The 57127-nt window shown below is 73.7% G+C and carries 51 protein-coding genes and 2 pseudogenes (2 of these 53 running past the window's edge); 40 read left to right on the top strand and 13 right to left on the bottom strand.

Features of this window, described 5'->3' with window-relative positions; genetic code table 11:
* From SM577_RS20790 to SM577_RS20800, 3 genes are all read right to left on the bottom strand, one after another.
* Nucleotides 1-561 carry the 5' portion of an HAAS signaling domain-containing protein gene (locus SM577_RS20790; protein WP_474587765.1) on the bottom strand. 390 nt of this gene lie to the left of the window's left edge, so only the first 561 of its 951 coding nucleotides appear in the window; it begins with the start codon at nucleotides 559-561; its stop codon lies off the left edge, out of view.
* Nucleotides 558-899, bottom strand: a complete 342-nt coding sequence (locus SM577_RS20795) for a PadR family transcriptional regulator (protein ID WP_474587766.1) — start codon at nucleotides 897-899, stop codon at nucleotides 558-560. The genes SM577_RS20790 and SM577_RS20795 overlap by 4 nt, the downstream gene beginning before the upstream one ends.
* Nucleotides 900-1067: 168 nt before the next feature.
* Nucleotides 1068-1712, bottom strand: a complete 645-nt coding sequence (locus SM577_RS20800) for a hypothetical protein (protein WP_302921086.1) — start codon at nucleotides 1710-1712, stop codon at nucleotides 1068-1070.
* A 357-nt stretch (nucleotides 1713-2069) separates the two neighbouring features.
* Here SM577_RS20800 and SM577_RS20805 point away from each other — a divergent pair, with 357 nt between their 5' ends.
* A complete protein-coding gene (locus SM577_RS20805) occupies nucleotides 2070-3494 on the top strand; it encodes a serine/threonine-protein kinase (protein ID WP_474587767.1) in 1425 nt (474 codons plus the stop codon).
* A gap of 82 nt (nucleotides 3495-3576) precedes the next feature.
* Nucleotides 3577-3708, top strand: a complete 132-nt coding sequence (locus SM577_RS20810; protein ID WP_474587768.1) for a VOC family protein — start codon at nucleotides 3577-3579, stop codon at nucleotides 3706-3708.
* On the opposite strand, the gene SM577_RS20815 is transcribed toward SM577_RS20810, so the two are convergent.
* Both SM577_RS20815 and SM577_RS20820 read right to left on the bottom strand, forming a co-directional pair.
* Nucleotides 3705-4253 (bottom strand): hypothetical protein, encoded by a 549-nt coding sequence (locus SM577_RS20815; protein WP_302921089.1) that lies wholly within the window; start codon nucleotides 4251-4253, stop codon nucleotides 3705-3707. The genes SM577_RS20810 and SM577_RS20815 overlap by 4 nt on opposite strands.
* Nucleotides 4246-4785, bottom strand: a complete 540-nt coding sequence (locus SM577_RS20820) for an RNA polymerase sigma factor (protein WP_474587769.1) — start codon at nucleotides 4783-4785, stop codon at nucleotides 4246-4248. Before SM577_RS20820 ends, SM577_RS20815 begins: the two co-directional genes overlap by 8 nt.
* A 226-nt stretch (nucleotides 4786-5011) precedes the next feature.
* Between SM577_RS20820 and dnaE the strand changes: the two genes are divergently transcribed.
* From dnaE to SM577_RS20860, 8 genes are all read left to right on the top strand, one after another.
* Nucleotides 5012-8545: a DNA polymerase III subunit alpha gene (dnaE, locus tag SM577_RS20825; protein ID WP_302921091.1), complete on the top strand. Its 3534-nt coding sequence runs from the start codon at nucleotides 5012-5014 to the stop codon at nucleotides 8543-8545.
* A 234-nt stretch (nucleotides 8546-8779) separates the two neighbouring features.
* Nucleotides 8780-9676: a hypothetical protein gene (locus SM577_RS20830; RefSeq protein WP_474587770.1), complete on the top strand. Its 897-nt coding sequence runs from the start codon at nucleotides 8780-8782 to the stop codon at nucleotides 9674-9676.
* A gap of 156 nt (nucleotides 9677-9832) precedes the next feature.
* Complete coding sequence (locus SM577_RS20835) at nucleotides 9833-10870, top strand: aminotransferase class V-fold PLP-dependent enzyme (protein WP_302921094.1); 1038 nt, start codon at nucleotides 9833-9835, stop codon at nucleotides 10868-10870.
* A 284-nt stretch (nucleotides 10871-11154) separates the two neighbouring features.
* On the top strand, nucleotides 11155-11916 hold the full coding sequence (locus SM577_RS20840) for an ABC transporter ATP-binding protein (protein WP_302921095.1): 762 nt from the start codon (nucleotides 11155-11157) through the stop codon (nucleotides 11914-11916).
* Complete coding sequence (locus SM577_RS20845; RefSeq protein WP_302921096.1) at nucleotides 11903-12595, top strand: ABC transporter ATP-binding protein; 693 nt, start codon at nucleotides 11903-11905, stop codon at nucleotides 12593-12595. Before SM577_RS20840 ends, SM577_RS20845 begins: the two co-directional genes overlap by 14 nt.
* A 45-nt stretch (nucleotides 12596-12640) precedes the next feature.
* A complete protein-coding gene (locus tag SM577_RS20850; RefSeq protein ID WP_302921097.1) occupies nucleotides 12641-13894 on the top strand; it encodes an ABC transporter substrate-binding protein in 1254 nt (417 codons plus the stop codon).
* A 7-nt stretch (nucleotides 13895-13901) separates the two neighbouring features.
* Nucleotides 13902-14783 carry a branched-chain amino acid ABC transporter permease gene (locus tag SM577_RS20855; RefSeq protein ID WP_302921099.1) on the top strand — a complete coding sequence of 294 codons (882 nt, stop codon included), beginning with the start codon at nucleotides 13902-13904 and terminating at the stop codon, nucleotides 14781-14783.
* On the top strand, nucleotides 14780-15796 hold the full coding sequence (locus SM577_RS20860) for a branched-chain amino acid ABC transporter permease (protein WP_302921100.1): 1017 nt from the start codon (nucleotides 14780-14782) through the stop codon (nucleotides 15794-15796). Before SM577_RS20855 ends, SM577_RS20860 begins: the two co-directional genes overlap by 4 nt.
* 73 nt (nucleotides 15797-15869) lie before the next feature.
* On the opposite strand, the gene SM577_RS20865 is transcribed toward SM577_RS20860, so the two are convergent.
* Entirely contained in the window at nucleotides 15870-16460 is a 591-nt protein-coding gene (locus SM577_RS20865; RefSeq protein ID WP_302921101.1) for a hypothetical protein, read from the bottom strand.
* 537 nt (nucleotides 16461-16997) lie between these two features.
* Between SM577_RS20865 and SM577_RS20870 the strand changes: the two genes are divergently transcribed.
* Nucleotides 16998-18563 carry an MFS transporter gene (locus SM577_RS20870; protein WP_474587771.1) on the top strand — a complete coding sequence of 522 codons (1566 nt, stop codon included), beginning with the start codon at nucleotides 16998-17000 and terminating at the stop codon, nucleotides 18561-18563.
* 11 nt (nucleotides 18564-18574) lie between these two features.
* Entirely contained in the window at nucleotides 18575-19183 is a 609-nt protein-coding gene (locus SM577_RS20875; protein WP_474582273.1) for a TetR/AcrR family transcriptional regulator, read from the top strand.
* A gap of 80 nt (nucleotides 19184-19263) precedes the next feature.
* On the opposite strand, the gene SM577_RS20880 is transcribed toward SM577_RS20875, so the two are convergent.
* Both SM577_RS20880 and SM577_RS20885 read right to left on the bottom strand, forming a co-directional pair.
* Nucleotides 19264-21183 (bottom strand): helix-turn-helix domain-containing protein, encoded by a 1920-nt coding sequence (locus SM577_RS20880; RefSeq protein ID WP_302921104.1) that lies wholly within the window; start codon nucleotides 21181-21183, stop codon nucleotides 19264-19266.
* A gap of 14 nt (nucleotides 21184-21197) precedes the next feature.
* A complete protein-coding gene (locus SM577_RS20885) occupies nucleotides 21198-21980 on the bottom strand; it encodes a 3-hydroxybutyrate dehydrogenase (protein WP_474582272.1) in 783 nt (260 codons plus the stop codon).
* A 214-nt stretch (nucleotides 21981-22194) separates the two neighbouring features.
* On the opposite strand from SM577_RS20885, the gene SM577_RS20890 reads away from it, so the two are divergent.
* The 11 genes and pseudogenes from SM577_RS20890 (at nucleotide 22195) to SM577_RS20940 (ending at nucleotide 33006) form a co-directional block, all read left to right on the top strand.
* Complete coding sequence (locus SM577_RS20890) at nucleotides 22195-22473, top strand: DUF1905 domain-containing protein (protein WP_302921106.1); 279 nt, start codon at nucleotides 22195-22197, stop codon at nucleotides 22471-22473.
* 157 nt (nucleotides 22474-22630) lie between these two features.
* The gene (ruvC, locus tag SM577_RS20895; protein ID WP_302921107.1) at nucleotides 22631-23158 is read left to right on the top strand and encodes a crossover junction endodeoxyribonuclease RuvC; all 528 of its coding nucleotides are present in this window, start codon (nucleotides 22631-22633) and stop codon (nucleotides 23156-23158) included.
* Nucleotides 23155-23757 (top strand): Holliday junction branch migration protein RuvA, encoded by a 603-nt coding sequence (ruvA, locus tag SM577_RS20900; RefSeq protein WP_474587772.1) that lies wholly within the window; start codon nucleotides 23155-23157, stop codon nucleotides 23755-23757. Before ruvC ends, ruvA begins: the two co-directional genes overlap by 4 nt.
* Nucleotides 23754-24098 (top strand): annotated as a pseudogene (locus SM577_RS20905) (Holliday junction branch migration DNA helicase RuvB); the annotation flags it as partial. The gene ruvA and the pseudogene SM577_RS20905, both read left to right, overlap by 4 nt.
* Nucleotides 24078-24776 (top strand): annotated as a pseudogene (locus SM577_RS20910) (LAGLIDADG family homing endonuclease); the annotation flags it as partial. The pseudogenes SM577_RS20905 and SM577_RS20910, both read left to right, overlap by 21 nt.
* Nucleotides 24777-24881: 105 nt before the next feature.
* Nucleotides 24882-25832 carry a Holliday junction branch migration DNA helicase RuvB gene (gene ruvB / locus SM577_RS20915; RefSeq protein ID WP_474587842.1) on the top strand — a complete coding sequence of 317 codons (951 nt, stop codon included), beginning with the start codon at nucleotides 24882-24884 and terminating at the stop codon, nucleotides 25830-25832.
* A gap of 193 nt (nucleotides 25833-26025) precedes the next feature.
* Nucleotides 26026-26313: a preprotein translocase subunit YajC gene (yajC, locus tag SM577_RS20920; RefSeq protein WP_199235657.1), complete on the top strand. Its 288-nt coding sequence runs from the start codon at nucleotides 26026-26028 to the stop codon at nucleotides 26311-26313.
* A gap of 257 nt (nucleotides 26314-26570) precedes the next feature.
* Nucleotides 26571-28469, top strand: a complete 1899-nt coding sequence (gene secD, locus SM577_RS20925; protein WP_474582271.1) for a protein translocase subunit SecD — start codon at nucleotides 26571-26573, stop codon at nucleotides 28467-28469.
* Between the two features lies 1 nt (nucleotide 28470).
* Nucleotides 28471-29658: a protein translocase subunit SecF gene (gene secF / locus SM577_RS20930; RefSeq protein ID WP_474587773.1), complete on the top strand. Its 1188-nt coding sequence runs from the start codon at nucleotides 28471-28473 to the stop codon at nucleotides 29656-29658.
* 102 nt (nucleotides 29659-29760) lie between these two features.
* On the top strand, nucleotides 29761-30327 hold the full coding sequence (locus SM577_RS20935) for an adenine phosphoribosyltransferase (protein WP_302921111.1): 567 nt from the start codon (nucleotides 29761-29763) through the stop codon (nucleotides 30325-30327).
* A gap of 195 nt (nucleotides 30328-30522) precedes the next feature.
* Nucleotides 30523-33006: a RelA/SpoT family protein gene (locus tag SM577_RS20940; protein ID WP_474582316.1), complete on the top strand. Its 2484-nt coding sequence runs from the start codon at nucleotides 30523-30525 to the stop codon at nucleotides 33004-33006.
* Between the two features lie 196 nt (nucleotides 33007-33202).
* Here the strand turns inward: SM577_RS20940 and SM577_RS20945 are convergent, their stop codons facing one another.
* A complete protein-coding gene (locus SM577_RS20945) occupies nucleotides 33203-34039 on the bottom strand; it encodes a peptidylprolyl isomerase (RefSeq protein ID WP_474582269.1) in 837 nt (278 codons plus the stop codon).
* Nucleotides 34040-34100: 61 nt separating this feature from the next.
* The gene (locus SM577_RS20950; RefSeq protein ID WP_302921113.1) at nucleotides 34101-34997 is read right to left on the bottom strand and encodes a peptidylprolyl isomerase; all 897 of its coding nucleotides are present in this window, start codon (nucleotides 34995-34997) and stop codon (nucleotides 34101-34103) included.
* A gap of 258 nt (nucleotides 34998-35255) precedes the next feature.
* Here SM577_RS20950 and SM577_RS20955 point away from each other — a divergent pair, with 258 nt between their 5' ends.
* The 3 genes from SM577_RS20955 to SM577_RS20965 all read left to right on the top strand — a co-directional run bounded on the left by SM577_RS20955 (nucleotide 35256) and on the right by SM577_RS20965 (nucleotide 38390).
* Nucleotides 35256-35975: an MBL fold metallo-hydrolase gene (locus tag SM577_RS20955; RefSeq protein WP_302921114.1), complete on the top strand. Its 720-nt coding sequence runs from the start codon at nucleotides 35256-35258 to the stop codon at nucleotides 35973-35975.
* Between the two features lie 69 nt (nucleotides 35976-36044).
* On the top strand, nucleotides 36045-37367 hold the full coding sequence (gene hisS / locus SM577_RS20960) for a histidine--tRNA ligase (protein ID WP_474587774.1): 1323 nt from the start codon (nucleotides 36045-36047) through the stop codon (nucleotides 37365-37367).
* A 90-nt stretch (nucleotides 37368-37457) separates the two neighbouring features.
* Nucleotides 37458-38390, top strand: coding sequence for an acyl-ACP desaturase (locus tag SM577_RS20965; protein WP_302921116.1), 933 nt, complete (start codon nucleotides 37458-37460; stop codon nucleotides 38388-38390).
* A 196-nt stretch (nucleotides 38391-38586) separates the two neighbouring features.
* Here SM577_RS20965 and SM577_RS20970 read toward each other — a convergent pair whose 3' ends face one another.
* Entirely contained in the window at nucleotides 38587-39096 is a 510-nt protein-coding gene (locus SM577_RS20970; RefSeq protein WP_302921117.1) for a PaaI family thioesterase, read from the bottom strand.
* A 56-nt stretch (nucleotides 39097-39152) separates the two neighbouring features.
* Here SM577_RS20970 and SM577_RS20975 point away from each other — a divergent pair, with 56 nt between their 5' ends.
* Nucleotides 39153-39629, top strand: coding sequence for a winged helix-turn-helix transcriptional regulator (locus tag SM577_RS20975; RefSeq protein WP_474587775.1), 477 nt, complete (start codon nucleotides 39153-39155; stop codon nucleotides 39627-39629).
* A 219-nt stretch (nucleotides 39630-39848) separates the two neighbouring features.
* On the opposite strand, the gene SM577_RS20980 is transcribed toward SM577_RS20975, so the two are convergent.
* Nucleotides 39849-40688 carry an SGNH/GDSL hydrolase family protein gene (locus SM577_RS20980; RefSeq protein ID WP_302921119.1) on the bottom strand — a complete coding sequence of 280 codons (840 nt, stop codon included), beginning with the start codon at nucleotides 40686-40688 and terminating at the stop codon, nucleotides 39849-39851.
* A 252-nt stretch (nucleotides 40689-40940) separates the two neighbouring features.
* On the opposite strand from SM577_RS20980, the gene SM577_RS20985 reads away from it, so the two are divergent.
* The 5 genes from SM577_RS20985 to SM577_RS21005 all read left to right on the top strand — a co-directional run bounded on the left by SM577_RS20985 (nucleotide 40941) and on the right by SM577_RS21005 (nucleotide 46930).
* Complete coding sequence (locus tag SM577_RS20985) at nucleotides 40941-41990, top strand: S1 family peptidase (protein WP_302921120.1); 1050 nt, start codon at nucleotides 40941-40943, stop codon at nucleotides 41988-41990.
* Between the two features lie 158 nt (nucleotides 41991-42148).
* Entirely contained in the window at nucleotides 42149-43954 is a 1806-nt protein-coding gene (gene aspS / locus SM577_RS20990) for an aspartate--tRNA ligase (protein WP_302921121.1), read from the top strand.
* Between the two features lie 99 nt (nucleotides 43955-44053).
* A complete protein-coding gene (locus SM577_RS20995; RefSeq protein ID WP_474587776.1) occupies nucleotides 44054-44866 on the top strand; it encodes an SDR family oxidoreductase in 813 nt (270 codons plus the stop codon).
* Between the two features lie 85 nt (nucleotides 44867-44951).
* Complete coding sequence (locus tag SM577_RS21000) at nucleotides 44952-45539, top strand: ArsR/SmtB family transcription factor (protein ID WP_474587777.1); 588 nt, start codon at nucleotides 44952-44954, stop codon at nucleotides 45537-45539.
* A gap of 71 nt (nucleotides 45540-45610) precedes the next feature.
* Nucleotides 45611-46930, top strand: coding sequence for an MFS transporter (locus tag SM577_RS21005; RefSeq protein ID WP_474587778.1), 1320 nt, complete (start codon nucleotides 45611-45613; stop codon nucleotides 46928-46930).
* A gap of 75 nt (nucleotides 46931-47005) precedes the next feature.
* On the opposite strand, the gene SM577_RS21010 is transcribed toward SM577_RS21005, so the two are convergent.
* Nucleotides 47006-47746: a GNAT family N-acetyltransferase gene (locus SM577_RS21010; protein ID WP_302921125.1), complete on the bottom strand. Its 741-nt coding sequence runs from the start codon at nucleotides 47744-47746 to the stop codon at nucleotides 47006-47008.
* A 144-nt stretch (nucleotides 47747-47890) separates the two neighbouring features.
* Between SM577_RS21010 and SM577_RS21015 the strand changes: the two genes are divergently transcribed.
* The 8 genes from SM577_RS21015 to mltG form a co-directional block, all read left to right on the top strand.
* Nucleotides 47891-48106, top strand: coding sequence for a hypothetical protein (locus SM577_RS21015; protein ID WP_302921126.1), 216 nt, complete (start codon nucleotides 47891-47893; stop codon nucleotides 48104-48106).
* A 74-nt stretch (nucleotides 48107-48180) separates the two neighbouring features.
* Entirely contained in the window at nucleotides 48181-49731 is a 1551-nt protein-coding gene (locus SM577_RS21020) for a replication-associated recombination protein A (protein WP_302921127.1), read from the top strand.
* Between the two features lie 2546 nt (nucleotides 49732-52277).
* Nucleotides 52278-52934, top strand: a complete 657-nt coding sequence (locus SM577_RS21025; RefSeq protein ID WP_474582036.1) for a hypothetical protein — start codon at nucleotides 52278-52280, stop codon at nucleotides 52932-52934.
* A 150-nt stretch (nucleotides 52935-53084) separates the two neighbouring features.
* Nucleotides 53085-53546 carry a DUF948 domain-containing protein gene (locus SM577_RS21030; protein WP_302921128.1) on the top strand — a complete coding sequence of 154 codons (462 nt, stop codon included), beginning with the start codon at nucleotides 53085-53087 and terminating at the stop codon, nucleotides 53544-53546.
* Nucleotides 53547-53572: 26 nt separating this feature from the next.
* On the top strand, nucleotides 53573-53878 hold the full coding sequence (locus tag SM577_RS21035; RefSeq protein WP_474587779.1) for a hypothetical protein: 306 nt from the start codon (nucleotides 53573-53575) through the stop codon (nucleotides 53876-53878).
* Entirely contained in the window at nucleotides 53875-56553 is a 2679-nt protein-coding gene (gene alaS / locus SM577_RS21040) for an alanine--tRNA ligase (protein WP_302921130.1), read from the top strand. Before SM577_RS21035 ends, alaS begins: the two co-directional genes overlap by 4 nt.
* 73 nt (nucleotides 56554-56626) lie before the next feature.
* Nucleotides 56627-57085: a Holliday junction resolvase RuvX gene (ruvX, locus tag SM577_RS21045; protein WP_302921132.1), complete on the top strand. Its 459-nt coding sequence runs from the start codon at nucleotides 56627-56629 to the stop codon at nucleotides 57083-57085.
* Nucleotides 57085-57127, top strand: the 5' end (the start) of a protein-coding gene (gene mltG / locus SM577_RS21050; protein WP_302921133.1) for an endolytic transglycosylase MltG. 1154 nt of this gene lie beyond the right edge of the window; 43 of the gene's 1197 nt are visible here — the first part of the coding sequence; it begins with the start codon at nucleotides 57085-57087; its stop codon lies off the right edge, out of view. Before ruvX ends, mltG begins: the two co-directional genes overlap by 1 nt.

The following is a 57127-nucleotide window of genomic DNA, read 5'->3' on the forward strand; positions in this document are numbered from 1 at the left end:
CAGGTAGGCGATGAACAGCGTCAGGAAGCCGATCGAGGCGGCGGTGTCGGTCAGGGTGATCTGCCGGTCGACCGGGCCTTCCGGAAGCTGGTCGACGCTCCAGCGGGGCAGGTGTAGTGGGGTTTTGGTGCGTTCCAGCACCGCGAAGACCAGGGTGACCCAGAAGGCGATGTGCAGCGCCACCGAGAGAGCCGTGGCGACGCCCTCGCCGATCGCCCCGCCGGCGTTGTCGCCGTCGGCGGCCGCGAGCAGCCCGACCAGGATGCCGACCGTGGCCGGTACGAAGCTGAGCAGCAGCTTCAGCAGCCGCTCCCAGGCCAGGTAGTAGGTCGGGCCGATGAGCTGCAACCGGCGGTCGGAGTAGCGGGCGGCCAGCTGTGCCGGGTCGCCCAGTTCGGTGAGGACCTCCCGCTCCGCTGTGGTGGCGTCCTGCCCGCCGGCCGTGCGGCCGTCGATCATGTCCTCGATCGAGCCGCGCAGTTCGGTGGCGATCTCCTCGCGGCGCGCGACCGGCACCGAGCGCAGGGTCGCGGCGAGGTAGCGGTCGGTCAGGGTGGTCATCGGTCGGCTCCTTCGATCAGTTGGGTCAGAGAGGTCTGTACGGCGGTCAGGTCCGTGAGGAGTCGGTCGAGCACCGACTCGCCCTCCTGGCTGGTCCGGTAGAACTTGCGCGGCCGGCTCTCCTCGGTGTTCCACTCGCTGGTCAGCAGCCCCTGCTCCTCCAGCCGCCGCAGCAGCGGGTAGAGCGTGTTGGCGTCGACCGGGAAGCCGTGGTCCGTGAGGCGTTGCAGCAGCGCGTAGCCGTAGTCGGGTCGGCGCAGGGCGACGAGGCTCGCCACCACGACCGTGCCCCGGCGCAATTCCTGGAGGTGGGTCCGCAGGATCTCATCGCTCACCATGCATCACACGATACTGTGTGACACACACTGTTGTCCACCACCATATCGTCGTGCTGATCACTCATGGTGTGACCGACGAGGAACATGTGCCGGCCCGGCCCGCTGAGTGCGGGCCGGGCCGGTGGGCGCCGGGCCGGGGATGCCGGCTGGCCGGTGGTGGCGGGTGGTTCAGCAGGCGGGGCCCTGCCGGAAGGTGCGCTCGACGTACCAGGCCGGGCCGACCTGGAAGGAACCGACACCCGGCCGGATCGGGTGCCCGGTGAACAGCTCCACCCGGGTGCCGATCCGGACCAGGTAGGCGGTGGCGTCGCCGGCGTCGTTGCTGATCATCGCGCCGCGCGGGCCGTAGATCTGCTCCAGCTCGGCGAAGGACATGCCGACCGCCGCCCCGGCGGGCGAGCGCGGCGGCGCGGTGGCGGTGGCCACCTCCACCAGCCGACCGTGCCGGAACGCCAGCAGCACCACGCCGGCCCACTCGCCGGTGGCGCCGGCGTGCACCACCCCGGCGCAGCCGGGCGCTGTCCAGTCGATCCGGCCGGCGGCGGCGAGGCGATCCAGCCGCGCCCCGATCCGGTACGGGCCGGTGCCGCGCACGCTGAGCACCTCGACCTGGGAGCTCCGGGCCGCGGCCGGCCGGGCGGCCGGCCGGGCGGCGACGGCACGGTCGGGCGTGACCGTGGTGGCGGTGCCGGCGGATCGGGCCGCTCCAGTGCTGGGGGCGGCCCCGGGTCGGGCGGCGGCCGGGGCGGCGACGGTGCCGATCGTGGCGAGGGCCAGCGCCCCCGCGACGACGACGGACGAGAGACGGTTCATGGCGGGTTCTCCTCCTGGGTGCGGGTCTCCTGTCCTGTTGGTCTCCGCCCGCACCGGATCCGTTCGTCGCGTTTCCGACCGGCCGCCAACCACCGCCCACCGGCCACCGCCCGACCGACGGGCCACCGCCCACCGAGCCACGGCCCACCGAGCCACCAACCACCGGTAACCGGCAGGCCACCGCCCACGGCCCAACGCCCCCGGCCACCGCCCATCGCCCACGGGCGGCGGCGCTGCGGCGGGCGGGCGCGCCGGTGCGGCGGACACGGCCGGCGGATCGGGGAGTGCCGCCGGCCGGCCGGCCCGTCTACGGTCGAGGTGGACCGTCCCGGGAGGGCGGGTCACGGGGGTGACGGCATGACCGCTCCGGTGCGGATCGGCTCCTACCGGATCGAGCGGCTGCTCGGGGCGGGGTCGTTCGCAACGGTCTGGCTCGGGCACGACCCGGTGCTCGACTCCCGGGTGGCGGTCAAGGTGCTGGCCGAGAACTGGAGCCACGACCTGCGGGTCCGGGAACGCTTCCTGGACGAGGCGCGGCTGCTGCGGCGGCTCGACCACGACCGGGTGGTCCGGGTGCACGCGGTGGGCGAACTGCCCGACGGCCGGCCGTACGCGGTGCTGGCCTGGGCGGACGGCGGCAGCCTGCGGGACCGGCTGGCGCGCGGGCCGCTGCCGGTGGTGTCCGCCGTGGACCTGCTCGGCGAGATCGCGGCCGGGGTCGCCGTGCTGCACCGGCACGGGGTGGTGCACCGCGACCTGACCCCGGGCAACATCCTGTTCCGGTCCACCCCCGCCGGCGAGCGGGTGCTCGTCGCCGACCTGGGGCTGGCCAAGGCGCTCGCCGCCGCCTCCGGGCTGACCGCCCGGGCGGGCACCCCCGGTTACATGGCCCCCGAGCAGGACGACCCGCTCGCCGTGGTGGACACCCGGGCCGACGTGTTCGGGCTGGGCCGGCTCGGCGTACGGCTGCTCTGCGCGGCCGCCGAGCGGCCCGGTGCGCCGGTCCGGCCCCGCCCCGGCGTGCCGCCGGCGGTGACCGCGGTGCTGCGCCGGGCCACCGCACGCCGCCCGGCCGACCGCTACCCGGACGCGGCGGCGTTCCGCGCCGCGCTCTGCGCCGCCGCCGCGCCGCCCGGCGGTGCCGGCGGTGCCGCGGCGCGGCGCGACGGATCCGGTGGGACGGCACCGGCCGACCCGGCGTCCGAGGTGTCCGGGGGCCGGCGGGGCGGCCGGCGCCGGGCCGGGCTGGTGGGGGCGGGCGTGCTGGCGCTCGTCGCGCTGGGCTTCGCGGCCGGGGACGGCGCCGCCCCGCCCCGCCCCGGCGCCGCCACCGCCGGCAGCGGTCCGGTCACCGTCACCCTGCCGCCGGGCTGGCGGGCCGACGGCACCGGTTGGGCCGGCCGGTACGGCGACGACGGGGATCTGGAACCGGCCCTGGTCGTCTCACCGGACCCGGCCCGCTGGGCGGCCGACCCGAGCCTGCCGGGCGCCTTCGTCGGCCTCTCCGCGAGCACCGCCCGGCGGACCGGCGCCGAGGATTTCCTCGCCGAGCGCCCGCACGCCGACTGCGCCGCCGCGCCGGTGCGGCGGACCCGGCAGGGCGGGGTGGACTGGGTGGTGGCCGGGTACGCCTGCCCGCGCGGGCGGCCGGTGATCGTGGAGGCGGCCGGGACGACCCCGGCCGGACTGCTCTACGTGCAGGTGGTGCCGCCGCCGGGCGCGGGGCCCGCGTTCGTCGACGGGCTGCTGGCCGGGGTGCGGGTACGCCCGCCGAACGACTAGGAGCCCGACCTGTCGGGTGATCGTCGGCGGTGGATCGACCTCCCCTAGGGTCGACAGCGTGACAGCCGTTACGGAGCCGCGGATGAGGCTGACGGCGGTGACCCTCGACTGCGCCGATCCGTTGGCGCTGGCCGCGTTCTACCAGCGGGCCACCGGACTCCACCTGAACGATCGATCCGACGGCGACTTCGCCGGGCTGGTCCGACCCCGCTAGACGACCACCACGGTGATGGTGTGCTCGCGGCCGTCCTTCGGGATGGTCACCGCCACCGTGCCGGTCCGCACGAAGCGGATGTCCACCACCCCCGCCTCGTAGTGGCGGGAGACCAGGTCCTCCCGGTCCACCGTGACCAGGCCCGGCCCGATGCCCTGGATGCGCAGCACCGCCCCGGCGGCGAAGCAGAGCGACTCGATCAGTTCCAGTTCGGTCTCGGCGAGGACGATGTCGTACCGGATCGGGCCGTGGCAGGCGGGCGTCGGTGACGGGCTCCGGGTACCCCGGCCGGGGGTGGTCGGCGGGGGAACGGCCGGCGCGGGACGCCGGGTCGTCGGCGCGGCCGTCGACGGGCCCGGCGGGGTCGGCGGGGCCGACGGGGTGCCGGCGGGCGGGCCGGGCGGGCTGGTGGTGCCGGCGGCGACCGGCGCCGGGGGCTGGACGGGCAGCGGCGAGACGGGCCTGTCGCCGCCGCACCCGGCGATCCCGGCGACCACGGCGAGCAGGCCCGCGACGGCGGCGGCCGGTCGGCGGCGCTCAGTCATCGGCGAGCCGTTGCCGGACCTGCCGGCGGGCCAGGTGGACGCGGGACTTCACGGTGCCCTCCGGCACGTCGAGCAGGTCGGCGATCTCGGGGTAGCTCAGATCCAGCACGTCCCGCAGGGCGATCACCTCGGCCAGTTCCGGGCGGACCGCGTCGAGCGCGTCGAGCAGATCGAGCCGGGTGCCGGCGACCACGCTGGTGCGCCGCGGGTCGGGCCGGTCGGGCAGCGGCACCCCGCCGGCCTCGACCAGCCAGCGCCGGCGCAGCACCCGGTAGGTGGACCGGGCCCGGTTGGCGGTGAGCCGGTACAGCCAGGTGTGGAACGACGAGCGCCGCTCGAACCGGGTGATGCCGCGGGCCAGCGCGAGCAGGGTGTCCTGGCACGCCTCCTCGGCGTCCTCGCGGTGCGGCAGCAGCCGGGCGCAGAGCCGCAGCACCTCCGGCCGGACCGCCACCAGCAGCGCGTCCAGCGCGGCCGGGTCGCCGCGCGCGGCGGCGTCGGCCAGGTCCTCGATCCCGTCCGCGAGGGGCATCCGCTCGTCCAATGCTCGCCGGTCCGCCGTCGTTCCAGGCTAGGGCCGTCGGCCCCGGGCGGCGAGAGCGAGTCCGGCAGCCGACTGCCCGGGCGGGGCCGGAAGAGATCCACACCACCCGGCCCGGCGTGCCGTGCGGCGCTGCTGGAGGCGCCCGGCGCGGCGGGGATAGGGTAAGCGGACCGACCTCGACCATCCCATGATCCGACCCCGGGGGGCGCTCCGCATGGGCGATTCGTTCGCGCATCTGCACGTGCACACGGAGTACTCGATGCTCGACGGAGCCGCCCGGCTCAAGGATCTGTTCGCCGAGGTCAGCCGGCAGGGGATGCCGGCGGTCGCGATGACCGACCACGGCAACATGCACGGCGCGCACGACTTCTACAAGCAGGCGATGGCGGCCGGCGTCACCCCGATCCTGGGCATCGAGGCGTACGTGGCGCCGGAGTCGCGCTTCCACAAGCAGCGGGTGCGCTGGGGGCGCCCGGAGCAGAAGAGCGACGACGTCTCCGGTAGCGGTGGCTACACGCACAAGACCATCTGGGCGCGGAACAAGACCGGCCTGCACAACCTGTTCGCGCTGACCTCCCGGGCGTACACCGAGGGCTTCTTCGTCAAGTGGCCGCGGATGGACGCCGAGCTGATCGCCGAGTACGCCGACGGGCTGATGGCCACCACCGGTTGCCCCTCCGGCGAGGTGCAGACCCGGCTGCGGCTGGGCCAGGACGCGCAGGCGCTGGAGGCGGCGGCGAAGTACCAGGAGATCTTCGGCAGGGAGAACTACTTCCTGGAGCTGATGGACCACGGCCTGGACATCGAGAAGCGGGTCCGCGACGGGCTGCTGGAGATCGGCCGCAAGCTGGGCATCCCGCCGGTGGTCACCAACGACTCGCACTACACCCACGAGGCGCAGGCCGAGTCGCACGACGTGCTGCTCTGCGTGCAGACCGGCAGCAACATCGCCGACCCGAACCGGTTCAAGTTCGGCGGCAGCGGCTACTACATCAAGTCCGCCGACGAGATGCGCGGCGTGGACGGCTCCGACGTGTGGCTGGAGGGCTGCCGCAACACGCTGCTGGTGGCCGAGCGGGTCGACCCGACCGGGATGTTCGAGTTCCGCAACCTGATGCCGCGCTTCCCGGTGCCCGAGGGCGAGACCGAGGAGTCCTGGTTCCGCAAGGAGACCTTCGCCGGGCTGGCCCGCCGGTTCCCCGAGGGGGTCCCGGAGACCCACGTCAAGCAGGCCGAGTACGAGCTGGGCGTCATCATCCAGATGGGCTTCCCGTCGTACTTCCTCGTGGTCGCCGACTTCATCCAGTGGGCGAAGAGCCAGGGCATCGCGGTGGGCCCGGGCCGTGGCTCGGCGGCCGGCTCGCTGGTGGCGTACGCGCTGGGCATCACCGACCTGGACCCGCTGCCGCACGGCCTGATCTTCGAGCGGTTCCTGAACCCCGAGCGGGTCTCCATGCCGGATGTCGACATCGACTTCGACGAGCGCCGGCGCGGCGAGGTCATCCGGTACGTCACCGAGAAGTGGGGCGAGGACAAGGTCGCCCAGATCGCCACCTTCGGCACCATCAAGGCGAAGGCCGCGATCAAGGACTCGGCCCGGGTGCTCGGCTACCCGTACGCGGTGGGCGACCGGATCACCAAGGCGATGCCGCCGGCGGTGATGGGCAAGGACATCCCGCTGTCGGGCATCTTCGACCCGAAGCACCCGCGCTACGCCGAGGCCGGCGAGATCCGCGGCCTCTACGAGTCCGACCCGGACGTGCGCAAGGTGATCGACACCGCCCGCGGCATCGAGGGGCTGATCCGGCAGACCGGCGTGCACGCCGCTGGCGTCATCATGTCCGCCGAGCCGATCATCGAGCACATCCCGCTGATGCGCCGGGACGCCGACGGGGCGATCATCACCCAGTTCGACTACCCGACGTGCGAGTCGCTCGGGCTGTTGAAGATGGACTTCCTCGGCCTGCGCAACCTCACCATCATCGACGACGCGCTGAAGAACATCGCCTCCAACCACGGCACCACCGTCGACCTGCTCAAGCTGCCGCTGGACGACAAGCCGACGTACGAGCTGCTGGCCCGCGGCGACACGCTCGGCGTATTCCAGCTCGACGGCGGGCCGATGCGCTCGCTGCTGCGGCTGATGAAGCCGGACAACTTCGAGGACATCTCCGCGGTGCTGGCGCTCTACCGGCCCGGCCCGATGGGCGCCAACTCGCACACCAACTACGCGCTGCGCAAGAACGGCCTCCAGGAGATCACCCCGATCCACCCGGAGCTGGCCGAGCCGCTGGAGGAGATCCTCGGCCCCACCTACGGCCTGATCGTCTACCAGGAGCAGGTGCAGCGCGCCGCGCAGAAGCTCGCCGGCTACTCGCTCGGCCAGGCCGACCTGCTGCGCCGGGCGATGGGCAAGAAGAAGAAGGAGGTCCTCGACAAGGAGTTCATCCCGTTCCGCGACGGCATGCGGGCCAACGGCTACTCCGACGAGGCCATCCAGACCCTCTGGGACATCCTGGTCCCGTTCGCCGACTACGCCTTCAACAAGGCGCACACCGCCGGCTACGGGCTGGTGTCGTACTGGACCGGCTACCTCAAGGCCAACTACCCGGCCGAGTACATGGCGGCGCTGCTCACCTCCGTCGGTGACGACAAGGACAAGATGGCGCTCTACCTGTCGGAGTGCCGCCGGATGGGCATCCAGGTGCTGCCGCCCGACGTGAACACCTCGGCGGGGCCGTTCACCCCGGTCGGCAAGGACATCCGGTTCGGCCTGGCGGCCATCCGCAACGTCGGCGCGAACGTGGTCGCCGCGATCATGCGGTGCCGCGAGGAGAAGGGCGCCTACACCGACTTCTACGACTTCCTGTCCAAGGTGGACGCGGTGGTCTGCAACAAGAAGACCATCGAATCGCTGATCAAGGCCGGGGCGTTCGACTCGCTCGGGCACCCGCGCAAGGGCCTGCTCGCCGTGCACGCGGACGCCATCGACGCGTACGCCGACGTCAAGCGCAAGGAGGCCGTCGGCCAGTACGACCTCTTCGGCGCCGGGTTCGGCGAGGCGGAGACCGGTGGCAGCACCACGGTGATGCCGGTGATCGGCGACGGGGAGTGGGACAAGCGCGACAAGCTCGCCTTCGAACGCGAGATGCTCGGCCTCTACGTCTCCGACCACCCGCTGTTCGGCCTGGAGCACGTGCTCGGCGCGGCCGCCGACTGCACCATCGCCGCGCTGTCGGAGGAGGGCACCGTCCCGGACGGCGCGGTGGTCACCCTCGCCGGCATCCTCTCCGGGGTGCAGCGGCGGGTCACCAAGCAGGGCCGGGCCTGGGCCTCGGCCACCCTGGAGGACCTCGCCGGCGGGGTGGAGACGCTCTTCTTCCCCAACACCTACGAGGTGATCGGGCAGTACATCGCCGAGGACGCCATCGTGGTGGTGAAGGGGCGGGTCGACCGGCGCGACGACACCCCGCGGATCATGGCGATGGACATGTCCATGCCGGACGTCAGCAGCAGCGCCGCCAACAAGCCGGTCACCCTCACCATCCCGGTGACCCGGTGCACCCCGCCGCTGGTCGAGCGGCTCAAGGAGACCCTGGTGCTGCACCCGGGCGACGCCGAGGTGCACGTCAAGCTGCTCAACGGCAGCCGGACCACCACGCTGCGGCTGGGCCCGTTCCGGGTGGCGGCCACCACCGCGCTGATGGCCGACCTGAAGAGCGTCCTCGGCCCGGCCAACGTGAGCTGACGCGGCTCACCCGTCCTGTTGCCCTGTCCGCCGCCCGAGATCGCACTACATCCCTGAAGTAGTGGCCTCCGGTCCCGGGGAAGCCACCACCTCCTGGTTCGAGCGCGGTCCTGGCCGCTTCTCGGCCGCTGCCCCCGTTGATGGGGCAGCTCGAAAGGGCCCGGGGCAGGCTTCGGGCGGCGGCGGGCGGCGGGCCGGCGCGTGGGGCCGGCCGGGATCGGGCAAGATCGGGAGGTGCTCTCGACCGATCTGGTGCGGGTCCGGGACCTGGTGCCCGACTTCCTGGCCTGCCTGCGCGCCTGCGACGGCGTACCGGCCGAGCGGTGGCCGGCGCTCTGGCGTTTCCGCTACCTCGACCGGCACCCCGGGGTCTTCGCCGCGCTCGACGAGGCGGGGGAGTGGTCGCGCCCCGACGACCTCGGCGACGTCCTGGTCCGGCTCCGCGACGAGGGCGCCGACCTCGCCGCCCGGTCCGCGGCGGTACGCGCGCTGCTGCCCGACGGCATCCGGGCCGTCGCCGGGGCGCTGGACTGGACGGCCGACGGCGACCCGGTCGACTGCGTGGTGCTGGTCGGGCTGCACCGGGCCAACGGCTGGGCGGACCGGCTCGACGGCCGGTTCGCCCTCTTCCTCGCCGTCGAGCAGCTCGGCCCGCCGGGTGACGACCGGCTGCTGGTGCTGCACGAGGCGGCGCACGTGCTGCACGACCGGCTCGCCGCGATCCGCGACTGGCCGCCGCACGGGGTGGCGAACGCGCTGTTCACCGAAGGGCTGGCCACCCAGGTCTCGGCCGAGACGGCGCCCGGCCGCACCGACGAGGAGTACCTCTGGTTCGGCCGTCCCGGCTTCCGGACCTGGCTGGACACCTGCCGGCGCCGCTGGCCGGAGATCCTCGACCGGATCGGCGCCGACCTGGACGCCACCGACGTCGAGCACCACGCGCCGTACTTCCTGATGCGGGACTCGCCGCTCGCCGGCGACCTGCCGAAGCGCTGCGGTTACCTGGTCGGGCTGGCGGTGCTGCGCCGGCTGCGCGCCGAGCACCGGCTGGCCGACCTCGCCCGCTGGCCGCTGGACCGGGTGGTCGACGAGGTGCGCCGCACCCTGCGCGCCCTCCGCGCCGCCGCCTGACCGCCGCCCAGCCCCGTCCCGCCGGAACCCGGGCGCCGGCACGGCGGTCCGTCCGGTGGGCGCCGCCGGTGGCGGCCACGCCGGCCGGTCGACCCGGGGCCGCGAGCCGCGGATTGGCCGTGCCGCCGGGCGGCGGTGGTGGCTAGCGTCGACGGGGTGGAGATCGAGCAGGCGCAGAAGTTGTGGCAGCCGCAGCCGGGATGGCTGAACACCGCCAGCTACGGGTTGCCGCCCGAGCCGGCCTGGGCGGCGGTGCAGGAGGCACTGGCCGACTGGCGGGTGGGGCGTACCTCGTGGGAGGGCTGGGGCGAGGCGACCGAGCGGTCCCGGGCCGCCTTCGCCAACCTGGTCGGGGTGCCGGTCGCGGACGTCGCGATCGGCAGCGTGGTGTCGCAGCTGCTGGCGCCGGTCGCGGCGGCGCTGCCGGCCGGCGCGACAGTGGTGGTGCCCGAGGTCGAGTTCACCTCCAACCTCTTCCCCTGGCTGGTGCAGGCCGAGCGCGGGGTGCGGGTGCGCACCGTGCCGCTGGGCGGGCTGGTCGACGCCATCGACGCGGGCACCGACCTGGTCGCGTTCAGCCTGGTGCAGTCCGCCGACGGCACGGTGGCCCGGTACGACGAGATCGTGGCCGCGGCCCGGGCGCACGGCGCGCTGGTGGCGGTGGACGCCACCCAGGCCTGCGGCTGGCTGCCGTTCGACGCGGCCCGCGCCGACGCGGTGGTGGTCGGCGCGTACAAGTGGCTGATGGCGCCGCGCGGCACCGCCTTCGCCTACCTGGCCCCGGGCCTGCGCGACCGGCTGCGCCCGGACGCCGCCGGCTGGTACGCGGGCGAGGACCCGCACGCCTCCTACTACGGGCCGCCGCTGCGGCTGGCCGCCGACGCCCGCCGGTTCGACATCTCCCCGGCCTGGTTCAGCTGGGTCGGCACCGCGCCCGCCCTCGACCTGCTCACCGAGATCGGGGTGCCCGCCGTGTACGCGCACAACGTGGCGCTGGCCAACCGGTTCCTCGCCGGGCTCGGCCGCCCGGCGGGGGAGAGCGCCATCGTCACCGTCGAGGTGCCCGGCGCGCGGGAGCGGCTGGAGCGGGCCGGGGTGCGGGCCGCCGTGCGGGCCGGCCGGGTCCGCGCCTCGTTCCACCTCTACTCCACCACGGACGACGTCGACCTGGCGCTGGACGCGCTGACCGGCTGACGGGCTGACGGGCTGACGGGCTGGCGGGAACGCTCCCGCGGCGCTCGCCGTGGGTACGCCACATGCCGTAGCGCCGCCGGCCGAGCTGCTGATCGCCCTCGATGGCACGGGGTCCGGGTCGGGGTGGCCCGAGGTGGTGCACGCACCCGGTTCGACGCCGGGGAATATGTGGGTCATCGACATGGCTCGACTCACACACCCCGCCGTAGGTTTCCTGAACGCGACGGCCATGTGACCACGGTCACCGACCGGGCCCGTCGCGCCAGACCTGCGGAGGTTGTGCGATGGCCGGGCAAGCGCTCCTGTCGGCTCGCGGGCTGACCCGCGACTTCCGGGGCTTCCGGGCGGTCGACGGCGTCGACCTGGACGTGGCGCCGGACAGCGTGCACGCGCTGGTCGGCCCGAACGGCGCCGGCAAGACGACCCTGTTCAACCTGCTCACCGGCTTCCTGAAGCCGAGCGGCGGGCGGATCGAGCTGGCCGGGCGGGACGTGACCGGGCTGCCCCCGGAGCGGGTGGCCCGCCTCGGCGTGGCCCGCTCGTTCCAGATCACCAGCCTCTTCCCGCAGCTCAGCGCCCGGGAGCACGTCGAGCTGGCGTTGCAGAGCCCGAGCGGGCTCGGCTGGCGGTTCTGGCGCTCGTCGGCGCTGATGCGGCGGTACACCGACCGGGCCACCGAACTGCTCGCCATGGTGGGGCTGGCCGAGCTGGCCGAGGCGCCCGCCGAGGCGCTCGCGTACGGCCGCAAGCGGGCCCTGGAGCTGGCCATCGCGCTCGCCCTGGACCCGAAGGTGCTGCTGCTCGACGAGCCCACCGCGGGCATGGGCCTGGAGGACGTCGACCGCACCGTGGACCTGATCGCCCGGGTCCGGCAGGGCCGGACGGTGGTGATGGTCGAGCACAACATGAGCGTCGTCGGCCGGCTGGCCGACACGGTGACCGTCCTGCAGGCCGGCAAGGTCCTCGTCGAGGGCCCGTACGAAGAGGTCCGCGCCGACGAGCGCGTGATCACCGCCTACCTGGGAGCCGCCGATGCTGCGCATTGAGAACCTGTCCGCCTGGTACGGCGAGGCGCAGGTGTTGCGGGAGGTCAGCCTGGAGGTCCAGGCCGGCGAGGTGGTCACCCTGGTCGGCCGCAACGGCGCCGGCAAGTCCACCCTGCTGCGTTGCGTGATGGGGCTGCACGCCGGCCAGCGCGGCACGGTGGAGCTGGACGGCCGGGACGTCGGCCGGCTGCCGGCGCACCGGCGGGCCCGGCTCGGGCTCGGCTGGGTCCCCGACGACCGGGGCAGCTACGCCACGCTCACCGTTACCGAGAACCTCACCCTGCCGCCCACCGTGGGCCCCGACCCGTGGTCGCTGGAGCGGGTGTACGAGGCGTTCCCGGCGCTCTACGAGCGGCGGGACTCGGCCGCCACCATGCTCTCCGGCGGTGAGCAGCAGATGCTCGCGCTGGCCCGGGTGCTGCGGATGGGCGCCCGGCTGCTGCTCTGCGACGAACCGACCGAGGGGCTCTCGCCGCTGCTCGTGCAGCAGGTCGGCGACCTCCTGCGGGAGGCCAAGCGGCACGGGGTGACCGTGCTGCTGGTGGAACAGAACCTGCACTTCGCCACCGGTGTCGCCGACCGGCACTACCTGCTGGCCGAGGGGCGGATCGCGGAGGCGATGGACAACTCCGAGGTGCGGTCGCGGGAGCGCGAGCTCCTGTCGTACCTCGGCATCTGATGTCGACAACGGACACCGCGCCCGGCGCGGACGAAAGGATCGGGCATGCGTAGGACGGTGGGTGTGGCCGCCGCTTCGGCGGCGGCGGTGATGCTGGTCGCCGGCTGCGGCGGCGGTGGACCCCAGTCGGGCGGCGACGAGAAGCTGACCGGGGGCAAGATCGTGCTGGGCGTGCTCAACGACCAGTCCGGCGCGTACTCGGAGTTGTCCGGCAAGAACTCGGTCACCGCCGTGGAGATGGCGGTGGCCGACTTCAAGGCCAAGCACGGCGACGACGCGGTGACCAAGGACATCACCGTGGAGACCGCTGACCACCAGAACAAGCCGGACGTCGCCAACAGCAAGGCCCAGGAGATGTACGACCGCAAGGGCGTCGACCTGATCCTGGACGTGCCCACCTCGTCGGCCGCGCTGAAGGTGGCCGACGTGGCCAAGGAGAAGAAGAAGCTCTACTTCAACATCGGCGCGGCGACCACCGACCTGACCGGCAAGAGCTGCAACAAGTACACGTTCCACTACGCGTACGACACCTACATGCTGGCCAACGGCACCGGTAAGACGACCACCGAGCAGGTGGGCAAGAACTGGTACATCCTCTACCCGAACTACGCCTTCGGCCAGGACATGGAGAAGAGCTTCTCGGCCGCCATCACCGCCGCCGGCGGCAAGGTGGTCGGCAAGGACGGCGCGCCGTTCCCGAACACCAGCGGCGACTTCTCCACGTTCCTGCTCAAGGCGCCGACGCTCAACCCGAAGCCCGAGGTGCTCGGCACCATGCAGGCCGGCGCGGAACTGGTCAACGTGGTCAAGCAGTACAACGAGTTCAAGCTGCGGGACAAGGGCGTCGGCCTGGCGGTCGGCCTGATGTTCATCACCGACATCCACTCGCTCACCCCGGCGGCGCTCGCCGGCACCACCTACACCGACGCCTGGTACTGGAACTTCGACCAGCAGAACCGCGAGTTCGCCGACCGGTTCCAGTCCGAGACCGGCACCCGGCCGTCCTTCGCGCACGCGGCCAACTACTCCGCCGCGATGCAGTACCTGGAGGCCGTGCAGGCCGCCGGCACCGACGACGCCGACACGGTGGTCAAGGGGCTGGAGGGCAAGGAGGTCAACGACGTCTTCCTGCGCAACGGCAAGATCCGCGCCGAGGACCACCGGGTCATCCACGACGCGTACCTGGCCCAGGTGAAGCCGCAGTCCGAGGTCTCCGAGCCGTGGGACTACGTCAAGGTGCTCAAGACCATCCCCGCCGCCGAGGCCTTCGCCGCCCCGTCGTCGGCGTGCAAGATGTGACGGGCCGATGACCGGCTTCCTGCAGAACACGTTCAACGGGTTGGTGAGCGGGGCGTTCTACGCCCTGCTCGCCCTCGGGCTCGCGGTCATCTTCGGCATGCTGCGAGTGGTCAACTTCGCCCACGGGGCGTTCTACATGCTCGGCGCCTTCGGCGCGTACGTGCTGCTCAGCGAGGCGGGCGTACCGTTCTGGGCGGCGTTGGCGATCATGCCGGTGGGTCTCGGCCTGCTCGGCATGGCGCTGGAGCGGGCGTTCATCCACCGGCTCACCCGGCTCGACCCGCTCTACAACTTCCTGCTCACCTTCGGGTTGACGCTGATCCTGCAGGACCTGGTCAAGCTCCGGTACGGCGTGCAGTCCAGCCCGTACGCCACCCCGTCGGCGCTGAGCGGCTCGGTGGACTTCGGGATCTTCGACTTCCCCACCTACCGGGTGTTCATCCTCGGCTTCGCGGTGGCCGTCTGCGTCGGCGTCTGGTGGGTGCTCACCCGCACCCGGATCGGCATGGTGGTCCGGGCCTCGACCGAGCGGCCCGAGCTGACCCGGGCGTTCGGCATCAACGTCGGCCGCTGGGTCACCCCGGTCTTCGGCTTCGGCATCGGCCTGGCCGGGCTGGCCGGCGTGCTCGCCGCGCCGATGCGGGCGGTGAACCCGCTGATGGGCGCCGACCTGATCATCGTGGTCTTCGCCGTGGTGGTGATCGGCGGGCTGGGCTCGATCTTCGGCTCGGTCGCCGCGGGCTTCGGCATCGGGCTGGTGCAGGCGTGGGGCGAGGCGTACCTGTCGCAGTTCCCGATCGTGTCGCAGACGATCGTCTTCATCGTGATGGCCGTGGTACTGCTCTGGCGCCCGGCCGGGCTGTTCGGCCGTGAGGAGGCACCGGCATGACGAGCACCGTGGACACCCCGGCCGACGCGGCCCGCCCGGCCGCGCCGTCCGGGCTGCTCACCGTCGCCCGCGCGCCCCGCTGGCTCCGGTACGCGCTGCTGGCCGCCGGGCTGCTGGTGGCGTTCTGGCTGCCCAACGGGCTCTACCCGGCGGTGGCGGTGGACATCCTCTGCTGGGCGCTGTTCGCGGTCGCGGTGGACCTGCTGCTCGGCTTCACCGGGCTGATGTCCTTCGGGCACGCCGCGTTCTGGGGCACCTCCGCGTACGTCACCGGCCTGGTGGCGATCCACGTCGGGCTGCCCTTCCCGGCCGCGGTGCTCGCCGGCGCCCTCACCGCGGCGCTGCTCGCGGTGCCGATCGGCTACCTGGCGGTGAAGCGGACCGGCATCTACTTCGCCATGGTCACGCTGGCCTTCGCGCAGATGGTCTACTACGTGGCCAACGAGTGGCGGTCGGTGACCCAGGGCGAGAACGGCCTGCAGGGCGTGCCCCGCGAGCTGTTCGGGCTGGACCTGAGCGACGACTACTACTTCTACTACGCCATCCTGCCGATCGTGCTGCTCGGCCTGCTCGCCGCCTGGCGGATCGTGCACTCGCCGTTCGGCCGGGTGCTGGTCGGCATCCGCGACAACCCGGCCCGGGCCCGCGCGCTCGGGTATCCGGTGCACCGCTACAAGCTGACCGCGTTCGTGCTCTCCGGCTTCATCGCCGGGCTCGGCGGCGGGCTGTTCGCGGTGGGGCACCGGTTCGTCTCGCTCGAGGTGCTGCACTGGACCACCTCCGGCAAGGCGGTCATCGTGGTGGTGCTCGGCGGGATCGGCACGCTCTGGGGCGGGGTGCTGGGCGCGGCCATCGTGGTGCGCCTGGAGGACTGGCTGTCGTTCTCCGGGTTCGAGACGATCGGCCTGGTCACCGGCGGCATCTTCGTCCTCGTCGTGCTGCTGTTCCGGCGCGGCATCTGGGGCAGCGTCGCCGCCCTGGCCCACCGCTGGTGGGCGTCGCGCCGGCGCTGACCGGCTCCGACAACGCCGCTGGCCGGCACCCGGAACGGGTGCCGGCCAGCGGTCGGTCCTTCATGTTCGGTTGTCAGCTGTTCCAGTGCTCGGCGACCAGGTCGGCGGCCTGCTGCTCCCACTGTGCGTAGTGGAACGGGTAGGCCGACACCTGCACCGTCTGGGCGGCCTCGGTCAGCGGCATGTCCTGCCACCCGTCGACCTGCTTGAGGCCCTTGAGGAACGCCATGGTCGAGTACTCGGGGTCGGTGATCTGCTCGACCGTGCCCCAACCCGAGCTCGGGCGCTGCTGGAACAGGCCCTGCGAGTCGTGGTCGTTGCGCTCACCCAGGTGACCCAGGTTCTCCAGCTTCGACTCCTGCAACGCGGTGGCGATGGCCACCACGGCGGCCCGCTCGTCCATGCCGGACTTCTTCGTCGCGGCGATGATCGCCTTCACGTTGTCGACCTGCTCGTCGTTCAGGTCGATGCGCGACTGCTCACCCTGCACACCGTGCGGGATCAGCTTGGCCATGTCCGGCTTGCCCGCCTCGACCATCGCGACAGCGGCCGGACCGGTCGTGGCGGGGGTGGTGTCGGCGTGGTTCAGCGGGCCGGCGGCGAGGCCACCGGCGACGGCGAGACCAGCGATACCGAGAACGCTCTTACGCATGATCGTGTTCATCACGAAGCTCCATTCGGGGGTTGACGCCCGTACCGAGGGGGATCGGACAGGCGCAAGCACCATCAGGCGCTCAGAGAATCGGGGAGAGAACCGGCGCGTGCCGCTGGCGGGGGATGCCTCGGGGCGCCGGGACCATGTGTAACGACCGCCGGCCCGGCATCATTCCGGGGCCGGGGACCCGCATCCGGCGTGGCGCGCGGACCCTTGCTGCGATCGTCGGGGGATGTAACGACCGGCGGGCCACCGTCATTCCGGGGCGGGTCACGCCTGGCGTGCCCGTGCTCGGCCGTACGCATGGTGTAACGCCCCGCGACCGGCCGCGATTCCGCGCGGGGGATGCACCCGATCACACCGCCGAACCGGACGATCGCGCCCGAACCTCGCAGCCCTATCGGGACCGGCCGCCCGATGGTGACGGCGGACACATAAGATACGGAACGGTTCCGTATCGTTAGCGGAGCGCCTACGCTGACCCCAGTTACGAGTCTGACCCGTATCGTAATTTCGGCACGGGCAACCGGGGGGAGAACGCCACCGATGCCACCGCACGAGAACACCGGACACCCGAGGAGGTGGGCGATCCTCGGGGTGCTGGTGATCAGCCTCCTCGTCGTCGTCCTGGACAACACCATCCTCAACGTCGCCCTCCGCACCCTCGCCGACCCGGTGCACGGCCTCGGCGCCAGCCAGGGCGAGCTGGAGTGGGCGATCAACTCCTACACGCTGGTCTTCGCCGGCCTGCTCTTCACCTTCGGCGTGCTCGGCGACCGGGCCGGCCGCAAGCGTTTCCTGCTCATCGGGCTGGTGCTGTTCGGCCTGTCGTCGCTGCTGTCCGCGTACGCCCAGAGCCCGGCGCAGCTGATCGCGGCCCGCGCGCTGATGGGCGTCGGCGGCGCGGCGATCATGCCGGTGACGCTCTCGATCATCTCCAACGTCTTCGACCCCCGGGAGCGGGGACGGGCGATCGGTGTCTGGGCCGGCGCGGTCGGCCTGGCCGTGGCGATCGGCCCGGTGCTCGGCGGCGCGCTGCTGGAGCACTACTGGTGGGGCTCGGTCTTCCTGATCAACGTGCCGGTGGTGGCGCTCGGCGTGGTCCTGGTCGCGCTGCTGGTGCCCGAGTCCCGGGACCCGAAGCCCGGCCGGGTGGACGTGCTCGGCGTGCTGCTCTCGGTGGTCGGCCTGGTCGCGCTCTCGTACGGGATCATCGACGGCGGCGAGCACGGGTTCGGCCGGCCGGTGGTCTGGGCCTCGATCGCCGGTGGCCTGGCGGTGCTGGCCTGGTTCGTGGCGCACGAGCGTCGCAGCGACCACCCGTCGCTGGACGTCCGGCTGTTCCGGGTGCCGCGCTTCGCCGCGCCGGTGGCCCTGGTCGGGCTGGTCTTCTTCGCCGCGATGGGCGTGATGTTCTTCAGCTCGTTCTACCTGCAACTGGTCCGCGGCTACAGCCCGCTGGAGACCGGCCTGCTCTTCCTGCCGTTCGCCGCCGCCCAGCTCTTCTTCGCCCCGCGCAGCGCGGCGATGGTGCACCGGTACGGCGGCAAGGCGGTCGCCGGCGTCGGCCTGACGCTCACCGCGGTGGCGCTCGGCGCCTTCGCGTTCATCGACGCCACCACCCCGATCTGGGTGGTGCTGGTCTTCTTCTTCCTCCAGGGCGTCGGGATGGCCAACATCATGCCGCCGGCCACCGAGTCGATCATGTCGGCGCTGCCCCGGGAGAAGGCCGGGGTCGGCTCGGCGGTCAGCAACACCATCCGGCAGGTGGCCGGCGCGCTCGGCGTGGCGGTGCTCGGTTCGGTGCTCTCCGCGGTCTACCGCGGCGACGTCGAGCCGGCCCTGCGGGACCTGCCGGCCGGGGCGCAGCAGGCGGCCGGCGAGTCGATCTCCGGGGCGTACGCCGCTGCGGGCCAGCTCGGCCCGGCGGCGCCGCAGCTGATCGCGGTGGCCAACGACGCCTTCGTGACCGCGATGCACTGGGCAGCGGTGCTCGCCGCGGTGGCGGCCGCCGCCGGCCTGCTGGTGGTGGCCCGGTGGATGCCCGGCCGTTCGGCGGCCCCGGCCGCGCCGGCGCCCGCCGGGGAGCCCGAGTTGGCCGGGACCGCCTAGGGTCGGCGACAATGTCCGACATGACTTCCGCAGCCGACGCTCCGCGGTCGCCCGGGCGACCGCGGAGCGTCCGCGCGGACGAGGCGATCGTCGAGGCCACCCTGGACCTGCTCGCCGAGGGCAACTCGGTGGAGACGATCTCGATCGAGGCGATCGCGGCCCGGGCCGGCGTCGGCAAGGCCACCATCTACCGCCGCTGGCCGGGCAAGGACGCCCTGCTGACCGACGCGCTGCGCCGGCTCAAGGGCAACCCGCCGGCGCCGGCCGGCCGGTCGGTCCGCGACGACCTGGTGGTGCTGGTGAGCGCGGTCGGGCACCACATCGACCCGCGGGCGGCGCGGATCATGCCCTGCCTGGTCCCGCGGGTGAACCGCAGCCCGGACGAGTACCAGCTCTACCAGAGCATCATCGAGCCGCGCCGGGCGCTGATGCGCGAGGTGCTGCGCCGGGGGATCCGCACCGGCGAGCTCCGCCCCGACCTCGACATCGAGGTCACCATGGCGATGCTGACCGGCCCGATGCTGATCCAGCGGGTGCTGCGCTGGCACCCCGACCTCGACGACGCCGGCCTGCCGGAGCGGGTCGTCGACGGCGTGCTGGAGGGCATCCGCGCTCGCTGACGGCACCGCCCACCGGCGGCGTCACCCCCCGCCGCGGGGGTCCGCCGGCCGGTGGCCACCGCCCGCCGGCGGCGCCACCGTCAGCCGGCGGGGGTCCGCAGGCGGTGCAGGCGCAGCGCGAGCTGCACCTCCAGGGCCCGCTCGGGCTTCTGCCAGTCCGCGCCGAGCAGCTGCCCGACCCGCTCCAGCCGCTGGGTGACCGTGTTGACGTGCACGTGCAGCAGCTCGGCGGCCCGGGCCAGGCTGCCGCCCACCCCGAAGTACGCCTCCAGCGTCCTGACCAGCGCGGTGCCGCGCCGCGCGTCGTAGTCGACCACCGGGCCGACGGTGGCCTCCAGGAACCGGGTGACGTCCTGGTCGCCCTGGCCGCCGACCGCGCCGAGCAGCAGCCCGACGAAGCCCAGCTCGGCGGTGCTCGCGCCCTGCCCGGCCCGGCCCAGCGCGCCGAGCGCGGTGAGGCAGCGGTCCGCCTCCCGGAAGGTGGTGGCCAGCGAGGCCGGCCCGGTGGACGGGCCGCTCGCCCCGGCGGTCACCGGCCGGCCGGTCACCCGGGACAGGTCCCGGGCCACCGCCCGGGCGCTGCCGCCGGCGTCCGTGCCGGGCAGCATCAGCACCACCCGCCCGTCCCGCGCCGCGGCCAGCCCGCCCCGGGTCGATGCGTACGTGGTGGCCCAGGAGAGCACCCGCTGCCGGGCCGAGCCGGTCGCCGCTATCGCGTCGTCACCGACCGCCACCAGCACGTGCGGCGCGTCCAGGTCCACCCCGAGCCGGCGGGCCCGGCTGCGCAGCGCGTCGGTGTCCCGCAGCGGCCGGGCGATCAGGTCGTCCAGCAGCTCGCCGCGGACCCGCCCCTCCGCCTCGGCGACCGTGCGCCGGAACAGCAGCAGCAGCGCGGTCACCAGCGCGGCCCGCTCCAGGATCCGCTGGTCGGCGTCGACCAGGTCGTCGTCCGGGCGGAGCACCAGCGCGCCCAGGTTCTCCGCGCCGGCCACCACCGCGGCGTACCAGAGCGAGCCGCGGCGCACGCTGCGCCCCTCGGTGCGCGACGCGGCGATCGCCTCCACCATGTCCGCCCGGTCCGGCTCCTCGATCTCGCCGACCCGGGCCAGCAGCCGGCCCTCGGCGTCCAGCGCCAGCAGCGCCCCGCCGAGCACCTCGGTCACCGCCGCCGCCACGTCCTCCACCCCGCCGCCGCGCAGCACCAGCGCGGTCATCCGGTCGTGCGCGGCGGCGGCCCGCTCCACCGAGCTGCTGTGCGCCCGGATGGTGGTGTTGGCCGCCGACAGCTCCTCCAGCGCCGACCGGGTCTCGGCGAGCAGCCGCGCGGTGTCGATCGCCACCGCGGCGTGCGCGGCCAGCGAGACCAGCAGCGCGACCTCCTCCCGGGCGAACGGGCGGGCCGAGCGGTTCGCGGCGTAGAGCACGCCGATCGAGGTCGAGCCGAGCCGCAGCGGCACCCCGAGGATGGCCACCAGGCCCTCCTCGCCCACCCCCGCGTCGATCTCCCCGGTGTGGTGGAAGCGGTCGTCCTCGGGATAGTTGGCGGTCACGTACGGGGCGCCGGACTGGGCCACCAGGCCGCCGAGCCCGGCGCCCATCGGCAGCCGCAGCCGCTGGAACCGGGCCGACACCGATCCGTCGGTCACCCGCATGTAGGTGTCGCCGCGCTCCTCGTCGTTGAGCGTCATGTAGGCGACGTCGGCGCCGAGCAGGTTGCGCGCCCGGTGCACGATGGCCCGCAGCACGTCGTCCAGGTCGCGCAGCCCGGCCAGGTCGCTGACCGTGTCGTACAGCCCGGACAGCTCGGTCTCCCGGCGGCGCCGCCGCTCCAGCAGCGCGCGGACCCGCAGCGCCACGGTCTTGGCCTGCTCCAGCTCGGCCAGCCGTTCGGCGGAGAGGCCGGCGGCGCGGGCGGCGACCAGCGGCCCCTCGAACTCCACCGCGGCCGCTTCCCGCGCGAGCAGCTCCAGGTACTCCACCGGCGACGACATGACCGACATTGTGCGGCTCGCCACTAGCTCGCCGTCCAGCCCCCGTCGAGCGCGATCGACGCGCCGGTGATGAACGCGGCCGGCGGCGAGCAGAGGTACGCCATCAGCTCCGCCACCTCCTCGGGTTCGATCAGGCGCTTGATCGCGGCCCGGGCCAGCATGATCTTCTCGATCACCTCGGACTCGGGGATGCCGTGGCTGGCCGCCTGGTCGGCGATCTGGCTCTCCACCAGGGGGGTGCGCACGTACGCCGGGTTGACGCAGTTGGCGGTCACGCCGTGCGCCGCGCCCTCCAGCGCGACCACCTTCGACAGCCCTTCCAGCGCGTGCTTGGCCGACACGTACGCCGCCTTGTACGGCGAGGCGCGCAGCCCGTGCACCGAGGAGATGTTGACGATCCGGCCCCAGCCCTGCGCGTACATGTGCGGCAGCGCCCGGCGGATGAGCAGGAACGGCGCCTCCACCATCACCCGGTGCAGGTACGCGAACCGGTCGGTGGGGAACTCCGCCACCGGGGCGACGTGCTGCAACCCGGCGTTGTTCACCACGATGTCCACGTCCGCGTCGAGCCGGTCCACCGCCTCGGCGTCGGCCAGGTCGATGCCCTCGGCCCGGCCGCCGGCCTCGGCCGCCACCGCCTTGGCCGCCTCGACGTTGCGATCCACCACCAGCACCGCCGCGCCGGCCGCCGCCAGGCGCAGGGCGCAGGCCCGTCCGATGCCACTGCCGCCCCCGGTCACCAGCGCGGTGCGACCGGCGAGGTCGACGTTCACGACGTGGGGGACCGCCACGGGTTCTGCCGTCATGGCGCAAGAAGTTACGAGCTGTGTGGCCGGGCGCACATGGGGTGGCGACACATACTCGACGGCCAAGTTGTGTGGGCCGCCGCGCCTCCTCGCTTCCGCGTCCCTGAGCTGCGGAGGCGGGCGGAATGTCGGGGGGCCGTGGCAGATTCACCGGCGGTGGGGTCGCGCCGCACCGGGGCGACCGACCGTGAGGGCCATCGGGGCGGAGGTGGGGATGACGGTGACGCCGACCTTCGAGGCGACCCTGGTCCGGTGGTCCGGCCCGGGTGGTTGGGTGTTCGCGCCCGTGCCCGAGGCCCACGCGCCGGACGCGGCCGGGCCGTTCGGCCGGGTGCCGGTGACCGCCACCGTGGACGGCCGCACCTGGTCGACCAGCGTCTGGCGGGACCGGAGGGCCGGCTGGCTCCTGGCGGTGCCGGCCCGGATCCGCGCCGGCAAGGACGACGGCGACCCGGTGACCGTCGCCATCGAGGTGGACCGGGCCCGGATGTGACCGCCGGCGACCGTGGAACCGGACGCCCGGCCCGCCCACGTCGCCGCCGGATTTCCGGTGGCGGGCCGCGTCCCGGCGTGTCCCGCGGGGCACCGGTTCCCGGGCCCCAGTAGGGTGTCGAACACACGTACTGCTGACGGCTGGGGGAGGAGGCGGCGTGCGGGTGCTGGGCGTCGACCCGGGGCTGACCCGGTGCGGGGTCGGCGTGGTCGAAGGGCTGCCCGGGCGCCAGTGCACCCTGGTCGCCTACTACGTCGTCTACACCGACCCGGCCGACGAGCTGCCGGTGCGCCTGCTGCACCTGGACCGCTCGCTGACCGACCTGGTCGCCGAGCACCGGCCGGACAGCGTCGCCGTGGAGCGGGTGTTCAGCCAGCACAACGTGCGCACCGTGATGGGCACCGCCCAGGCCAGCGGGATCGCCGTGCTGGCCGGGGCGCGCGCCGGGCTGCCGGTGCAGACGTACACCCCGAGCGAGGTGAAGGCCGCGGTGACCGGTTCCGGTCAGGCGGACAAGGCACAGATGACCGCCATGGTCACCCGGCTGCTGCGGCTGCCCGAGCCGCCCCGGCCGGCCGACGCCGCCGACGCCCTCGCCCTGGCCATCTGCCACGTGTGGCGCGGCGGTACCCGCTCCAAGCTGGCCGCCGCGGCCGACCGGGTACGACGAGGAGGAGCCAGATGATCGCCAGCGTGCGCGGCGTGGTGACCGCGACCGGTCCGGACCAGGCGGTGATCGAGGTCGGCGGGGTCGGGCTGGCGGTGCACTGCGCCCCGGCCACGATCGCCGACCTGCGGGTCGGCCAGCCGGCCCGGCTGGCCACCAGCCTGGTCGTCCGGGAGGATTCGCTCACCCTCTACGGCTTCGCCGACGACGACGCCAAGCAGCTCTTCGAGCTGTTGCAGACGGCCAGCGGGGTCGGCCCCCGGCTGGCCCAGGCGGTGCTCGCCGTGCACACCCCGGACGCGGTCCGCAAGGCCATCGCCAACGCCGACACCGCCGCGCTGACCCGGGTGCCCGGCATCGGCAAGAAGGGCGCCGAACGGCTGGTGCTGGAGCTGCGCGACCGGATCGGCCCGGTCCCGGTGGGCGCCGACGGCGCGGCCGGGGTGACCGGCGGGGCCTGGCCCGAGCAGGTCCGCCAGGCGCTGGTCGGGCTCGGCTGGACGGCCGCCCAGGCCGACCAGGCGGTGGCCGCGGTGGCGGAGACCGTGGAGGGGGACACCCCGCCCGTGCCGGTCCTGCTCAAGCAGGCCATCCGGCTGCTGGGCCGGACCCGATGACCGGTCCCGACGGCGGTCTGGTCTCGGCGTACGTCAACGACGCGGAACGGGACGCCGAGGCCAGCGTCCGGCCGAAGCGGCTCGAGGAGTTCATCGCCCAGCACCGGGTGCGCGACCAGCTCGACCTGCTGCTCAAGGGCGCGATGCGCCGCGGCAGCCCGCCCGACCACATCCTCCTGTCGGGGCCGCCCGGCCTGGGTAAACCGGTCTCGGTCGATGCCCTGGTACTGCTGGAGGACGGTACCCGTCGTCGGCTGGGCGACATCGTCGTGGGAGACCGGGTCATCACCCGTACGGGCGAGGGTGCAACGGTGACCGCGGTGCATGAACAGGGCGAACTGGATTCGGTTCGGATCCGGACGGCCAGCGGACGGGAGGTCGTTGCCGCACCGGACCACCCCTTCTGGACTCCGGACGGTTGGGTCAAGGCGGGTGACCTCACGGACCGCGACTCCGTCGCGAACGTCCTGTGTCCGGAGCTGATCTCCGACGGGACCGAGGATGCCGATGAGTTCCGGCTGGCGGGGTACCTCATCGGGGACGGTTGCACGACCAACCAGGTGACCTTCACCAGCGGCGACGAGGCGGTCCTGGCGGACTTCAGGGCGGTGTGCGACCGCCTCGGCCACCCCCACACCAGTAGGCCGAACAGTGCCCGTAGTGAGCTGGTTCGCGTGTCCGGACTCCGGCCATGGCTGGCGGAGCACGAACTGATCGACAAGAACGCATGGCAGAAGCGCGTACCGCAATTCGTCTACCGTGGCGACCGCTGGCAGGTGGGGGCCTTCCTCGCCGCGTATTTCGCCTGCGACGGCACCGTGAGCCGGCGCGGGCGCGACCGCTACGACCTGGTCGTCGAGTACTACAGCGTGTCCCGCGGGCTGCTTCAGGACGTTCAGCACCTGCTGCTCCGGCTGGGCGTCCAGTCCCGGCTCAAGCTCAAGCGCGGCCGCTACCAGGGCAGGCCGCACGAGTCCTGGCGGTTGAGCATCACGAGTCAAGACGATGTGGCCCGGTTCGTCGAGCGAGTGACGGTCATCGGCGAGCGCGGCGCGCGACTCGCCGAGTGGAGTCCGCGCCGTGACCGCTTCGAGGAGCGGTTGGCGGCCGACCGGGTGACCGCTGTGGAGCCCGCCGGTCTGCACGAGTGCCGGTGTCTGACGGTCGACGGGGACCACACCTTCACGGTGAACGACTTCGTCGTCCACAACACCACCCTGGCCAACATCGTCGCCGCCGAGCTGGGCTCGGGCATCCGGGTGACCAGCGGCCCGGCGATCGAGCGCTCCGGCGACCTGGCCGCCATCCTGACCAGTCTCGCCGAGGGCGACGTGCTCTTCATCGACGAGATCCACCGGATCGCCAAGCCGGCCGAGGAGCTGCTCTACAGCGCCATGGAGGACTTCCGGGTCGACGTGGTGGTCGGCAAGGGCCCGGGGGCCACCGCCATCCCGCTGGACGTCGAGCCGTTCACCCTGGTCGGCGCGACCACCCGGTCCGGCCTGCTGACCGGGCCGATGCGGGACCGGTTCGGCTTCGTGGCCCATCTGGACTTCTACTCCCCGGCCGACCTGGAGACGCTGCTGCACCGCTCGGCGCGGATCCTCGGCGTGCCGATCACCGACGACGGGGCCGCCGAGATCGCCGGCCGGTCCCGGGGCACCCCCCGGATCGCCAACCGGCTGCTGCGCCGGGTCCGCGACTTCGCCGAGGTCCGGGCCGACGGCGTGGTCACCCTGGAGACCGCCCGGGCGGCGCTGACCGTCTACGACGTCGACGCGCTCGGCCTGGACCGGCTGGACCGGGCGGTGCTGACCGCGCTGGTCGACTCGTTCCGGGGCGGCCCGGTGGGGCTCTCCACGCTGGCCGTGGCGGTGGGGGAGCAGCCGGACACGGTCGAGGAGGTCTGCGAGCCGTTCCTGGTGCGAGCCGGTCTGCTGGCCCGTACGCCCCGCGGGCGGGTGGCCACCGAGGCCGCCTGGCGGCATCTGGGGCGTACGCCACCGAATGGTACATTTGGCACCGATGCCCCTCCCGCGCCCGATCTGTTCTCCGTGCAGTCCGATCAGCCGTGATGCGAACGTGATCTGTGCCGCATTCGGCGTTCCCAGGTGCAGGGATTAGACTCGCCGCGGTCTGTACAGGACGTGAGAATCCGCCTCCGCTCCGGTGCCCCTCGTACCGAGCCGGAGGCCAATGGGAAGGTCTGTAACCGTGCTTTATGCAGCACAGGGCGGCGGAGGTGCCGGCGGTCTCACGCCGATCCTGATGATCGTCCTGCTCTTCGGTGTCATGTACTTCATGATGATCCGCCCCCAGCAGAAGCGCCGCCGCGAGGCGGAGGCCATGCAGCGGGCCCTCGCCCCGGGTGACGAGGTGGTCACCATCGGCGGGCTCTACGGCACGGTCACCGGGGTGGACGACGACACCGTCCTGCTGGAGGTCGCGCCCGGTGTGCAGACCCGGTACGCCCGCCCGGCGATCGCCCGGGTGGTCACCCAGGCGGAGCGCCCGGTCGAGGAGACCGTCGAGGACGCGGACGCCGTCAAGGAGTGATCCGTCCGCCCCGACCGGGGGGTGGGTTCGCCGCGCGCCGGCGGGTCACGCCGGGCGGGGCTGCGGACGTGACGTGAAAACTGGATAGTCGGGTCGACGCCGGGCGTCGGCACGTGACCGCGACCGGTCGACCTCGTCGGCCGCCGTGGTGGCGTGCCGGCCCGGTGCCGACCCCTCAGGCCCGTCGGCCGGAACCCCGGCCCGACACCCGCCGCCGCAGCCCGGCGGCGCGACCGTTACAGGGAGACAGGACAGCCGTGGCACCACCTCAGGGACAGATGCGCCCCGGACGGCAGCTGGCCGTGCTCGGGCTCATCTTCGTCGTCCTCTACCTACTGGTGTTCTTCTCGGGCGGCGCCAGCGGCGGCTTGAAGGACCGGCTCGAGCCCCGGCTCGGCCTGGACCTGGTCGGCGGCACCCGGCTGACGCTGGAGGCGACCAACACCGTCGACGGCCGGGCCCCGACGGCGGAGAACCTGGAGGAGGCCCGCCAGATCATCGAGAGCCGGGTCAACGCCTTCGGTGTGGCCGAGGCCGAGGTGGTCACCGAGGGCAACCGGAACATCGTGATCTCCCTGCCCGGTGAGAACCGGGACCTGACCGAGGTCGGCAGCGCCGCCGAGCTGCGCTTCCGCAAGCTGCTCAAGGCCGCCGACGGCAGTGGCGCGGCCGCCGCCCCGGCCGCCACCCCGGCGCCGTCGGGCAGCGCCAGCCCGGCGCCGTCCGGCAGCGCCACACCGACGCCGTCGGCCAGCGCGCCGAAGGCGACCACCTCCCCGAGCGCCGGTGGCCAGGGCGGCTCCGCCCCGGCGCCGAGCGCGACCCCGTCCGGGTCCGCCTCGCCGAGCGCGGCCGCGCCGTCGCCGAGCGCCAGCGCCGCCCCGGTGCCGCAGAGCGTCGAGGAGCAGCGCAAGGCAGTCGAGCAGAAGGTGGGCGCCGCCGCCTGGGCCGCCGCCAGCGGCCTGCAGGGCCCGGCCGACCTGAGCGCCGACCCGTCGCTGGCCGAGAAGCTCAAGCCGTTCGCCTCGCTCACCCCGCGCGAGGTAGCGGTGCTGCCGGCGACGATGCAGTTCAACGTGCCGCAGATCAGCTGCGCCCAGCTCGACGACCGGCCGCCGGCGTCGATCTCCGACCCGAACCAGCAGGTCGTGGCCTGCGAGGACGGCGCCGCGAAGTACCTGCTCGACGTGGCCAAGGTGCTCGGCACCGACGTCAGCGACGCCAACGCGGTACTCGACCAGACCAGCGCCTGGGTGGTCAGCCTCGACTTCACCGGCGACGGCCAGGAGAAGTGGACCAACCTCACCCGCGAGGCGTTCAACAACGAGGGCGGCGCCTGCGACGCGACCGCGCTGGGGCAGGACGGCAAGTGCCGGGTCGCCGTGGTGCTGGACAACGAGATCGTCTCCTCGCCCGAGATCCAGGGTGTGCTGACCGGCAACTCGCAGATCACCGGCAGCTTCAACCAGAAGGACGCCAGCGAGCTGGCCGGCCAGCTGCGCTACGGCGCGCTGCCGGTGACCTTCGAGGCGCAGGAGCAGCAGAACGTCACCGCCACCCTGGGCGCCAGCCACCTGCGGGCCGGCCTGCTCGCGGCGGGCATCGGCATGCTGCTGGTCATCATCTACTCGTTCTTCTACTACCGGCTGCTCGGCTCGGTGATCTTCCTGAGCCTGATCCTCTCGGCGCTGCTGGTCTTCGGCGCGCTGGTGGTGCTCGGCCGGCAGATCGGCTTCACCCTCACCCTCGCCGGCATCGCCGGCATGATCGTCTCGCTCGGTGTGGCGGCGGACTCGTTCGTCATCTACTTCGAGCGGCTCAAGGACGAGATCCGGGAGGGCCGCAGCCCGCGCAGCGCCGTGCCGCGTGCCTGGATCCGGGCCCGGCGGACGATCATCTCGGCCAACGCCATCACCCTCATGTCGGCCGTGGTGCTCTACATCGTCTCGGTCGGCACGGTGAAGGGCTTCGCGTTCGCTCTCGGTCTGGCCACCGTGCTGGATCTGGTCGTGGTCTTCCTGTTCCGCCACCCGATCATGACGATGTTCGCCCGGACGCGGGCGTTCCTGTCCCCGCGGGTCAGCGGACTGGGCCGGGCCCTGCCCGCCCGGACCCAGCAGGCCACGCCCCGCAACCCGCGTGCCAAGGAGGCCTGAGATGGCTGGAAGTGGTCTGGCGAGTCGCCTCTACCGGGGCGAGGCCGGTCTCAACATCATCGGCCGGCGGAAGCTGTGGTTCGCCGTCGCCGGCGCGCTGATCCTGATCGCGGTGCTCAGCGTCTCGCTGCGCGGCTTCAGCCTCGGCATCGAGTTCGCCGGCGGCAACTCGTTCCAGATCCCGGCCAGCGTGGGCACGCTGGAGCGGGCCGAGGAGCAGGTCGACGCGGCGCTCGCCGAGGTGGGCGACGGCGCCGAGGTGGTCACCGCGCAGAAGGTCGGCGGCACCGGCGGCGACTTCTACGAGATGCGCACCACCCAGCTCAGCGCCGAGCAGGCCAACGACGTCAAGGCGGAGATCGCCCGCGAGTTCGGCATCGACCCGGCGCAGATCAGCGGCAACCAGGTCAGTGAGGCGTGGGGCAGCCAGGTCACCGAGCGGGCCCTGCTCGGTCTGGTGATCTTCGTGGCGCTGGTGATGGTCTACCTGGTCCTGCGCTTCGAGTGGCGGATGGCGGTCGCCGCGGTCGCCTCGCTGGTGATGAACCTGATCCTGACCGCGGGCATCTACTCGCTGGTCGGCTTCGAGGTCACCCCGTCGACGATCATCGGCTTCCTGACGATTCTGGGCTTCGCGCTCTACGACGTGGTGGTGGTCTTCGACAAGGTCCAGGAGAACACAAGGGGCATCACGGCCAACAACAACCAGACGTACGGCGAGGCGGCCAACCTGGCCATCAACCAGAGCCTGATGCGGTCGCTGAACACCTCGGTGGTCGCCCTGCTGCCGGTCGGCGGCCTGCTCTTCATCGGTGCCGGCCTGCTCGGCGCGGGCACCCTGAAGGACCTCGGCCTGGTGCTCTTCGTCGGTATGGCGGTGGCCTTCCTGACCTCGATCCTGCTGGCCACCCCGCTGCTGGTGCTGCTGAAGAACTACGACCCGCGGATCCAGGCGCACACCAAGCGCGTCCTGGCCCGCCGGGGCGCCGTCGAGCGGGGCGAGATCACCCCGAAGGGCGCCCCGCGCACCGGCGCGGAGGCCGCTGTCGAGGTCGACCCGGAGGCGGCGGCGCTGGCCGGCGCCGCGCCCAAGGTGGGCGCCCGGCCGACCGGCAAGCGGGCCGGTGGCGCCCGGGGCGGGCGGCCGGCCGGTGGCGGCGGCAACCGGCCGGGCGGCAAGCGGCGCTGACCGCGCCCGGGGACACCCGGTAGCAGACGACCCGACGGCGTCCTTCATGCTGTGCGAGCAGCACGAAGGACGCCGTCGTCGTGGAAGGGACACAGAACTGCCGTGACGGAGACCCACAGCACCGGACTTCGCGGGGACAGCGGGTTGGACGCCGCACAACTGGTCGCCAGCCGGGTGCTCGACGTGCCCGACTTCCCCAAGCCCGGTGTCGTGTTCAAGGACCTGATGCCGCTGTTCGCCGACGGTGCGGCGTTCCGCGAGGTGGTGGACCGGATCATCGCGTACCACGGGCCGGACTCGTTCGACGCGGTGGTGGGCATGGAGGCGCGCGGGTTCGTGGTCGCCGCCGCCATCGCGTACGCGACCGGGGTCGGCGTGGTGCCGGTACGCAAGGCCGGCAAGCTGCCCCGGGCCGTGCACTCGGCCTCGTACGAGCTGGAGTACGGCGAGGCCACCCTGGAGGTGCACCAGGACGCCTTCACCGCGGGGCACCGGGTGCTGGTGGTCGACGACGTGCTCGCCACCGGCGGCACCGCCGCGGCCACCCTGGAACTGGTGGAGCGGGCCGGCGGCACGGTGGCCGGCTTCACCGTGCTGCTGGAACTCGGCTTCCTCGGTGGCCGGGAGCGACTGGCCCCGCGTCCGGTCCATGCCCTGCTGACCGTTTGAGCTGCCCGGCCGTCGGACGGATCCGGCGCGGTCCGTCCGGCGGAGCGGCGGGGTACCGTGCGTGCGGGTAGCATTGCCCTTTGCTGACCGGGCGGTGACCCGTCCGGGTGGCGCGAGACCAGGCCGGCCGGCGCACGGTCGGTGTTCTTCCGGCGAGCGGTGAGGAGGCCGGTGTCCCACGATGTCGTCCCTCCGGTGGAGGGCACGGTGCACCCGACAGGCGACGCGGACGGCTCGGCGACCGGCCGGAACGGTGACGCTTCGGCCCGGGTGACGGGCTCTGGCAACGGCTCCGGCCCGGCCGAGGGCGTACGCGCCGGCACGGCCCGGGCCGACGGGGCCCGGCCGGGGGCGGACGCGGTCGTGGTCCCCTTCCCGACCGACGCCGGCGAGCCCACGCCCAGTGCCGGGTTCGCCCTCTCCAACGCGCCCACCGGCCGCCGGGTACGCGCCCGGCTGGCCCGGTTCAACGCGCCCTGGCAGACCTCGCAGGTCAGCGAGGTGCTGGAGCCGCTGATCTCCACCCACCGGGAGAACCACCCGAAGGCCGACGCGCGGCTGCTCCAGCGCGCCTTCGACACGGCGGCCCGGTGGCACTCGGGGCAGTACCGCAAGTCGGGCGATCCCTACATCACCCACCCGCTCGCGGTGGCAACCATCCTGGCCAACCTCGGCATGGACACCACCACGCTGGTCGCCGCGCTGCTGCACGACACGATCGAGGACACCGAGTACACCCTCGACCAGATGCGCGCCGACTTCGGCGGCGAGGTCGCGCTGCTGGTCGACGGCGTCACCAAGCTCGACAAGGTCAAGCTGGGCGACGCGGCCAAGGCCGAGACGATCCGCAAGATGGTCGTCGCGATGGCCAAGGACCCGCGGGTGCTGGTGATCAAGCTGGCCGACCGGCTGCACAACATGCGCACCCTGACCTTCCTGCCCCGCCCCAAGCAGGAGCAGAAGGCCAAGGAGACGCTGGAGATCCTGGCCCCGCTGGCGCACCGGCTGGGTATGAACACGATCAAGTGGGAGCTGGAGGATCTCGCCTTCGGCACGCTCTTCCCGAAGCGCTACGAGGAGATCAACCGCCTGATCGGGGAGCACCAGCCGCAGCGCGAGGCGCTGCTGCGCCAGGTCACCCAGAAGGTGCAGACCGACCTCAAGGCCGCGAAGATCAAGGCGGAGACCACCGGCCGGCCGAAGCACCTCTACTCGATCTACCAGAAGATGATCGTGCGGGGTCGCGACTTCAACGACATCTACGACCTGGTCGGGGTGCGGATCCTGGTCGACACCGTGCGCGACTGCTACGCGGCGCTTGGCGTGATCCACGCCAACTGGCAGCCGGTGCCGGGCCGGTTCAAGGACTACATCGCGATGCCCAAGTTCAACATGTACCAGTCGTTGCACACGACGGTCATCGGGCCCACCGGCAAGCCGGTGGAGATGCAGATCCGCACCTACGCGATGCACCGCACCGCCGAGTTCGGCATCGCCGCGCACTGGAAGTACAAGGAGCACAAGGGCACCCAGATCGTCGGCCCGCCGGCGCACATCGACGAGATGACCTGGCTGCGCCAGCTGCTGGACTGGCAGCGGGAGGCGGCCGACCCGAGCGAGTTCCTCGACGCGCTCCGGTTCGATCTGTCCAGCCAGGAGGTGTACGTCTTCACCCCGAAGGGTGACGTCATCCCGCTGCCGACCGGGTCGACGCCGGTGGACTTCGCGTACGCGGTGCACACCGAGGTGGGGCACAAGTGCATCGGGGCGCGGGTCAACGGCAAGCTGGTGCCGCTGGAGTCGACGCTGTCCAACGGCGACGTGATCGAGATCTTCACCTCGAAGTCCGACACCGCCGGCCCGACCCAGGACTGGCTCGGTTTCGTCAAGAGCCCCCGGGCGCGGACGAAGATCCGCCAGTACTTCAACAAGGAGCGGCGCGAGGAGGCGATCGAGGCCGGTAAGGACGCGATCGTCAAGGCGATGCGCAAGCAGGGCATGCCGTTGCAGCGGATGCTCACCCCGGACGCGCTGATGGCGATCGCCCGGGACCTGCACCTGCCCGACGTCGCCTCCCTCTACGCCGCGGTCGGCGACAGCCAGGTCTCCGCCCAGTCGGTGGTGCAGAAGCTGATGGCCGCGTACGGCGGCGAGGAGGGCGCGGCGGAGGACATCGCCGAGACCGCCGTCGCCACCCGGCCGCCGCGCAGCCGGCAGAGCAGCAGCGACCCGGGCGTCGTGGTACGCGGGGTCAGCGACGTGTGGATCAAGCTGGCCCGCTGCTGCACCCCGGTCCCGCCGGACGCGGTCTTCGGGTTCGTCACCCGCTCGGGCGGGGTGAGCGTGCACCGCGACGACTGCGCCAACGCCGAGGACCTGCGGGCCCAGGGCGAGCGGGTGGTCGAGGTGAGCTGGAAGCTCACCAGCGCGTCGACGTTCCTGGTCGCCATCCAGGTGGAGGCGCTGGACCGGCACAAGCTGCTCGCCGACGTCACCCGGGTGCTCTCCGACGAGCGGGTCAACATCCTGTCCGCCACCGTCACCACCACCCGGGACCGGGTGGCGGTGAGCCGGTTCAGCTTCGAGATGGCCGACCCGAAGCACCTCGGGCACCTGCTGGCCGCGGTCCGCAAGGTCGACGGCGTCTTCGACGCCTACCGCGTAACCTCCGGCGCCTAACCCCACCCCCACCCCACCCCACCCACCCCCCGGGCCTCCCGAGCCCCCGAGGAACTCGTTGATCATGAGGTTGGCGGCGGTTTTCGAGATCGAGACCGCCGTCAACCTCATGATCACCGGGGCAGGGGGAGGGGGAGGGGGAGAGGGAAGCGCCCGCCGGGGGCCGGCGGGCGCTTTGTGGTGCGGGGTGGGCGGGTCAGCCCTGGGGGGCGCTCATGGTGAGCTTGTTGATGGTGATCTCCTTCTTCGGGTGACCACCGCCGGCCTGCTGGGCGAACGCCTTGTCGTCGCCGGCCGCCGCGACCTGCTTGACGATGTCCATGCCGCCGGTGATGGTGCCGAGCACCGTGTAGTTCGGGTCCAGCGGCGAGTCGCCGTAGACGATGAAGAACTGGCTGCCCGTGCTGCCCGGCTGGCCGGAGTTGGCCATGGCGATCACGCCCTCCGGGTACGGCGGCCGCTTGTCGGTCGGCAGGTTCTCCTCGGCGAGCCGGTAGCTCGGGCCGCCGGTGCCGTCGGTCTCCCGCCAGCCCTTGCCGGTGGCGCTCGGGTCACCGCACTGGAGCACCTTGATTCCCTCCGTCACCAGCCGGTGGCACTTGCTGTTGTCGAAGAAGTTCTTCTCGGCCAGGTGGGTGAAGCTGCCCGCCGTGCAGGGCACCGCGGCCCGGTCGACCTTGGCGGTGATCGGCCCCAGGTTGGTGTCGATCGTCATGGTCTGCACGCCGGTGTTCGACTGCTGCGCCGCCGGCAGCCCGACGTCCTTGATCTGCTTGGTCCGCTGGTCGGCCGGGAGTTCGGTGAAGGCGCACTGGGCGAAGCCGGCCTCCGGCGCCGCGGTGTCGGTCTTGTCGTCGTCACCCAGGCTGGCGGCGAGCCAGACCGTCCCGGCGACCACCAGCAGCAGGGCCGCCGCGGCCCCCACGATCGCCTGCGTCTGCCGGCGCTTGCGGGCCTTCGCCGCGCGCTCGGCCATCTCCTTCTCGAGCCGGGCGCGGGCCGCCGCGCGCTGCCGCTCTCTGGTGGACGTCACGCCTGGATCCTCCTGGACTATGTCGGGCGCGGCCGGTGCCGCTGAAGTGGATGGGGCCGGGTCAGCCCGCGCTCGGGCTGGCCGACGGAGCGCCGGTCGCCGAGGGCGTGGGTGCCGGCGCCGCCGTGGCCTGCGCCACCGGCTCGCCCACGGTGAGGCTCTGGATCACCACGTCGGTCTTCGGCTTGACCTTGGCTCCGTTCCCATTGTCCACGGTCTCCAGGGCACCGATCTTCTCCACCACGTCGATCCCGCCGGTGACCCGGCCGATGATCGGGAACTTCGGGTCGGTGGTCTGGTAGTCCTTGAAGAAGATCAGGAACTGGCTGCCGTTGGCGCCCGGCGGGTTGGCGATCATCGCGACCGTGCCCTTCGGGTACGCCGGGGGCTGGTCGGGCGCGGGGCTGGCCGACGGGGAAGCCGACGGGGCGGTGGGCACGTTCTCGTTGTAGAAGGAGTAGGTCGGACCACCCAGACCGGTGCCGCTGGGGTCACCGCACCGCAGCGCGCCCTCGGCGGTGATCTCGTGGCACTTGGTGTTGTCGTAGAACGACTTGCTGGCCAGGTGCGCCATGCTCGCCCCGCCGCACGGCGCGGTGGCCAGGTCGAGCTCGACGGTGATCGGCGCGCCCTGGTTGGTGGTGATCGTCATCGCCCGGACGCCGTCGGTGGGCAGGCCGGTGGTCGCCGGGGTGCCCACGTCCTTGAGGTTGGTGTTGGCCGTGGCGTCCTGCGGGGTCCAGAGGCAGATCTCCTCGGCGGCGGTGTTCTGCTCGTCGTCGCCGTCGAAGGCACCCAGCGCCCAGGCCGAACCGGCCACGATGAGCAGGAGGACGACGGCGGCGCCGACGCCCGCCTGGATCTGCCGGCGACGCCGGGCCCGGGCGGCCCGGCGGGCCAACTGCCGGTCGAGCTTGGCCCGCGCCAGTTTGCGCTGCCGGTCCCTGCTGGAAGCCACCCGCGCTCCCCTTCCTCTACCCTGGTCGTCACCGGCGGACGGACGGCCCGCGCCCCGTCGGGCGGCACGTGCGCCGCGCCACACGCCCGCCAGAGTGTACGGCTACCGACTGGGAATGTGGTGTACGAGGTCCAGGCTGGGCTTATCGGAGCGCGTCACTGTGCCGTACGGGGCCGGCGGGACGGATGCGCAGAACCGGGTCGCGCCGCCGGTTAGGCTGCTCACAGGGACGCAGAGCTCGACGGAAGGGGAGCGCCCGTGCTGGTGGCCGGCTTTCCCGCGGACGCCTTCGGCACCAACTGCTACGTGGTCGCCGCCGCGCCCGGGGAACAGTGCGTGGTGGTCGACCCCGGTATCGGGGTGCTCGACCGGCTCGACGCGCTGCTCGCCGAGCACCGCCTGCACCCGGCCGCCGTGCTGCTCACCCACGGCCACCTGGACCACACCTTCTCGGTGGCGCCGGTGTGCGGCGCCCGCGGCATCACCGCGTACGTGCACCCGGACGACCGGGAGATGCTCGCCGACCCGACCAAGGGGCTCTCCACCGACCTCACCGCGCTGTTCGGCGGGCGGCTGCCCTACGCCGAGCCGGAGGACGTCGCCGAGCTCACCGACGGGCTCACTCTCGACCTCGCCGGGCTGACGATCACCGTCGACCACGCCCCGGGCCATACCGGCGGGTCGGTGCTGTTCCGGTTGCCGGGCGCCGGCTCGCCGTGGGAGGCCGAGGAGATCTGCCTCTCCGGGGACGTGCTGTTCGCCGGCTCCATCGGGCGCACCGACCTGCCGGGTGGCGACCTGCCGGCGATGCTCGCCAGCCTGCGGAGCAAGATCCTCCCGCTGGCCGACGACACCGTCGTGCTGCCCGGCCACGGCCCCGCGACCACCATCGGCCGCGAGCGCGCGAGCAACCCGTACCTCATCGAGGTGGCGGGCGCCGACGGCGCGCGAACGGCCGCTCCCAGCCGAGGCTGGTGACCCCCGCCCGCGCCGCACGCGGGCCCCACGACCTGACCGCGCCCCGCGCGGACCGCCAAGGAGTACGCCATGAGTAAGCCCACGCCCATCTCCGGCTTCCCGGAGTGGACGCCGCCGCAGCGGATGATCGAGCAGTACGTGCTGGACCGGATCCGGGCCACCTTCGAGCTGTACGGCTTCGCCCCGCTGGAGACCCGCGCGGTGGAGCCGCTGGACCAGTTGCTGCGCAAGGGGGAGACCTCCAAGGAGGTCTACCTGATCCGCCGGTTGCAGGCCGAGGCCGACAGCCCGACCGGTGACGACGCGCTCGGCCTGCACTTCGACCTGACCGTGCCGTTCGCCCGCTACGTGCTGGAGAACGCCGGCAAGCTGCAGTTCCCGTTCCGCCGCTACCAGATCCAGAAGGTGTGGCGGGGGGAGCGGCCGCAGGAGGGGCGCTACCGCGAGTTCCTCCAGGCCGACATCGACATCGTCGACCGGGACACCCTGGCGCCGCACCACGAGGCGGAGATGCCGCTGGTGGTCGGCGACGCGCTGCGCTCGCTGCCGATCCCGCCGGTGCGCATCCAGGTCAACAACCGCAAGATCTGCGAGGGCTTCTACCGGGGTGTCGGGCTCACCGACCCGGAGGCGGCGCTGCGCGCGGTGGACAAGCTCGACAAGATCGGCCCGGCTCGGGTCGCCGAACTGCTGGCCGAGACGGCCGGGGCGAGCGAGGCGCAGGCCAAGGCCGTGCTGGCGCTGGCCGAGATCTCCGCGCCGGACGCCTCCTTCGCCGACGCGGTGCGCGCCCTCGGGGTGACCGACCCGCTGCTCGACGAGGGGATCGAGGAACTGGTCCGGGTGGTGGAGACCGCGGCCGAGCACGCGCCGGGGCTCTGCGTGGCCGACCTGCGGATCGCCCGCGGCCTGGACTACTACACCGGCACCGTCTACGAGACGCAGATGGTCGGCTACGAGCGGTTCGGCTCGATCTGCTCCGGCGGCCGGTACGACAACCTGGCCAGCGCCGGCACCGCCCGGTTCCCCGGGGTGGGCATCTCGATCGGGGTGACCCGGCTGCTCGGCCTGCTCTTCGGCGCCGGCACGCTGACCGTCTCGCGGGACGTGCCGACCTGCGTGCTGGTCGCGGTGACCAGCGAGGAGCAGCGCGGGGCGAGCAACCGGGTGGCCGAGGCGCTGCGGTCGCGGGGGGTGCCCACCGAGGTGTCGCCGAGCGCGGCGAAGTTCGGCAAGCAGATCCGCTACGCCGAGCGGCGCGGCATCCCGTACGTCTGGTTCCCGGGCGCGGAGCAGGACGAGGTCAAGGACATCCGCTCGGGTGCGCAGGTGCCCGCCGAGGCGGGGGTGTGGATGCCCCCGGAGGTGGACCTGAAGCCCCTGGTGGGCTGAGCCGCCGGAGCGCCGGGCTGGGACGAGACTGGCGCGGACGGACGATCGGACCTACGGTGGCGTAAGTTACGCCACCGTAGGGAGATCCTTGTGACCGCACTGAGCCAGACCGCACTGCTCATCGAGTTGGAGCCGGTGGTCGAGCGCAACCTCGACCGGCACCTCTCGCTGGCCAAGGAGTGGTTCCCGCACGAGTACGTGCCGTGGAGCGAGGGACGCACCTTCGACGGCCCGCTGGACGGCCAGCCGTGGTCCGAGGCCGACTCGACCCTTCCCGAGGTGGCCCGGACCGCCCTGGTGGTCAACCTGCTCACCGAGGACAACCTGCCCTCGTACCACCACGAGATCGCCACCCTGTTCGGCCGGGACGGCGCGTGGGGCACCTGGGTGCACCGGTGGACGGCCGAGGAGGGGCGGCACGGCACGGCGATCCGCGACTACCTCACGGTGACCCGGGCGGTCGACCCGGTGGCGCTGGAGCGGGCCCGGATGACACACATGTCGGCGGGCTACGCCAACACGCACGACGACGAGGTGCTGCACTCGCTGGCGTACGTGTCGTTCCAGGAGCTGGCCACCCGGATCTCGCACCGCAACACCGGCCGGGCCACCGGCGACCCGGTCTGCGAGGCGCTGCTGGCCCGGGTCGCGGCGGACGAGAACCTGCACATGGTCTTCTACCGCAACCTGCTGGCCGCCGCCTTCGAGCTGGCGCCCAGCCAGGCCATGCGGGCGGTGGCCGACGTGGTGGCCGACTTCCAGATGCCGGGCAACGGGATCGAGGGCTTCGCCCGCAAGTCGGTGGCGATCGCGCTGGCCGGCATCTACGACCTGCGCCAGCACCGGGACGAGGTGCTGGTGCCGGTGCTGCGGCAGTGGGACATCTGGAACGTCACCGGCCTGGACGCCGACGGCGAGGCCGCCCGCGACCAGCTCGGCCGGCAGCTCGACGACCTGGAGCGCGCCGCCGCCCGCTTCGAGGACAAGCGCGACGCCCGCCGCGCCCGCCTCGCCGCCCGCTGACCGCCCCACCCCCTCCCGGCGCTCCCGCTCCCCGAATGCTCCGGGCGCGACCGTCGCTGGCTCTCGGAACGACGACCGCGCCCGGAGCGGCTTGCCGGCGATCTTGCACTTGGCGCCCCGGCCAAAGCCGCATTCCACGCGTATCAGGGGCGGAAACTGCAAGATCGCGTGGGGGTGGGGTGGGGTGGGGTGGGGGCTAGGCGGGGGGGTCGAGGGGGAGGAGGAGGCAGGTGGAGGTGGCGTGGGCGACCAGGCGGGAGCGGGCGTCGACGAGCTTGGCCTCGGCCAGCGCGGTGCGGCGGCCGCGTTGCAGGACGGTGCCCTCGCAGCGCAGCACGCCGGAGTCCACGGTGACCGGACGCAAAAACTTCACGTTCAGGTCCAGCGAGGTGTAGCCGACGCCGGCCGGCAGCGTGGTGTGCACGGCGCACGCGGCGGCGGTGTCCAGCAGGGTGGAGATGACCCCGCCGTGCACGGTGCCGAGCGGGTTGTAGTGGAACTCCTGCGGCACCAGCTCGACCGCGACCCGGCCCTCGTCGGCCTCCATCCGGGTCATGTCGATCAGGTGCATCACCGGCGGCGCGGCCAGCTCGCCGGCGATCATCGCGCGGAGCAGCTCCAGCCCGCTGCGCCGGCCGACCAGCGCGGCGTTGAGGCCCGGGTCGGACCAGGAGAAGGTACGGCTGCGCGCCTGCGTCTGTGTCATGGACTCAGCCTGGCAGCCCGTTGCTGAGTCTGTCAATGAGACCTAGCCTGGAGGGCATGAGACCCCCCGCACTGGACTGGTCGGTGGAGAACTGCACCATCGCCCGGGCGATGGCGGTGCTCGGTGAGAAGTGGACCCTGGTGGTGCTCCGCGAGGTGTTCAACGGCGTGCGCCGCTTCGACGACATGCGGATCCGCACCGGCATCCCCCGGCAGGTGCTCACCAACCGGCTGGCCACCCTGGTCGAGCAGGGGGTGCTGCGCAGGGAGCCGTACCGCGAGCCGGGCAGCCGGGAGCGGCACGAGTACCGGCTGACCGACAAGGGGCTCGACCTCTGGCCGGTGCTGGTCGCGGTGCTCGGCTGGGGGGACCGCTACCTGGCCGACCCGGACGGCTCCCCGTTGAGCGTCGGGCACCGCGACTGCGGCGGCGAGGTGCACGTCGAGCTGCGCTGCGAGCGGGGGCACCTGGTGACCGCCGTGCGCGACGTGGTGCCCCGGCCCGGCCCGGGGGCGCGCCGCCGGGCCGACTGACGGCCCGCCGCCGGTCCGGCGGGCGGGTGGCTCCCCGCGGATCGGGTCGACGGCGGCGCGGCGACCGGCTCCCGCGCAGCGGGCCGATCCGGTCGCGCAGCGTGCCGATCCGCCGGTGCGGGGGCGCGGCCGCTGTTCCGTCGCACGGGAACGCGGGCGGGACGGCGGGCGGACGGTGGGCGCGCGGACGGGGTGGCCGCCCGCGCGCCGGGGGCGTCGCTACCAGCGGAAGCCGGCGGCGTACGACACGCTCGCCAGCACCTGCTGGCCGCTGGTGTTGGGGTGGAAGTAGTCCCAGCCGGAGAGCTGGCTGAGGGTGAACGGGTAGCCGAACACCGCGTTGCCGTCGAACAGGCAGTTCGCGCCGTACGCGGCGCAGGCCTGGGCCAGCTGGGTGTTGTAGTCGACCACCCGCTGCCGGACCCGGGCCCGCCGGTCCACGTCGGCCTGCGCGGTGGAGGTCGGGTTGGCCAACATGGACTGGCAGATGCCGAAGAGCGACCAGGCGCTGCGCGCGCTGCCGCTGGTCCGGCCCACCGACCAGAGCCGGTGGATGTCGGGGATGCTGATCACCAGCACCCGGGCGGTGGGCAGACCGGCCTTGAGCCGGTTGAGCGCGGAGTCGATGTTCGCCCGGAAGGTGCTCACCGGGGTCATGCCCGACTCGGAGCTGGTGCAGGCGTCGTTCGCCCCGATCAGCATGGTGACGTAGCCGACGCCCTGGCTGACCGCGGTGCCGGCCTGGCCGTACATGTCGGCCGACTTCGCCCCGGACCGGGCGTCGTTGTGGTTGCGGCCGCCGATCGCCGGGTTGACCGTTCGGATCCGCAGGTAGTGGCTGTTCACGGTGGCGTAGTCGCCGGTGCTGAACGACCGCGCGGTGCAGTCGACGTACCAGCCGCAGGCGTTGAAGCCGCGGGTGATGGAGTCGCCGAGGCTCGCCATCGAGCTCGGCGGCGGGCCGGGGTCGGCCTGGGCGGGGGAGGGGGCGACGGCGAGCAGGGTGACGGTGGCGGTGGCGCTGGCGAGGGCGGCCAGCGCGCGGCGGGCGAGGGACATGGTGGCCTCCGGATCACGGGTGCCGGAACTGCGCGGTGACCGGATCGTATAGATGACGCTCTCTGTCCACAATGTTGCCCGGGTGTTACATCGGGGTGTCGGGTCAATACGGGCAAACAGGGTCTTGCCGAGGATCTTAAACATGTGAATACTTCACTCAGTCCGGCCGGTTGCCCCCGATCGGCCAGGCATCGCCCTCGGGCCCCGTCACCTCCGGCGCGGCCCTGTCACCCCCTTCCGGGAGGTTGTTCCATGCGACCCACGAGGTCATCTCTCCGCCGCGCCGCCACCGTGGCCGCGGCCGGAGCCCTGGTCGCCGGCTCGCTGCTCGGCGCCCCCGCCCAGGCGGCACCCGCGGCTGCCACCCCCGACGCCGCGGCCGGCCTGGCTGAGCGCCTCGGCGACCGGTCCGCCGGCACGTACGCCGACGCCAGCGGCAAGATGGTCGTCACCGTGACCGACGCGGCCGCGGCCCGTCAGGTCCGGGCGGCCGGCGCCACCCCGAAGCTGGTCACCCGCGGCGCGGCCGAGCTGGCCCGGGCCACCAGCGAGCTGGAGAGCAGCGCCAAGATCCCCGGCACCGCCTGGTGGACCGACCCGGCCACCAACCAGGTCGTGGTCTCCGTCGACAGCACGGTCACCGGCGCCAAGCTGGAGCGGGTCAAGGCGGCCGCCGCGCGCACCAACGGCGCGGTCCGGATCGAGGCCGAGGCCGGCGTGTTCAGCACCCGGATCTCCGGCGGCCAGGCCATCTACGCCGGCGGCGGCGGGCGCTGCTCGCTCGGCTTCAACGTGCGCAGCGGCAGCACCTACTACTTCCTGACCGCCGGGCACTGCACCAACATCTCGTCCAGCTGGTACAGCAACTCCGCGCAGACCAACCTGCTCGGCACCCGTACCGGCAGCAGCTTCCCGGGCAACGACTACGGCATCGTGCGGCACAACAACTCCGCCAACGCGGCCGGCAACGTCTACCTCTACAACGGCAGCTACCGCGACATCACCGCGGCCGGCAACGCCTACGTCGGCCAGTCGGTGCAGCGCTCCGGCAGCACCACCGGCCTGCGCAGCGGCTCGGTGACCGCGCTCAACGCCACGGTGAACTACGCCGAGGGCTCGGTCTCCGGCCTGATCCGCACCAACGTCTGCGCCGAGCCGGGCGACAGCGGCGGCTCGCTGTTCAGCGGCAGCACCGCTCTCGGCCTGACCTCCGGCGGCAGCGGTAACTGCCGCACCGGCGGCACCACCTTCTTCCAGCCGGTCACCGAGGCGCTCAGCCGTTACGGCGTCAGCGTCTTCTGACCGATCCACGCCAGCGGGCCGCCGGAGCGATCCGGCGGCCCGCCCGCGTGTCCGGGCCGGGTCGCCCCGGGGTAGGAGCGCCCGGTGCCAGCCGGCGGCGGAGGACCCTGACAGAATGCGGGGAGCAGACGTGTACCGCAGATGAGGAGACGCAAGTCGTGATCCGTACCCATGACGCCGGCAGCCTGCGCGCGACGGACGCCGGCACCACGGTGACGCTCGCCGGGTGGGTGGCCCGCCGGCGCGACCACGGCGGCGTGATCTTCGTCGACCTGCGCGACGGCTCCGGCGTGGTCCAGGTGGTGTTCCGCGAGGAGGACGCGCACGCGCTGCGCAACGAGTTCTGCGTCCGGGTGACCGGCGAGGTGACCCGCCGCCCCGAGGGCAACGAGAACCCCGACCTGCCCACCGGCGAGGTCGAGGTGACCGCCGCCGAGCTGGAGGTGCTCTCCGAGGCCGCGCCGCTGCCGCTGCCGGTGGACGACCAGGTCGAGGCCGGCGACGACGTCCGGCTCCGCTACCGCTACCTGGACCTGCGCCGCAGCGGGCCGGCGACGGCGATGCGGCTGCGCTCCCGGGCCAACCAGCTGGCCCGCGCGGTGCTGCACGAGCGCGACTTCCTGGAGATCGAGACGCCGACGCTGACCCGCTCGACGCCCGAGGGCGCCCGCGACTTCCTGGTGCCGGTGCGGCTTCAGCCCGGCAGCTGGTACGCGCTGCCGCAGTCGCCGCAGCTGTTCAAGCAGCTGCTGATGGTCGGCGGCATGGAGCGCTACTACCAGATCGCCCGCTGCTACCGGGACGAGGACTTCCGTGCCGACCGGCAGCCGGAGTTCACCCAGCTCGACATCGAGATGTCCTTCGTCACCGAGGACGACGTGATCGACCTCGGCGAGGCGATCGTCGCGGCGCTCTGGTCCGACCTGGCCGGGCACGAGATCTCCCGGCCGATCCCGCGGATCACCTGGCACGACGCGATGGCCCGGTACGGCTCCGACAAGCCGGACCTGCGCTACGGCGTCGAGCTGACCGAGCTGACCGACTACCTGCGCGGCACCGAGTTCCGGGTCTTCGCCGGCGCCATCGACGCCGGCGGCTACGTCGGCGCGGTGGTGATGCCGGGCGGCGCCAGCCAGAGTCGCAAGGAGCTGGACGGCTGGCAGGACTGGGCCAAGGCGCGCGGCGCGCGCGGCCTGGCGTACGTGGTGCTCGACGCCGAGACCGGCGAGGCCCGTGGCCCGGTGGCCAAGAACCTCTCCGAGGCGCACCTGGCCGGGCTGGCCGACGCGGTCGGCGCCAAGCCGGGCGACGCCATCTTCTTCGCCGCCAGCGCCAACACCCGAGAGGCGCAGGAACTGCTCGGCGCGGCCCGGATCGAGATCGCCAAGCGGGCCGGGCTGGTCGACGAGAGCGCCTGGGCGTTCTGCTGGGTGGTCGACGCGCCGATGTTCGAGCGCACCGACGAGGGCGGCTGGACGGCCGTGCACCACCCGTTCACCTCGCCGAACGCCGACTGGGTGGACCGGTTCGAGGAGGCGCCGGACCGGGCGCTGGCCTACGCGTACGACATCGTCTGCAACGGCAACGAGATCGGCGGCGGCTCGATCCGTATCCACCGGGGCGACGTGCAACGGCGGGTCTTCGACCTGCTCGGCATCACTCCCGAGGAGGCGCAGGACAAGTTCGGCTTCCTGCTGGAGGCGTTCAAGTACGGCCCGCCGCCGCACGGCGGCATCGCGTTCGGCTGGGACCGGGTCTGCATGCTGCTCGCCGGCGCGGACTCGATCCGCGAGGTGATCGCGTTCCCGAAGACCCGCGGCGGCTTCGACCCGCTGACCGGCGCGCCGACCCCGATCACCGCCCAGCAGCGCACCGAGGCCGGCATCGACGCCAAGCCCAAGCCGCAGCCCGCCGCACACCCCGGCACCGCCGGCCCCGCCGCCCCCGTAGCCGACCCCACCTGACCGACCCGGCCCCGCCGCCCCGTTGATCATGAAGTTGTTGCGTCGCGCCTCGGCGTGTCACGACAACAAATTCATGATCAACGCTGGGGGTGGGGCGGGATGAGCCTGCTCGTGGTGGGGGGTAGCGGGTTTCTGGGTGGGGAGGTGTGTCGGCGGGCCGTGGGTGCCGGGTGGTCGGTGGTGGGGACGTACCACTCGGGGGCGGTCGCGGTGCCGGGGGTGCGGGCGCGGCGGCTCGACGTGACCGACCGGGCCGCGGTCCGGGCGCTGGTCGCCGAGGTGCGCCCGGACGCCGTCGTCAGCACCCCCTACCGGTACGGCGACTGGGCGGTCACCGCGGACGGTGCGGCCCACGTCGGGTACGCCGCGGCCGAGGCGGGGGCCCGGCTGGTGCACATCTCCAGCGACGCGCTGCACGCCGGCCGCCCCGAGCCGTACGGCGACGACGAGCCGCCCAGCCCGGTGTTCCCGTACGGGGCGGCGAAGGCGGCCGCCGAGACGGCGGTGCGCGCCCTCGACCCGGGCGCGGCGCTGGTGCGTACCTCGCTGATCGTGGGGGAGGGGAGCAAGCAGATCCAGCTCTGCCACGACGCCCTCGCCGGCCGGGCGCGCCTGTTCACCGACGAGCTCCGCTGCCCGGTCGACGTCACCGACCTGGCCGCCGCCGTGCTGGAACTGGTCGCCACCGACTACGCCGGCCCGCTCAACGTGGCCGGCCCGGACGCGGTCAGCCGCGCGGAACTGGGGCTGCTGGTCGCCGCCCGGTACGGCATCGACCCGGCCGGCATGACCACCACCACCGGCGCCGCCGCCGGGCTGCTCCGGCCCACCGAGGTACGCCTCGACTCCGCTCGCGCCGCCGGGCTGCTACGCACCCGGCTGCGCGGCGTCCGGGAACTGCTCGCCGGCTGACCCCACCGGCCACGCGTCCTCGCTCGTGCACACTTTCTATGCACAAGAGTTGTGCATAGAAAGTGTGCACAGATATTGTGCATACATGGACGACGAGCGAGCCGAGCCGCGCGCGGTACGGCTGAACCACCAGCAGGTGCGGGTGCTGGCGCACCCGCTGCGGATGCGGCTGGTCGGCGCGTTGCGGGTGAAGGGGCCCGCCACCGCCACCACCCTCGCCGAGCTGCTGCACACCAACACCGGCGCGACCAGCTACCACCTGCGCCAGCTCGCCGAGGTCGGCCTCGTCGTCGAGGCCCCCGACCTGGCCAGCGGGCGGCAGCGCTGGTGGCGCGCCGCGCACGACGTCACCAACTGGGAGCCCACCGACTTCGACGACGACCCGGACGCCCGGGCCGCGATCGAGTGGATCCAGGGCGACCAGGTGCGGCTCCTGGTGGAGCACGCCGAGCGGTGGTTCGCCCGCCAGCACGAGTGGTCGGCCGCCTGGCGGGACGCCCTCGGCATGGGCGACATCTTCATGACCATGTCGCCGGCCCGGCTGGAGCAGCTCAAGACCGAGGTGTGGGACCTGCTGGAGCGCTACCGCGAGGAGAGCGACTCCGACGCGCCCGACGCCGAACAGGTTCAGGTCTTCGTGGCCGCCTACCCACTGTTCGAGGAGATGCGATGAGCGAGCGCAGCGAGCGTCAGGCTCAGCGCGAAGGTGCCGCACGGCGGCGCGGAGCGAAGCGGAGCGGCGGCGTGGGCGCCCTGTCCGTACGCCAGGTCCGGCGTCGCTTCCTGCTGCTGCACGGGCTGCGCTGGCTGCCCACCGGCCTGATGATCCCGGTGATGATCCTGCTGATGCAGGAGCGTGGCCTGACGCTGTCCCAGATCGGCCTGGTGTCGGTCGCCCAGGGGCTGGTCGTGCTGGCCCTGGAGCTGCCCACCGGCGGGTTCGCCGACGCGCTCGGGCGCCGCCCGGTCCTGGTCACCGCCTGGCTGATCAACCTCGGTGCCCTCGCGCTCTTCGCGGTGGCCGACTCGTTCGCGCTCTTCTTCCTGGTCTGGGCGTTGCAGGGCGTCTTCCGCGCGCTGGACAGCGGCCCGCTGGAGTCCTGGTACGTCGACGCCACCCTGGCCGCCGACCCGGAGGCGAAATACGAGCCGGGCCTCGGCTACGCCGGCACCGTCATCGGCGTGGCGATCAGCGCCGGCGCGCTGCTCGGCGGCGGCCTGGTCGCGCTCGGTCCGGTCGGGCCGGTCAGCGCGCTCACCGTGCCGGTACTGGTGGCGATCGCCCTCCAGGCGGTGGCCCTGGTCGCCCTGCTGGTGCTGATGCGGGAGGTCCGTCCGGGCCGGGGCGCCGGCGCCCTGCGCGCGTCGGTCGTCGAGGCGCCCCGGATGGTGGGGCAGGCGGTCGGCCTGCTGCGTCGCTCCCGGGTGCTGTTCGCGCTGGTCGCGGTCGAGCTGTTCTGGGGCTTCGGGATGGTCACCTTCGAGTCGCTGCTGCCGGTGCGGCTCGCCGAGGTGGTCGGCGACCCGGACCGGGCGGCGGCGCTGCTCGGGCCGGCCAACTCGGCGGCCTGGCTGGCCGGCGCGGCCGGCGCCGCCCTCACCCCGCTGCTGCTGCGCTGGCTGGGCGCCGCGCCGAGCGCCGCGCTGCTGCGCATCGTCCAGGGCGCCACGGTGGTCGGGATGGGGCTCTTCGCCGGCTCGGTCGGGGTGCTGGTCGCCTACCTGGCCTGCTACACCGTGCACGGGGCGTCCAACCCGCTGCACATGGGGCTGCTGCACCGGCAGGTCGACGGCCCGTACCGGACCAGCGTGATCTCGCTGAACTCGATGATGGGCCAGCCCGGCTTCGCGGTCGGCGCGGTCGTGCTCACCGCGCTCGCCGACTCGGTCAGCGTCACCGCCGCCATGCTGGTCGGCGCGGTGGTGCTGGCCGTCGCCGCCCCGCTCTACCTGCCCGCCTGGCGAGCCGACCGCAGGGGAGCACCGGCCCCCGGCACCACGCCGGAGGACGCGACGGACCCACGCCCGGCGACCCCCGCCCCCACCCCGGCGCACAACGGCTGACCTGGTGGTCGTCTGCTGCCGGGCCGGTGCCGATCGCGGGATCGGCCCTGCCCGGCAGCAGATTGTCGCCGTGGCTCAGCTGAGCCGGACCGAGCTGCGGGGGAGGGAGTCGGTGAAGCCTAGGCGGCGGTAGAGGCGGATCGCACCGACGTTGGCCGTGTAGACGCCGAGCGCCACGGTGTCGTGGCCGGCGAACAGGGCCCGGGTCATCCCGGCGGTGAGCGCCGCGCCCAGGCCCTGGCCGCGCCGGTCGGGTGCCACGGTCAGGCCGGCGAGGAAGCCGATGTCGCCCCGGCTGCGGTCCGCCCCGCAGGCGACCAGCCGGCCGCCGTCGCGGATGCCGTACCAGTCGACCACCCGGGGGTCGCCGGGGCGCGAGGTGGTGCTGGGGAAGGCGCGGTCGATCAACTCGGTGAGCGCCGGCTGGTCGGCCTCGGTGAGCCGGACCACCCCCTCCTCGCCGGGCTGGGGCGGCGGCGGGGTGGTGGTCCAGCGGAAGTCCCACTCGTCGTGCCGGTCCACCGCGAGCCGGCCGTCCAGTGCCGCCGGGTCGAGCCGGGGCAGGTGCAGCCACTGGCCCGGTTCGAGCACCCCGGCGGCGGCCAGCCCGGCGGCCACCTCGACCGCCGCCCCGGCGCCGCCGAGCGCGCCGCCGGCCGGCCCGTGGTCGGCGGGGAGCAGCCAGACCAGGGCGCCGTCGCGCTGCCAGCCGCGCGGCCGCCCGCCGTGCCAGAGCGCGTGCCGGGCGTACGGGTGGTGACCGGCGGCCGCCAGGATGGCGTCCCGCCCCTCCAGGACCTGGTCGGCGATGATCATGTGGCCAGCCTAGAGCCCCGGCGGGGGTCGCCGTCGCCGGCCCGGCGGACCGGTGACCAGGGCGGTCCACGGTGGAGATTGGCGCGCGGACCGATTGGGTACATCCCGCGCGACCTACTGGGACCCCCCTACCGGAGGAACGCCATGCTCGCCATTCTCGCGGCCATCGTCTTCGCCTTCACCCTGCTGCTGGACCTGCTGGACACCAACTTCGGCGCGCCGGATCTGTTCAACTGGAACACCCTCGTGCTCATCGGCCTGCTGCTGCTCTCGCTCTACCTGGCGGGGGTGGGCCGTGGCCCGGGTGGCGGCGGCGGCCGGGGTCGCTGGTACTACGGCCGGCGCCCGGGGCGGGGCTGACCGGAAGCGATCACCTGGGCCGGGTCAGCGGCGCGATTCCGGCGTCGCGGACCCGGCCCGGTACTGTTCTCGTGATGGAGTCCGACGCCCTCTTCTCCCTCGGTGAACCCGCCGGAGCGCCCAGCGCCCCCGCGGGTTCCGCAGGTGTGGACGGCTTCACCCCGGTGGCGGCGGATTCGCCCCTGCCCGTCCGGATGCGCCCGGCGAGCCTCGACGAGCTGGTCGGGCAGGACCACCTGCTCGCACCGGGCGCCCCGCTGCGCCAGCTGGTCTCCGGCGGCGCACCGCTGTCGGTCATCCTGTGGGGGCCGCCGGGCAGCGGCAAAACCACCATCGCGCACCTGGTGGCCCGGGCCACCGACCGCCGGTTCGTCGCCATGTCGGCGCTCTCCGCCGGCGTCAAGGACGTCCGGGCGGTGATCGACACCGCGCGCCGCCAGCGCCGTTCGGGCGGGCCGCAGACCGTGCTCTTCATCGACGAGGTGCACCGGTTCAGCAAGACCCAGCAGGACTCGCTGCTGGCCGCGGTCGAGGACCGCACCGTCACGCTGCTCGCCGCGACCACCGAGAACCCGTACTTCTCGGTCATCTCGCCGCTGCTGTCCCGGTGCGTGCTGCTCACCCTCCAGCCGCTGGACGACGCGGCGGTGCGCGGCCTGCTGCGCCGCGCGGTCACCGACCAGCGCGGCCTGGCCGGCGCGCTGACTCTCGCGGAGGAGGCCGAGGACCACCTGGTCCGGCTCGCCGGCGGCGATGTCCGCAAGGCGCTCACCGCGCTGGAGGCGGCCGCCGCCTCCGCCGCCGCGCTCGGCACCGGCCGGATCGACCTGGCCACCGCCGAGCAGGCGGTCGACGTGGCGGCGGTCCGCTACGACCGGGCCGGCGACGCCCACTACGACGTGACCAGCGCGTTCATCAAGAGCATGCGCGGCTCGGACGTGGACGCGGCGCTGCACTGGCTGGCCCGGATGCTGGTGGCCGGCGAGGACGCCCGGTTCATCGCCCGCCGCCTGGTCATCTTCGCCAGCGAGGACGTCGGCATGGCCGACCCGGGCGCGCTGAGCGTGGCCACCGCCGCGGCGCACGCCGTGGAGTACGTGGGCCTGCCGGAGGCGCAGCTCAACCTCGCCCAGGCGGTGATCCACCTGGCCACCGCGCCGAAGTCGAACTCGGCCACCACCGCGATCGGGGCGGCGATCGCCGACGTGCGGGCCGGTCGGGGCGGGCCGGTGCCGCGCGGGCTGCGCGACGCGCACTACGCCGGCGCCAAGGGGCTCGGTCACGGCACCGGCTACCGCTACCCGCACGACGACCAGCGCGGCGTGGTCACCCAGCAGTACGTGCCGGACGACCTCGTCGGCACCGACTACTACCAGCCCAGCCAGCACGGCGCCGAGCGGGCGGTGGCCACCCGGCTGCCCCTGCTGCGGCGGATCGTCCGGGGGCTGCCGGCGCCGGCCGCCCCGGCGCAGGCCCGGCCGGAGGGTGCGGCTGCCGAGCAGAGCACGCGACCGGTGGCGCCGGTCGGGGGGGACGGGTCGGGCAACGGCCGTCGGTCGACGGGCCCGGGCGCCGGCGCGGCACAGGTAGGCGGCAGCAACGCCGCCGGGGAGGGTCAGCAGTGAGATCGCGTGGTTCGGAGCGACCGGAGGACGGCCCGGACGAGCGGCGCGATTCCCGCGCCAAGGGTCGCCGCTGGGGCCGGGGCAAGGCGGAGGCCGAGCCGGAGGAGCCGATCAGCGGCGAGGAGTTCGGCTGGATCGACGACCTGCGTACGGCCAAGCAGCAGCGTACCGAGCTGGGCCCCGGCGGCGGCGGTCCCGAGCCGGTCCCGCCGGCGCGCCCCGGCGCCCCGGTGCCACCCGGCCCGGACACCCCGCGCGGCCCGGCCGCGCCCCCGCCGCACCGCCGCGGTGAGGCGGAGCCGCCCCGCGCCCGTCCGGTCGACGGACCCTGGCCCGGCGCGGCCGAGCCCCCCCGCCCGGCGGACCGCCCGCACCCCGGCGGCCCGGCGGCGCCCGGCGCCGGTCCCGTCGCTCCGGCCGGCCCGCCCGGCCGGCAGGGCCCACCGCCGGCCGGCGGCTGGCCGCCCCCCGGCGCCGACCGGCGCCCCCGACCCGTCTCCGGCGGACCGACCGGCCCCGTCTCCGGTGGACCGACCGGCCCCGTCTCCGGTGGACCGACCGGCCCCGTCTCCGGTGGACCGACCGGCCCCGTCTCCGGGGCTCCGGTCGGCCCGGTCTCCGGCGCGCCGGTCGGCCCGCCGCGCCAACCGGCCGGCCGGGGCCAGGCCCCGGCCGACCCGGCCCGTCCGCCGGTCACCGGTGGCCCGGACGCCGGTCGCCGGCCGGTCGGACCGGACCAGGACGGGGCCCCCGGTGTGGCCGCGCCGCGCCGTGCCGGCATGGCCGGGCCGCCGCGGACGGGGGAGCCGACCGAGCCCGGCCGCCCCGGCGGCGCGCCCGCCGGCCGGGCCGGAGTGCCGGTACCCGGAGGCCCACAGCCCCCGGCCGGCGTCCCACGCCCCGGTCCGGCCGAGCGCGAGCCGCGGGCCGGACGGTCCCGGCGCGGCCCGGCGGAGCCCGGCCTGCCCGCCGATCCGGCCGGTCGGCCGCATCCGGACGGCCCGACCGCGGGTGCTCCGGGCGTCGACCCGGCGTCCGCCCGCGGCCGTGGCGCCGTCCCCCGTCCCGCGCCCGGTGGTGGTCGCCGCCGGGCCGCCGACGAGCCGCCCGCGCCCCGGACCGGGGGCACCGCGCCGGTACCCATGACGGGCAACGCCCCGCCGGTGCCGTTGACCGGCAACGCCCCGTCGGTACCCGGCGCCGAGCCGACGCCGCCCCCGGCCGGTCCGCGCGGCCGGCACCCCCTGCCCGGCTCGCCGGCGGCCGATCGCCGGGCGGCAGTGGACGCGCTGACCGAAGCGGCTCCGCCGGTACGCGGCCACCGCGTGGCGGAGGAGACCGAGCCGCCGGTGCGCGGCCGCCGTGCGGCGGAGGAGACCGAGCCGCCGGTGCGCGGCCGCCGTGCGGCCGGCGAGACCGAGGCGCCCAGCGGTGGTGCGCGGGTCGCCGACGGCCCGCCGTCCCGGGGTCGGCGCTCCGCACCGGAGGATCCGGCCGCGCGGATCGCCGGCCCGCCGGAGGCGGAACCGCACCCCCAGCGCGGACCCGGCTCGCCGGGCGGCCCCGCCGCCCGGAGCGGTCGCCCGGAACGGCCGGCCGACTGGCTCCGGCAGGCCGGCCGCGCCCACCACACCGACCCGGCGCTGCCGACCATCGACCGCCCGACGACCTCGCCCTCCGGACCGCCCACCGGCGGCCGCCGTGCCGTCGACCCGGCCGCCCCGGCCGGCCGGGACCGGCCCGCCGGGCCACCGACCGCGGCTGGCCGGCGACCCGGTCACGCCGCCGATCCGGAGCTGCCGCCCGGTCCGCACCCCGCCGCGCCACCGGCCGGCGGCCGCCACAGCGCGCCCGCCGAGCCCGGTCGCGCGCCGGTCGGCCGGGCCCGCCCCGGCGCCGAGCCGGGTCGTCCCGAGGCCACCCCGCCCGGCGGCGTCCGCCGGGGCGCGACCCCGCCCGAGGCCACCCCGCCCGGCGGTGTGCGCCGGGGCGCGACCCCGCCCGAAGCCACCCCGCCCGGCGGTGTGCGCCGGGGCGCGACCCCGCCCGGGGTCGCCCGCCCGGCCGGCCCCGCGGCCGGCCCGCCCGGCGCCACCCCGCCCGGCGTGGCGCGTCCGGCCGGCCCCCAGCCCGGGGTGGCCCGGGCCGGGGTGACGCCGCCCGGGGTGGCCCGCCCGGACACCGCGCCGGGCCGCCCGGTCGGCGGGGACGACCGGGGACGGCCGGCGTCCGGGGACGTCCCCCGGCCCGCCCCGTCCGGGGCGACCGGGACGGCCCGTCCGCCCGGCCCGCCGACCCGACCCGGCCCGGAGGACCGGTCCCTGGGCCGGGCCGCGCCGCCGCACCGCGAGCCGGGTCGGCCGGAACCCTCCGGCGTACCGCCCGTGCCGCCGCCCGAGCCACCGGCGGTGGCCCGCGCCGCCGCGGTGGTGCCGCCGCCGGTGCCGCCGGCCGACCGGCCCGAGCCCGAGCCGGTGAGCGGGGCGCCGCTGCGCCGGGCCGCGGACCCGGATCCGGCGGAGCCGGACGCCGCGGCCGCCGGTGGGCTGCGCGGCGCCCGGTCCGAACTGCGCCGGCAGATCCGCGAGCGACGCCGGCTCCGGATGGCCGTGCTCGCCCTGGTCAGCGTGGTGCTGCTGGGCGCCGTCCCACTCTTCTTCGGCATCCGTACGCTCAGCCGCGACCCGGTGTTCGACACCCTCGACCAACTGGACGTGCCGAGCTGGGCGGCGGTGAAGACGGTCGACGACGTCAGCGGCAGCCGCTGGTGCCTGCTCGACTGCCGGCTGCGCGAACGCACGGTCACCTCGGAGGGGTCGCCGGAGGACACCGCCCGGGCCTACGAGGCGGCGCTGGCCGCCGACGGCTGGCGCCAGTGGAAGGTGGCCCGCTGCCCGGAGCAGCCGGCGAAGGGCAGCTACACCTGCTGGCGCCGGGACGAGCTGACCCTGGATCTGTGGGTGCGCGAACCGACCTGCACGCCGCCGCCGGTCGACGGCGAGCCGGCCGTGGTGCCGTCGCCCAGCCCGTCGGCCGCAGCGCAGGGGTGCACCGGATCGTTGGTGTCGGTGAAGGTCCGCAACGCGATCGACGACGAACGGACCCGACCCCAGCCGAGCACCGACCCGTCGCTCACCGGTGAGGACCCGTTCCCGACCCTCACCGAGGACCCGTTGGGCGAAGTGACACCCTCACCGTCCTGAGCCGGTTTCCATCACGGACGGTAGGGTCTGGGGCTGGCGGGCCCGGCTGCTCCCGCCGGCCCGTCCCGGGTCGCCGAGCGCCGGCATGGGCAAGGGTCGTGCGGTTCGCGGACGTCGGTCCGCAGAACCCCCTGGTTGAGGAGGACAGGCGTGGACTTTGGAGAGGTCGCGGCGCTGATCGCGGCGATCGCGTTCGCGATGCTGGTGTTGATCCTGACGCTGCCCATCCTGCGGCTGCGGCACACCGTGGACGCCACCACCCGGATGATCAACGACCTCAACGACCGCACCGCGCCGCTGCTCGGCGACGTCAACGCCACGGTGAAGAACGTGAACACCGCGCTGGAGCAGGTGCAGACCTCGCTGGACGGGGTGAACCTGCAGCTGGCCAAGGTCGACACCATGACCAGCCACGCCCAGAACATCACCGCCAACGTGGCGAACCTGGCCACCGTCGTCTCCGCCGCGGCCGCGAACCCGTTGGTCAAGGTGGCGGCCTTCGGCTACGGCGTCCGCAAGGCCGCCGCCGCCCGCCGGCACGCCGAGACCGAGCGCGAGGTGCGCGACACCATCAAGCAGCAGCGGCGGGCCGCCAAGCGCGGCAACCGCTGACCGCCGGCGACCAGGAGGTTGAGAGCATGAGGCGGCTGTTCTGGCTGGGCATCGGCCTGGCTGTCGGCGTGGTGGTGGTCCGCAAGGCGACCCGCACCGCGCAGGCGTACACGCCGGCCGGGATCGCCGGCTCGTTGTCGCAATCGGCTGGCGGGCTGGTCGAGTCGCTGCGTAGCTTCGTGGAGGACGTCCGGACCGGGATGGCCGAACGCGAGCAGGAGATCCACGAGGCGTTCGCCCGCGGCGAGGCCTTCGACGACCAGTTCGCCGACCTGCGGGAGGACCCGCGCATCGGCGACCGAGAGATCTTTCCGGAGGAACACCAGCGATGAAGACGGCGGAGATCAAGCGGCGGTACCTCGCCCACTTCGAGGCGAACGGTCACACCGTGGTGCCGTCCGCTCCGCTGCCCGCCATCAGCGACCCGAACCTGCTGTTCGTCAACGCCGGCATGGTGCAGTTCGTCCCCTACTTCCTGGGCCAGCAGACCCCGTCGTACCGGCGGGCCGTCAGCGTCCAGAAGTGCATCCGCACCCCGGACATCGACGAGGTCGGCAAGACCAGCCGGCACGGCACGTTCTTCCAGATGAACGGCAACTTCTCCTTCGGTGACTACTTCAAGGACGGGGCGATCCCGTTCGCCTGGGACCTGGTCACGAAGTCGCAGGAGCAGGGCGGCTTCGGGCTCGACCCGGAGCGGATCTGGCCGACGGTCTACCTCGACGACGACGAGGCGTACGACATCTGGCGCTCGGTCGGCGTGCCGGCCGAGCGGATCGTGCGCCGCGGCAAGGCTGACAACTTCTGGTCGATGGGCATCCCGGGCCCGTGCGGCCCCTGCTCCGAGCTGTTCTACGACCGCGGCCCGGAGTACGGCCGCGAGGGCGGCCCGGCGGTCGACGAGGACCGCTACATGGAGTTCTGGAACCTCGTCTTCATGCAGTACGAGCGGGGCCCGGGCACCGGCAAGGAGGACTACCCGATCCTCGGCGAGCTGCCGGCGAAGAACATCGACACCGGCATGGGCCTGGAGCGGATGGCGTCGATCCTGCAGGGGGTCGACAACCTCTACGAGATCGACGAGGTCCGGCCGATCCTGGACAAGGCCGCCGAGCTGACCGGAAAGCGGTACGGCGCGCACTCCGGCCACGTGGCCAGCGAGTCGCACCCGGACGACGTGCGGCTGCGGGTGGTGGCCGACCACGTGCGCACCGCGCTGATGCTGATCGGCGACGGGGTGACCCCGAGCAACGAGGGGCGCGGCTACGTGCTGCGCCGGATCATGCGCCGGGCGATCCGCGCGGTGCGGCTGCTCGGCTGGCAGGACCGGGCGCTGCCCGAGCTGCTGCCGGTGGCCCGGGACTGCATGTCCCCCTCGTACCCCGAGCTGGCGGAGGAGTTCGACCGGATCGCCGACTACGCGTACGCGGAGGAGGAGGCGTTCCTGTCTACCCTGCGGGCCGGCACCACGATCCTGGACACCGCGATCGCGGAGACCCGGACCGCCGGCGGGAAGAGCCTCTCCGGCGAGAAGGCGTTCCAGCTGCACGACACGTACGGCTTCCCGATCGACCTGACCCTGGAGATCGCGGCCGAGCAGGGGCTCTCGGTGGACGCCGAGGGCTTCCGCCGGCTGATGGCCGACCAGCGGGCCCGGGCCAAGGCCGACGCGCAGGCCCGCAAGACCGGGCACACCGACCTGTCGGCGTACCGGGGGGTGCTCGACTCGGGCGGCCCGGTGCGGTTCACCGGCTACAGCGAGGTGTCCCGCGAGTCCACCGTCCGGGCGGTGCTCGGCCCGGCCGGGCCGGTCGGCGCGGCGGTCGAGGGCGACACCATCGAGCTGGTGCTCGACGCCACCCCGTTCTACGCCGAGGGCGGTGGCCAGCAGCCCGACCACGGCATGATCACGGTGGGCGACGGCCAGGTCGAGGTGCTCGACGTGCAGCAGCCGGTGCCGGGGCTGATCGTGCACCGGGCCCGGGTGGTCCGGGGCGAGGTGCGGCCCGGCCAGACCGGCTTCGCGGAGATCGACACCAGTCGGCGGCGGGCCATCTCCCGCTCGCACACCGCCACCCACCTGGTGCACCAGACCATGCGCAACTTCCTCGGCGAGTCCGCCACCCAGGCGGGTTCGCTGAACGCGCCCGGCCGGCTGCGGTTCGACTTCAACACCCCGACCGGGGTGGCGCCGAGCGTGCTGCGCGACGTCGAGCAGCAGGTCAACGAGGTGCTCCTGGCCGATTTGGAGGTGCACGCCTTCATCACCTCGCTGGAGGAGGCGCGCCGGATCGGCGCGATGGCGCTGTTCGGCGAGAAGTACGGCGAGGAGGTGCGGGTCGTCGAGGTCGGCGACTACGCCCGGGAGCTGTGCGGCGGCACCCACGTGGCCCGCTCCGGCCAGCTCGGCCTGGTCAAGATCCTCTCCGAGTCGTCGATCGGCTCCGGGGTGCGCCGGGTCGAGGCGCTGGTCGGCATGGACGCGTTCAACTTCCTGGCCCGCGAGCACCTGCTGGTCGCCCGGCTGGCCGAGCTGTACCGGGTGCCCAGCGACCAGGTCGCCGACCGGGTCGAGCAGACCGTCACCCAGTTGCGCGACGCCGAGAAGGAGCTGGAGAAGCTGCGCGCCCAGTTGGTGCTCGGCGGTGCGGCGGCCCTCGCCGCGCAGGCCAGGGACGTGCGCGGGGTCGCGTACGTGGGCACCGAGGCGCCGGAGGGCGCGGGCGGCAACGACGTGCGGACCCTGGCCCAGGAGATCCGCGGCAAGATCGACCCGGCGCGGCCGGCGGTGGTCGCCGTCGCCGCCCGCGCGGGCGGCAAGGCGTCCCTGGTGGTGGCGGTCAACCAGGCCGCCCGGAGCCGAGGGATCGGCGCCGCCGACCTGGTCAAGGCGGCCCTGTCCGGGCGCGGCGGGGGCAGCCCCGACCTCGCCCAGGGCGGTGGCCTGCCGGCGGCGGAGGCGGCGAACCTGCTGCTCACGGTCGAGAAGGCGATCGCCGAGGCGTGATGGGCGACACAGCCCGACCAGGGCGGACCGGCCCGGTCCGCCCTGGTTCGCGTTCCGGGGTGGGTGACCAGCGGTGACGGAGCTGTCGCGCGGGGTCCGGCTCGGCGTGGACGTCGGGCAGGTCCGGGTCGGGGTCGCCCGCTCCGACCCGCACGGCGTGCTGGCCACCCCGCTGGTCACCCTCGCCCGCGACCTCACCGCGGCGCCGGACGCGGTGCCGAGCGACATCGCCGAACTCGCCGCGCTGGTCAGCGAGCACGAGGCGGTGGAGGTGGTGGTCGGCCTTCCGGTCAACCTCGCCGGCAAGCACGGTCCGGCCGCCGTCCACGCGAAGGCGTACGCTGACCGCTTGGCCGATGTAATAGCGCCTGTTCCGGTAGCGCTCACCGACGAGAGGATGTCGACGGTCGTGGCGTCTCGTAGGCTTGCCGAGCGTGGCGTCCGGGGGAAACGGCAACGGGCGGTGGTCGACCAGGCCGCCGCGGTGGAGATTCTGCAGAGCTGGCTGGATGCGCAGCGGAGGCGGACGTAATGATTGACGATCTGGACCTCGGGTTCGACGACCAGGAGCGGG

It is taken from the genome of Micromonospora desertarenae (assembly GCF_056150265.1).

What these genes read in the sequence shown, in the direction of transcription:
- SM577_RS20795 (WP_474587766.1), bottom strand. Translation starts at nt 899, where the DNA reads ATGGTGAGCGATGAGATCCTGCGGACCCACCTCCAGGAATTGCGCCGG.
- SM577_RS20800 (WP_302921086.1), bottom strand. Translation starts at nt 1,712, where the DNA reads ATGAACCGTCTCTCGTCCGTCGTCGTCGCGGGGGCGCTGGCCCTCGCC.
- SM577_RS20805 (WP_474587767.1), top strand. Translation starts at nt 2,070, where the DNA reads ATGACCGCTCCGGTGCGGATCGGCTCCTACCGGATCGAGCGGCTGCTC.
- SM577_RS20810 (WP_474587768.1), top strand. Translation starts at nt 3,577, where the DNA reads ATGAGGCTGACGGCGGTGACCCTCGACTGCGCCGATCCGTTGGCGCTG.
- SM577_RS20815 (WP_302921089.1), bottom strand. Translation starts at nt 4,253, where the DNA reads ATGACTGAGCGCCGCCGACCGGCCGCCGCCGTCGCGGGCCTGCTCGCC.
- SM577_RS20820 (WP_474587769.1), bottom strand. Translation starts at nt 4,785, where the DNA reads ATGCCCCTCGCGGACGGGATCGAGGACCTGGCCGACGCCGCCGCGCGC.
- dnaE (WP_302921091.1), top strand. Translation starts at nt 5,012, where the DNA reads ATGGGCGATTCGTTCGCGCATCTGCACGTGCACACGGAGTACTCGATG.
- SM577_RS20840 (WP_302921095.1), top strand. Translation starts at nt 11,155, where the DNA reads ATGGCCGGGCAAGCGCTCCTGTCGGCTCGCGGGCTGACCCGCGACTTC.
- SM577_RS20845 (WP_302921096.1), top strand. Translation starts at nt 11,903, where the DNA reads ATGCTGCGCATTGAGAACCTGTCCGCCTGGTACGGCGAGGCGCAGGTG.
- SM577_RS20850 (WP_302921097.1), top strand. Translation starts at nt 12,641, where the DNA reads ATGCGTAGGACGGTGGGTGTGGCCGCCGCTTCGGCGGCGGCGGTGATG.
- SM577_RS20855 (WP_302921099.1), top strand. Translation starts at nt 13,902, where the DNA reads ATGACCGGCTTCCTGCAGAACACGTTCAACGGGTTGGTGAGCGGGGCG.
- SM577_RS20860 (WP_302921100.1), top strand. Translation starts at nt 14,780, where the DNA reads ATGACGAGCACCGTGGACACCCCGGCCGACGCGGCCCGCCCGGCCGCG.
- SM577_RS20865 (WP_302921101.1), bottom strand. Translation starts at nt 16,460, where the DNA reads ATGAACACGATCATGCGTAAGAGCGTTCTCGGTATCGCTGGTCTCGCC.
- SM577_RS20870 (WP_474587771.1), top strand. Translation starts at nt 16,998, where the DNA reads ATGCCACCGCACGAGAACACCGGACACCCGAGGAGGTGGGCGATCCTC.
- SM577_RS20875 (WP_474582273.1), top strand. Translation starts at nt 18,575, where the DNA reads ATGTCCGACATGACTTCCGCAGCCGACGCTCCGCGGTCGCCCGGGCGA.
- SM577_RS20880 (WP_302921104.1), bottom strand. Translation starts at nt 21,183, where the DNA reads ATGTCGGTCATGTCGTCGCCGGTGGAGTACCTGGAGCTGCTCGCGCGG.
- SM577_RS20885 (WP_474582272.1), bottom strand. Translation starts at nt 21,980, where the DNA reads ATGACGGCAGAACCCGTGGCGGTCCCCCACGTCGTGAACGTCGACCTC.
- SM577_RS20890 (WP_302921106.1), top strand. Translation starts at nt 22,195, where the DNA reads ATGACGGTGACGCCGACCTTCGAGGCGACCCTGGTCCGGTGGTCCGGC.
- ruvA (WP_474587772.1), top strand. Translation starts at nt 23,155, where the DNA reads ATGATCGCCAGCGTGCGCGGCGTGGTGACCGCGACCGGTCCGGACCAG.
- yajC (WP_199235657.1), top strand. Translation starts at nt 26,026, where the DNA reads ATGATCGTCCTGCTCTTCGGTGTCATGTACTTCATGATGATCCGCCCC.
- secF (WP_474587773.1), top strand. Translation starts at nt 28,471, where the DNA reads ATGGCTGGAAGTGGTCTGGCGAGTCGCCTCTACCGGGGCGAGGCCGGT.
- hisS (WP_474587774.1), top strand. Translation starts at nt 36,045, where the DNA reads ATGAGTAAGCCCACGCCCATCTCCGGCTTCCCGGAGTGGACGCCGCCG.
- SM577_RS20970 (WP_302921117.1), bottom strand. Translation starts at nt 39,096, where the DNA reads ATGACACAGACGCAGGCGCGCAGCCGTACCTTCTCCTGGTCCGACCCG.
- SM577_RS20975 (WP_474587775.1), top strand. Translation starts at nt 39,153, where the DNA reads ATGAGACCCCCCGCACTGGACTGGTCGGTGGAGAACTGCACCATCGCC.
- SM577_RS20980 (WP_302921119.1), bottom strand. Translation starts at nt 40,688, where the DNA reads ATGTCCCTCGCCCGCCGCGCGCTGGCCGCCCTCGCCAGCGCCACCGCC.
- SM577_RS20985 (WP_302921120.1), top strand. Translation starts at nt 40,941, where the DNA reads ATGCGACCCACGAGGTCATCTCTCCGCCGCGCCGCCACCGTGGCCGCG.
- SM577_RS20995 (WP_474587776.1), top strand. Translation starts at nt 44,054, where the DNA reads ATGAGCCTGCTCGTGGTGGGGGGTAGCGGGTTTCTGGGTGGGGAGGTG.
- SM577_RS21000 (WP_474587777.1), top strand. Translation starts at nt 44,952, where the DNA reads ATGGACGACGAGCGAGCCGAGCCGCGCGCGGTACGGCTGAACCACCAG.
- SM577_RS21010 (WP_302921125.1), bottom strand. Translation starts at nt 47,746, where the DNA reads ATGATCATCGCCGACCAGGTCCTGGAGGGGCGGGACGCCATCCTGGCG.
- SM577_RS21015 (WP_302921126.1), top strand. Translation starts at nt 47,891, where the DNA reads ATGCTCGCCATTCTCGCGGCCATCGTCTTCGCCTTCACCCTGCTGCTG.
- SM577_RS21020 (WP_302921127.1), top strand. Translation starts at nt 48,181, where the DNA reads ATGGAGTCCGACGCCCTCTTCTCCCTCGGTGAACCCGCCGGAGCGCCC.
- SM577_RS21035 (WP_474587779.1), top strand. Translation starts at nt 53,573, where the DNA reads ATGAGGCGGCTGTTCTGGCTGGGCATCGGCCTGGCTGTCGGCGTGGTG.
- alaS (WP_302921130.1), top strand. Translation starts at nt 53,875, where the DNA reads ATGAAGACGGCGGAGATCAAGCGGCGGTACCTCGCCCACTTCGAGGCG.